Origin of the sequence: Streptomyces sp. NPDC048566 (assembly GCF_043199735.1) — a bacterium.
Classification (GTDB): Bacteria; Actinomycetota; Actinomycetes; order Streptomycetales; family Streptomycetaceae; genus Streptomyces.
The window spans coordinates 173069-220802 of sequence record NZ_JBICWL010000010.1 but is presented as its reverse complement, the minus strand read 5'-3'; the positions used below and the strand labels follow the sequence as shown (position 1 = coordinate 220802).

Sequence of the window (47734 nt, the reverse complement as noted above, 5' to 3'; positions counted from 1 at the left end):
AGCAAAGCCCCTGGCGAGCCTTCCAGCAGCCGACGTCCACCGATCGCCGTGGCCTTGAACAACCGGTGGCACGACCACTAAAGCAACGGCATTGGCATGCGACGCGTCGGGGGCACCGCCCTGCGCGGGCCGGCCGGATGCGCGGGGCGGGGCGCCGTTGCCGCGCGGCCGGACCCTCCGGAATACGCCGGTGGCCGACCGGTGTTCCGCCCGCGACGCGGTCGGACCCCGGCCCGTCGCCGTTCCCTCCGCCGAACGCCTCGTCGGTGCCGGCTCCCCGGCCCGCCGGCGTTCCCGCAGGCGGGGGCGACCCCCGCCGCCCCGCAGGTCGCCCGCCGCGCGGGCGGTACGGCCGGCGACCCGTCACCCCCGGTCGCCGGACGCCCGGACGCCCGGCCGCTCCCGGGCACCGAGGGGCCGGAGCCGGGTGTCCGCGCCCGGCGGACGCGGAAGGCGCCGTACGCGTCCGGCCGGTCCGTTGCTCCGCAGGAGGGACCCGGCTCCCCCCAACGGCCGAGCCGGGCGAGTTGGCCCCCTCCCGCCCCGCTCCGCAATGGTTCCCTGCCACGGCGCACCGACGAACGGGAGACGACAGTGACCTCAGACGTGGACAGCGGCTCGCACCCGGCGGCACTGCCGCTGCTGCGCGGCCAGAAGGCGCTGGTGACGGGCGCGAACTCCGGTATCGGGCTGGCCACCGCGATCGCGCTCGGCCGCGCGGGCGCCGACGTGGTCGTCAACTACGTCTCGGACCGGGACGCGGCCGAGGACGTCGTCCGGCGGATCGAGGGCTTCGGCGTCCGGGCCCTCGCGTACGAGGCCGACGTCTCCGACGAGGCCCAGGTGACCGGCATGTTCGCGCGCATGCTGGAGGAGTTCGGCACCATCGACATCCTGGTCGCCAACGCCGGACTGCAACGCGACGCCCCGGCAACGGAGATGACCCTCGCCCAGTGGCAGAAGGTCATCGACGTGAACCTCACCGGCCAGTTCCTGTGCGCCCGGGAGGCCGCCAAGGAGTTCCTGCGGCGGGGAGTCGTCCCCGGCGTCTCCCGGTCGGCGGGCAAGATCGTCTGCATGAGTTCGGTGCACCAGGTCATCCCGTGGTCCGGGCACCTGAACTACGCCTCGTCCAAGGGCGGCGTGCTGATGCTCATGGAGACCCTCGCCCAGGAACTCGGCCCCAGCGGCATCCGGGTGAACGCGGTCGCCCCCGGGGCGATCCGGACACCGATCAACCGCGCCGCCTGGGAGACGCCCGAGGCCGAGCGGGACCTCCTCAAGCTGATCCCCTACCGGCGGGTCGGCGATCCCGAGGACATCGCGTCGGCGGTGACCGTGCTCGCCTCGGACCTCATGGACTACGTGGTCGGCACCACCCTGTTCGTCGACGGGGGCATGACGCTCTTCCCCGGCTTCGCCACCGGCGGCTGAGACGGCGCCACGGCACCTCCCACCGTCGTCACCAGCCGATAGGCCCGCATGCACCAGGCAACGACCCTCCTGGCAGGGACCCCCGGGCAACTGCTCCCCGCGCGGGAGCTGATGGCCTTCACCCTCGCCACCCACATCATCATCGTGCCGCTCGGCGTGGCCCTGCCGTTCATCACCCTCGTCATGCACCACCGGGCCCTGCGCCACGACGACCCCGTCGCCCTGCTGCTCGCCCGGCGCTGGTCGGCCGTGATGGCCGTGCAGTTCGCCGTCGGCATCGTCACCGGCACCGTGCTGTCCTTCGAGTTCGGACTGCTGTGGCCGAAGATGATGGGCACCTGGGGAGACGTCTTCGGCCTCGGCTTCGGGGTGGAGGCATGGGCCTTCTTCCTGGAGGCGGTGCTCATCGCGATCTACCTCTACGGCTGGCGGCGGCTGCGGCCGTGGACGCACTTCTGGCTCGCCACCCCGCTGCCGCTCGCCGCGCTCCTCGGCGCCTTCGGCATCATCGGCGCCAACGCGTGGATGAACACCCCGCAGGGATTCCGGCTCGACGCCCAGGGCCGTCCCACGGACGTCGACATCCGCTCCGCGGTCTTCACCCCGATGTTCGGCCCGCAGTACTGGCACTTCGTCGCGGCCATGTTCCTCACCGCCGGCTACGTGGTGGCCGGCGTGTACGCGGTCGGCTGGCTGCAGGGACGACGGGACCGGTACCACCTGCTCGGGTTCCGGGTGCCGTTCACCGTCGCGGCCCTCCTCACACCGGTGCAGTTCTTCCTCGGCGACAACATCACCCGCCAGCTGTTCCAGAAGCAGCCGGTGAAGTTCGCCGCGGCGGAACTGGTCTGGACGACGGACACCCACGTCCCCGAGTACGTCTTCGGACGGCTGCAACCCGACGGCACCGTCACCGGCGGCATCAGGATTCCCCAGCTGGACTCGATCCTGGCCGGCGGCAGCCCCGGCACCCGGGTGTCCGGACTGACCTCCGTCGCCGCCGCGGACCGGCCGACTCCCACTCAGGCGACCATCGTCCACTGGGCGTTCGACATCATGGCCGGCCTCGGCAGCGCGCTGGTCCTGCTCGCCCTCTGGTACGGCTGGTGCCGGCTGCGCCGCCGCGGCCTGCCCCGCTCGCCCTGGTTCTTCCGCTGCGCCGCGGTCGCGGGGGTGGCGAGCGTGGTGACCGTCGAATGCGGCTGGATCACCACCGAGGTAGGCCGCCAGCCCTGGATCGTGTACGGCCACATGCGGGTCTCCGACGCCGTGACGTCCGCCCGGCCCGTCTCGCTGTGGATCATGTTCGGGATCGTGGTGGCCGTCTACGTGCTCATGTTCGGAGCGTTCCTCGTGGCCGTCCGGATGATGAGCAGACGCTGGCGGAGCACGGACGCGTCCGCCGGCGCGCCGGACCAGGCCCCCGAACTCGACACGCCGTACGGCCCCCGCCGGGAGACCGTCGAGGCCGGCGCGGGCGCCGCGGCGCCGGACCCCCGCCCGGAACCGGGAGATCCCCGATGACCGCCACGGTGGCCGCCTGGATCCTGCTGCTCGCGACGGCCGCGTACGCCTGCGGGGGAGGAGTCGACTACGGGGCAGGGTTCTGGGACCTGGCCGCCGGCGGCACCCGGCGCGGCAGCCGGCCGCGCGCCCTGATCGACCACGCGATGGAGCCGGTCTGGGAGGTCAACAACGTCTGGCTGATCTTCGTCCTCGTCCTCATGTGGACCGGGTTCCCGGTGTTCTTCGAGGCCGTGTTCGGCTCGATGTGGCTGCCGCTCGCCCTCGCCGCGGTCGGCCTCGTCCTGCGGGGAGCCGGGTTCGCCCTGCGCAAACCCGCCCGCCGGCTCTCCCGGCGCCGCCTGTTCGGAGCGGTCTTCGCCGTCGCCTCCCTGCTCACCCCGTTCTTCCTGGGCGTCGCGGTCGGCGGGGTCGCCTCCGGCCGCGCCGCCCCGGGCACCGCCCCCTCCGCGCACGTGTGGGCGAGCACCACCTCCGTCGTCGCCGGCCTGCTCGCCGTCGCCGCCACCGCCTTCCTCGGCGCCGTCTTCCTGACGGCCGACGCCCACCGCTTCGACGCCCCCGACCTCGTCGTGTACTTCCGGCGCCGCGCCTGGTGCAGCCTCGCCGCCGTCGCCGTCCTGGCCCTCGTCGGGCTGGCCGAGACCCGCGACCACACCGCCTACGTGTACGACCGCCTCACCCGCGGACCGGGACTGCTGCTGGTCCTCCTCGCGGCGGTCGCGGCCGGGGCCACCGCGTTGCTGGTCGCCGGCCGGGCGGCGGGCCGGGCCCGCTTCACCGCGGTCGCGGCCGTGGCCCTGGTGATCGCCGCGTGGGGCGTCGCCCAGCGGCCCTACCTGGTGCCGACCTCGCTCACGGTACGGGAGGCGGCCGGTGCTCCGGGCTCGCTGCACTGGCTGCTGATCGTCACGGCCGTCGCGGTCGTGCTCGTGGGGCCCGCCCTGGTGGTGCTCTACCGGCTGGACACCCGCGGCCTGCTGGAGGCCCAGACCGACGCGGACGTCCAGGGCGGGACCCGGCCGCCCGGCGAGGGCTGACCGGCCCTCCCATGATCCGACGAACCGGCCGCCGGCACCGCCGGCCGGCCAGGAGGCAGCCGTGACGGACCAGCAGGTACTCGAAGGCCTCGGACTGATCGTCGTGCTGGCCGTCGGCTCGCAGCTCCTGGCGAGCCGGCTGCGCATCCCCGCCCTGATCGTCCTGCTGCCCGTCGGCTTCGCGGCCGGCGCGCTCACCGACGTCGTCCACCCGGACAAGCTGCTGGGCGACGCCTTCTCCCCGATGGTGTCGCTCGCCGTGGCGGTGATCCTCTACGAGGCCGGACTCGGCCTGAACATCAGCAGGCTGCACGGGCACATGCGGCGCGTCGTGGTCCGGCTGATCGTGCTCGGCGCGGTGATCACCTGGGCCGGCGCGGCCCTGCTCGCCGTGCCGCTCCTCGGCATGTCGCGCGGCGCGGCGGTCATGCTCGGCGCGATCCTGATCGTCTCGGGCCCCACCGTCGTCGGACCGCTGCTGAACTTCGTCCGCCCGACCGAACGGCTCCAGCGCGTCCTGATCTGGGAGGGCTCCCTGATCGACGCCGTCGGAGGCATCCTCGGCGCCCTCGTCTTCCACGGCGTGGTCGCCCAGACCGGCGGCGGAGCGGGGTTCAAGTTCGGTCAGTTCGCCGCCAGTTCGGCGGTCGGGCTGGCGGGGGGAGCGATCGGTGCCGCCGTGCTGTGGCTGCTGCTGCGCCGGCTGAACGCGGCCGAGGTGCTCGGCACCACCGTGCAGCTCGCCGCCGCGGTCGGCACGGCGGCGGCCTGCGACGCGATCCGGGACGACACCGGGCTCATCGCCGCGGTGGTGATGGGCATGGCGCTGGCCAACCTGCCCGGGGTCGACCTCCCCGCGCGCCGGCCGTTCCTGGAGACCCTGGTGTCGCTGATCATCGGCCTGCTGTTCATCTCCATCTCGGCGACCGTCACACCGTCCTCCCTGCGGCACCTCGTGCTGCCCACGCTCGTCCTGCTCGCCGCACTCGTCCTCGTCGTCCGGCCGCTCGTCGCGTTCGTGGCGACGCTGGGAACCGACGTGCCGCGCGGAGAGAGGGCGTTCATCGGCTGGATGGCCCCGCGCGGCATCGTCGCCGCGGCCACCGCGTCGACGTTCTCCGCCACCCTGGTCGCCGAGCACGTGGGGGGAGCGCAGAAGATCCTGCCCGCGACCTTCCTGGTCATCGTCGGCACCGTCACCCTCTACGGGCTGAGCGCGCATCCCGTCGCCCGGCGTCTCGGCGTGCTGCGCCCGGCGCGCGCCCGCCCGCTCCTCGTCGGCGGGGACCCCTGGGCGCTGGACATCGGACGAGCCCTGCGGGCCGCCGGGCTCGACGTACTGATGTGGGCCGGACAGGAGCGGCAGCGCGAGCTGATCCGCGCCGCGGGGCTGTCCCTCGCCGGCGGCGAGCTGCTCGCCGCGGCCACCGGCGAGGGGGCAGAACTCGAAGGGATCACCGGCGTGCTGCTCCTCACCGAGGAGGACGACTTCAACGCGCTGGCCGCGGCGAACCTGACCGGCACGGTCGACGGATTCGTGCACCGGCTCGGCCCTCCCGGTTCCAGTCACGGCGTCGTCGCCCCCTACACCCCGGGGGACACCCTCTTCGGGTCGGAGCTGAGCAGACCCGAACTCGCCCGCCGCTACGAGCGGGGTGACCGGATCGTGTGCCGCCCGGCCGGGGCAGGGCTCCCCGCCGGGTGCACGCTGCTGTTCGTCGTGCGACCCGACGGCGCGCTCGACGCCGTCACCGCGACGCACGCCCCGCGGCCCGGGCCCCGGGACAGCGCGGTCCTGCTCTGCACCCCGGACGCAGCGGAGGCGGGCGGATGGACCTGATCCACATCCGGATGGTCAGCCCCGCCGCGTCGACCGACGCGGTCGTGGCGCTCCTGGCTGCGGACCCGTGCGTCCTCAACCTCGTGGTGCAGCCCGGCATCGCGCGCCACCCCGACGGCGACGCCCTCGCCTGCGACGTGCTGACCGGCGGCGCCAACGAGGTACTGCGCGGGCTGCGCCGGCTGCGGCTCGACCGGGAGGGCTCGCTCGTCATCGAACCGGTGGAGATGGCCTTCGCCGGGGGCGCCGCGGCGGAGGAGGGATCGCTGCGGCTCGGAGCGCTGTCGCGGGCGCCGGTCTGGGAGGAGGTCGAGGCGCGCATCCGGGCCCAGGGCACCTACGCGCCGAGTTTCTACCTCTATCTCGTGGTGGCCGGGCTCATCGGCGCCGTCGGGATCGTCACCAACTCGCAGATCCTCATCGTCGCGGCGATGGTCGTCGGACCCGAGTACGGCGCCATCGTGAGCATCGCGCTGGGCATCGACCGGCGTTCCGGGCCGAGGGTGCGCGCCGGGCTCGTGGCGCTGCTGGCCGGGTTCCTGCTGGCCATCGCGGTGACCTTCCTGTTCGCTCTCGCGATCCGCGGGTTCGGCCTGGAGTCCCGGGCGTTCGGCGAGGGCGTTCGCCCCGTGTCCAGCCTCATCGACACCCCCGACTTCTTCTCGGTCGCGGTCGCCACCCTGGCCGGAGTCGTCGGCATCATGTCGCTGACCGAGGCCAGGACGAGCGCGCTGCTCGGCGTCTTCATCTCCGTCACCACCATCCCGGCCGCCGCCGACTTCAGCGTCTCCGCCGCCTTCGGCAGCTGGGACGAGGCCCGCGGATCGATCATCCAGCTCCTCGTGAACGTGACCGTGCTCGTGGTGGTCGGCGCGCTCACCCTGCGCGGCCAGCGGGCCGCCTGGCGGTGGGTCGCCCGGCGCCGGCCGGGCGTCACCGCCGGGTGAGCGCGCCGCCGGCACGGAACGCGCGGAGCGGAGGCGTCCGGTCCGGTCCGTGAGGTGACAGACTGGCGCCATGGACGAGCGCGAATTCCACAGGTCGGGTCAGCACGCATCGGTCATCGGTCTCGGCACCTGGCAACTGGGCGCCGACTGGGGCGAGGTGTCGGAGAAGGACGCCCTCGCCGTGCTGGAGGCCGCGGCCGAGTCCGGGGTGACGTTCTTCGACACGGCCGACGTGTACGGCGACGGGCGCAGCGAGGCGACCATCTCGACGTTCCTGAGCAGCCGGCCGGACCTGCACGTCGAGGTGGCCACCAAGATGGGCCGCCGGGTGGACCAGGTCCCCGAGAATTACGTCCTGGACAACTTCCGCGCCTGGAACGACCGGTCCCGCCGCAACCTGGGCGTCGACCGGATCGACCTGGTGCAACTGCACTGCCCGCCGACGCCCGTGTACTCCTCGGACGCCGTCTTCGACGCCCTCGACACCCTGGTCGAGGAGGAGCGCGTGGCGGCGTACGGGGTGAGCGTCGAGACCTGCGCCGAGGCGCTGACCGCCATCGCCCGGCCGAACGTGGCGAGCGTGCAGATCATCCTCAACCCCTTCCGGATGAAGCCGCTGCGCGAGGTGCTGCCGGCCGCGGTGGAGGCGGGGGTGGGGATCATCGCCCGGGTCCCGCTGGCCTCGGGGCTGCTGTCCGGCAAGTACACCGCAGAGACCGTGTTCGCGGCGGACGACCACCGGACGTACAACCGGCACGGCGAGGCGTTCGACCAGGGCGAGACCTTCTCCGGCATCGACTTCGCGACCGGGGTGGAGGCGGCGGCGGAGTTCTCCGCGCTCGCCCCCGAGGGCTGCACGCCGGCACAGCTCGCGCTGCGCTGGATCGTGCAGCAGCCCGGCGTGACGACGGTGATCCCCGGCGCGCGGTCCCCCGAGCAGGCGCGTCTGAACGCGGCGGCGGGGCGGCTTCCGGAGCTGTCGCGCGCGACGCTGGACGCCGTCGAGGACCTGTACGAGCGGCGCATCAAGGAGCAGGTGGAGGGCCGCTGGTAGCGGCCTGTCCGGTGGTGCCGGACACCCGGCGGCGGCCGTCGGGCCCCTGGGCCCGGCCCGCCGCCGGGTGTCCGCCACCGAGCAGTCGGCCGCGTTGCCGGTCGTGCAGCCGGCCGAGCACCAGCACCGAGGCGACCGCGCCGATGAGGGCGCAGAAGATGTCCCACCGGGTGTCCCCCACATCGCCCTGGGTGGCCGGGAAGTCGTCCGCGGCGTGTCCGCCGATCACGGCCGCCGCCCACTCGCCCAACTCGAAGAGGGCGCTGAAGGCGAGGCACGCGCACACCGTGAGCGGCCCGGGCCACCGGCTGCCGCGCAGCGGGGACGTCCGGCCGGGCACCTCCCGCACGAAGACCGCAGGAACGAACCCCTGCATCAGGTGCCCGAAGCGGTCGTAGGGGGTGCGGTCGAGGCCGAACGCGTCGCGCGCCCAGTCGCCGGGCGGTACCTGCGCGCAGGTCCAGTGGCCGCCCACGGCCGGCACCGGCGCGTGCGCCGCGAGCAGCCGGCACAACAGGTCCGTCGGCGCCGTCCACCCGCGGGACGCGCCGGGCCACGGCCGCGCGGTGTTCTGGGGCGCGGCCGTGGGGGTGGAGGTCAGTCCCGGGCCGCCGCGGCGCGCAGGGCCGCGATCGCGGTGGAGACGGCCCCCCGGAGTTCCTCCAGGCGCTGCACCATGTCGTCCTCGTAGATGTCGTCGGCGTCGTCGAAGGTCAGCTCCTCGAAGACCTTCGTGGCCTTCTGGAGGCTGCTGTAGAACCTCGTCCGCCGTTCCTGGACGCGCAGTCCGGGGTCGGCCTCCACGGTCTCGACGACGAGGTGCCTCATGGTGTCGTAGGCCTCGGCCGCCCATTCGCCCGCGTCCTCGCCCGCGTCGAGTTCGTCGAGCAGGGACAGATGCCGCTCCGCCTCGACGCGCAGTTCCGCCGGAGCGTCGAGGGTCTGTCCGGCCGGCGTCCGGATCTGGCCCTTCTCCGCGATCTGGCGTACGTAGCCGATGCGGTCGGCGGCCCGGTTCTCGGTGGCGACCGCCTTCTTGAGTTCGTCGGTGCGGGCGATGTCCCGGGCCAGCTCGGTCTGGAGGGCCGGGTCCTCCCTGACGCGGTCGAGCAGGGCTGTCCGGGCCGCCTGGGCCGTGGAGGGGTCGGCCAGGATGGCCGCTCGCAGTGCCGTCGGGTTCTCCGCCACCTCCAGCGCCTTGGTGGGCCGGATGCCCTCGGCCTCCGCCGCCTCCGCGATGGCCGTGCCCCGTTCGGAGGACCCGCTGGAGCGGGAGACGTAGTAGGAGGACCAGGCGTCCGCGCCGGGCAGGTCGATGTCCTGACCCGGCAGCAGGATCTCGAAGTGCGGCACCAGTCCGTCGTCGGCCGCCCGGTCCCACGCCTTGTAGTAGCGCAGGACGCGTTCCGCGGAGCAGCCGGCGATCTCGGCGAACTCCTTCGCGGACACCTTCGAGGTCTCGTCCGCGGACTGGCCGCCGGGGCGGACGCTGCGCGCGACCTTGAGCCCGAAGGCCCATCCGCCCGTCCGGACGTGGGTGCCGAAGTCGCGGGCGTCCTGCCGGACGGGGTCCGGCGCCTCGGGGCGCACGACGAAATCCTCGGTCGGATCGATGGCAACGGTCACCGGGAACTCTCCTGGGATGGCGGGGCGTTGATGTCACGGAGAATGAAGCATTGGCCCAAGCTCTGTGGGTACCCACGAGGCGACGCGTGCAGCGGAACCAAGCGGACACCCGAGTAGAACCGAACCAAGTAAGCCAGAACCGACGCGATGTGACGGCCTTCACCCCGATGTGGCGGAAAGTGATGAATTCCTTACGGCCGTGTCACGTACGGGTGGGTGCCGGCCATCGTGCGACCGCGGGAGGATTTTTCGTGCGACCGTTCACTCTCAACTACGCCCTGCCCTCAGGGCAGTCGGCCGCAATACCCCCGTACCACTTCGACACCGCCCTGCAGCTGAACGTGCTGCCCGACGGGCGCCCGGCCGTCACCGACCGCGCGCTGCTGCTGGCGGCCGGTACCACGACGTCCACGGCCGGCTCCCAGACGCACTTCGACGACTGACGGAAGACCGCGCGCCATGACGGTTCTCATCCTCACCGCCGAGCAGGACGTCACCGCCGACATGGTGGTGGCCAAACTGCACGAGCGGGGCGTGCCGATGGTGCGCCTCGACCCCGCGGACCTGCCCGGCAGGGCGGTGCTCTCCGCCGACTACGCCCACGGAGACTTCGACGGCTACCTGTCGGTCAACGGCCATGTGCTCAGCATGGGAGGGCTGCGCTCCGTCTGGGTGCGCAGGCCGGGCGAGCCGGCGGCGCACGCCGCCGAGCCCTCCGCGTGGCTCACGGCCGAGACGCGGCAGGCTCTGTTCGGCATGCTCTACTCGGCCTCGACCCGCTGGATGAACCACCCGCGCCGGGCCGAGCAGGCACGGCACAAGCCGTGGCAGCTGAGGGTGGCCCACAGCAGCGGATTCGCGGTGCCGCCCACGGTCATCACGACCGCTCCCCGGGTGGCGCAGCAGTTCGTCGAGGAGCACCGGGACGTCGTGGTGAAGTCGGCCTCCGGGCCGCCGCCCGGTGAACCCCGGGTGTCCCTGCCCACCACGCTGGTCGGGCCGGACACCGACTTCTCCGGGGTGGCGGCCGGTCCCGCGCTGCTCCAGCGCTACATCCCCAAGCGGGCCGACATCCGCCTCACCGCCGTCGGCAACCGGATGTTCGCCGCGCGCAAGGCCGCCGAGCCCGGTCAGGTCGACGGGCGGTTCGGCGAGACGGGGAACGGCTGGGAGCCGCTCGGGTCGGTGCCCGAACGCATCGGCCGCGCGGTCCGCGACTACCTCTCCTTCACCGGACTCGCCTACGCCGCCTTCGACTTCGCCGAGGACGCGGACGGCGTCTGGTGGTTCCTGGAGTGCAACCAGGGCGGCCAGTTCGGCTTCGTCGAACTGGAGACCGGCCAGCCGATCGCGGAGGAGGTCGCGCTGTGGCTCGCCATGCGAAGACCCGACTTCCGCATACCGGAGGGACATTGACGTGATGGGGGAGCGGTCGTCGTGCGGCGGAGCGCCCGAATCCGGGCGGGGTGAGCAGTTTATGACGCATAGTCAGGCCGCCGGGAACCGGAAGGACGTGAGGACCGCGTCCAGGGCCCGCCGGTCGGCCGGCGTGCCGCGGTCGGCGGCCGGGGTGGTCCACCGCAGCGAGAACCCGCGGTGTCCGCCGATGAGGAAGCCGCGTCCGAACGTGCGCAGCCGCTCGTCGCCCGTGCCCGCGTACCACTCCATGTCGGCACCCTTCAGCCCGCGGTAGGTCACGGGCCGGATGGCGCCCACCCGCCGGTATCCGCTCGTGGCGGCGCGCAGGGCGGGCTCCAGATCGCTCCACACGGCGACCGGGTCCGGGCCCAGCCGCGTGCTGTAGGTGACGGCCAGGGTGCGCGGGTCGCCGCTCGCGCCGAAGGTCACCCGGTAGGCGAGGTCGCCGGACGTCCGGGTGCCGACCGGGCTCCACCCCTGGGGAAGTGCCACGGAGAAGCCCTGTGCCGCCCGGTAGACGGAGAATCCCTCGGGTGCCGTCCCGCCGGAACCGGCGGAGGAGGACGGCGTCTTGGGGGCCGCGGGCGCCGACGGGGGGATGGGCGCGGTGGGGACCGGGCCGGGCGGCAGCGCGCCGGCGGTCCGCGCGGGTCCGGACGCGCCGGAGGTGCTCCCGCCCCGCAGGCCGCCCACCACGGCGAGCGCCGTGACGACGGCGGCGGCCGTGAAGACGACCACCCCGCCGACCAGCACCGGGCGCCCGGGACGCCACGCCGCCCGGGCGGGTCCGGCCCCCGCCGCGCCGCCGTCCCCGCCGCCCGGGACGCCCTGCGGTCCCTCGGCCGCGGTCGACGGCTCGGGGGCCGCGGGCGCCTCGGCGTCCTCGCGCAGGATGCGGGTCAGGGCCTCGCGCACCACCGGCCGCGGAACGCGTTCCGCGGGGCTCCAGCGCAACAGGCCCTGCACGGCGGGCGCCAGGGGGCCGGCGTGCAGCGGCGCCCTGATCGGCAGCCGGTCCACCGCCCGGAGCGTCGCCTCCGTCCGGCCGCGGTCCCGGACGGCGGCCCGCCCCTCGACCATCGCGTACATCAGCGCACCCAGCGCCCACAGGTCGGCGGCCCGTGCGCCGCCCTCCCCGCGGGCCTGTTCGGGGGAGGCGTAGGCCGGAGCGGTGACCCGCGGGGCGTCGTCCGACTCCGGCCGGCCGAACCCGGTGACGGTGACGACGCCGAACTCGTTCGCCCACACCTGGCCGGGGCTCAGCTCGCCGTGCGCGACACCCTCGCCGTGGGCCGCGTCGAGGACGTCGAGGACGCCCAGACCGATCCGGGCCGCCCGGACGTGACCGACGGGGCCACCCGCGAGCAGTTCGCTCAAGGGGGCGCCCGAGGGCGGCTCCGTCACGGTCCACAGCGAGCCCGCCTCCTCGAACACGTCGAGGACCGCGGCGACGCGCTCCGGGCACACCTCGCCCAGGAGCCGGGCCGCGCGCAGGACGCGGTCGGCGGCGCCGCCACCGGTCTCCCCGCGTAGAGCGTGCTCCCCGCCCTCCGCCGGCGAGGGGGCCGCCTCCCCGGCCGAGGAGGGCAGGCGGGAGCGGGTCAGCAGGACGGGACGGGTCAGGGCGGTGTCCCGGCCGAGCCAGCCGGTCCGGCCCTCCTCGCGCACGACGGTCTCCAGCAGCAGGTACCGTCCGGCGACCAGTTCGCCCGCTTCGTCGTGCACCGCGACCACCATCGCTCTTCCTCGTCGTTCACCCGGCTACCGGCTACCGGCTACCGGCTACCGGCTACCGGCTACCGGCTACCGGCTACCGGCTTTCCCGGAAGTACGGGAGAGGTGACGAAGAGTGTTCAACGCGGGCCGCACCGAGATGGCCGTCTTTTTCGCGGTCGCGCCGAAGTCGCCCGCGCGTACGAACAGTTCAGGCCGTGGTTGCCGCACGGCGGGCGTGCCTCCCCCGCCCGCCGTGCGGGGCGTGCGCGGGGCCGGCGCGGCGGGGAGCGGGGGCTCGTCCCCGTCCGGTGGCGAGGGCGCGGAACCCGGTCCGGACGGCACCCCGGCGGCGGCCCGCCCGTCGTCCGCCGCGCGCACCGGGGGAGGCCCCTCCTCGCCCCGCGGCGAAACGGCGCTTCCCCGTCCGGCGCGGCCCCCGCCGCCCGTCCGCACATCCCGGCCGCGCCTGCCCCGCACCGCCGACCCGCCGCGAGCAGCCGGTCCGCGGGCCGCCCGCGCGCCGGGCGGCCATGGACACGGACGGTGCGCCCGGGAAAGATGCCGTCTGCACGTGACGGTGCCGGCAGGGCCCCTGCGGTCCCGTCGCACCCGGCTGCGCCGTGCCCGACGGGACCGGCCCGTCGGGACCCTCCACCCCCCTGCGACCGCCCACGACCCCCTCCCTGCGCCCTCAGGCCGCCCGCGCCCCCTCGGCCGGCATCCGCCCCGCGGCCCGGCCCCGCCCCTCTGCGCCGACAGCCGCCCGCCATCCGCTCCCCGCCGCCCGCCACCACCCCAGCCCGTCCGGAGGCCGCCCGTATGAACGACCGTCCGCTGCCCGTCGGCACGCCCGCCGGACAGGGGGTCGACGCCGCCGGCGTCGCCGCCTTCCTCGACGCGGTCGAGGCCGCCCCGGACATCGAGCCGCACAGCCTGATGATCCTGCGGCACGGGCACCTGGTCGCTTCCGGCTGGTGGGCCCCGTACACGCCGGGGCGCCTCCAGCTGCTCTACTCGCTCAGCAAGAGCTTCACCTCCACCGCCGCCGGACTCGCCGCGGCCGAGGGGCTGCTGGACCTGGACGACACGGTCCTGTCCCACTTCCCCGAGTTCGACGCGGACGTCACCGATCCGCGCAGCCGTGCGCTGCGGGTCCGGCATGTGGCGGCGATGGCCTCGGGGCACCTCACCGACACGTGGGCCGACGCGGTCCGCCTCGACCCTGAGGAGGCGGTCCGCGGATTCCTGCTCATCCCGCCGGAGCGCGACCCCGGCACCGTCTTCGCCTACAACCAGTCCGCCACCTACGCCCTCGCGAGCATCGTCCAGCGGGTGACCGGCACGTCGCTCACCGGATATCTGCGTCCTCGCCTGTTCGACCCGCTGGGCATCGGGGAGACCGCCTGGACGCGCAACCGGGTCGGCAGTGAGATCGGGTTCAGCGGGATGCACGCCACGACGGACGCGGTCGCCCGGCTCGGGCAGCTGTACCTGGACCAGGGGCTCTGGCAAGGGCGCCGCCTCCTGCCCGCCTCCTGGACCGCCGAGGCGACCCGCACGCACGTCGCGAACGCGGACGGCACCGCCGAGGGCGCCCGGTCCGACTGGCAGCAGGGCTACGGGCTCCAGTTCTGGCGGTCGCGGCACGGCTTCCGGGGCGACGGCGCGTACGGCCAGTACTGCGTGGTGCTGCCCGAGCACGACGCGGTGATCGCCACGACCGCGGGCACCGAGCGGATGCAGGAGCTGCTGGAGCTGATGTGGCGGCATCTGCTGCCCGCCTTCACCCCGTCGCCGCTGCCCGGCAGGGCGGCGGCCGACGAAGCGCTCCGCCGGCGCCTCGCCCGGCTCGCGCTGCCTCCGGTCGATGCACCGCCGCGGCGCCCCGGACGGCACGACGGAGGCCCGGACACCCACTTCGCCCCCGAGCACGGACACTGCGCGGCGGTGCCCACCCTCACCCGCGTCGTCGTCGGCGCCGGGGACCGGGGCCCACGCGTCACGCTCCGGGAGGGCGAGGCGCACCTCGACCTGCGACTCGACGGACCGGGATGGACCCTCGACGAAGGAGCGGTGCCCACGGCCGTGAGCGGCGGCTGGAGCGGACCGGACACCCTGCGGGCCGACGTGCTGTTCCTGGAGACCCCGCACCGGCTGACCGTCACCTGTTCGTTCACCGATCGGACGTTCGCGGCGCGCTGGCACACCAGTCCGCTGCACGCCCGTTCCCTGCACTCACTGCGAGCGCCCTCCTACCCGGCGTGATTCGGCCAGACCGCGGTGCCCCGCCGCGCCACCCCTTCCGCCCCAGGACGAAGTCCACCACCATGCATATGCCGAGGGCCTGAGGCGCGACCGCGGATCCCGGCCCGTACCCGACTGCGCGTCCCTCGCGACGCGGCGGACGAACCCGGGGTGAACCATGACGAACGCGACGTGGACCCAGAGCGTGGAGTGGCTGGCGGCGGCGGCGACGGACCCCCGGGTCTGCAAACGCGAGTGGGACACCGGAAGTGGCGGCGTGCTGCTGGAGGCCGGACGCTACTGGGACGTGCTGAGCGTGCCCGAACCCCTCGGCCTGATCGCGCTGGACATCCTCTGGTGCGATCCCGCCCGGCCCCCGGGCCCCACCCTGGTGGACCGCGCCGCCCTCCGCGTGGGCTTCTTCCTGCCGCCGGACCCCGCGAGCCGATGGGTGGGGGCCGGGTTGCGCCACCTCGGCAGGGGGTCCTGGATCGCCGTCCCGCCGCCCTACCGGTCCGCCGGGCCGCTGGAGTGGGCCGTCCCGCCCGACGGCACCGGGGCCCTGCATCCCGCGCTGCCGCTGGAGCTGGCGCTGCGCCAGGCCCACGGCACCCTCGCCGTGACACCGCCGTCGTCCGGGGGACGCGCCGTTCCCGCGCCGGCCCCCGGCGCCCACTCCCGGCCGGCTCCGGCCCCGCCCTATCCGGCCCCGTAGAAGTGGGCCTGGCCGCCGCGCCACTGCACCCACGCGGGGTCGTCCAGCAGGTCCTCTGCGTCCGGCAGCCCCGCCCGGCCGAGGAACTCCAGCAGATCCTCGTCGGAGAAGGCCACGCCGAGGCTCTCGCCGCGCGCGGTCACCCGGCGGCCGCTGGTGTCCAGGGCCGGATGCACGACCAAGGGAGCACGTCCGGACATGTCTCCAGGATCGTCCTCCCCGGCGGGAGGCGCATCCGGGCGGGCGCGGAGGGCGCCCGTCCGCGGGTGTCCGCCCGCCGCTGTGCGGCTCAGCCCAGCGTCTCCGCCCAGTTCGCCGGGACGCGGCCGGCGGGCCCCGGCGCCGGCTGGTCCGACGGGTGGCTGGCCGGGGGAGCGAGCTCGGGCCCCGAGGCGTACAGCTCGGAGGTGCCGTAGTCCCAGAACCAGCTCTCGCCGGGCTCGAAGCTCTGGACGACCGGGTGCCCGGTGCCGCGCGCGTGCGCCGTGGCGTGCCGGCCCGGGGAGTCGTCGCAGCAGCCGACGTGGCCGCACTGGGCGCAGCGCCGCAGGTGGAACCACCATCCGCCGGAGGCGTCGCACTCGGCGCAGCCGGTGCCGCTCGGCGGGACGGAGGGGTCGATGCCGTTCGGGGTGGTCATGACGACTCCTCGGGGGTGTCCGAAACGGTCAGGGGGAGGCGCACCTGGAACCGGGTGTCGCCGGGCACCGACTGCACCGCCAGGCTGCCGTGGTGCTTGTTGACGACGATCCGCCAGGAGATGTCCAGGCCGAGCCCGGTGCCCTCGCCGACCGGTTTGGTGGTGAAGAACGGGTCGAAGATGCGGTCGCGGATCTCCTCGGGCACCCCGGAACCGGTGTCGTGGAACTCCACGAGCGCGTGGTCGCCGTCGAGCGCCGTGCGCACCGTGAGCCGGCCCTCGCCGTCCATCGCCGAGACGGCGTTGTCGACGAGGTTCGTCCACACCTGGTTCAACTCGCCGGGATAGGCGGGAATCCGGGGCAGCGACCGGTCGTACTCCTTGGCGACCTCGATGCCGGAGCCCATCTTCCCGGCCAGCATCATCAGGGTGCTGTCGAGCAGTTCGTGCACGTCGGCGACCTGGTAGGGGGCGCGGTCCATCTGCGAGTACTGCTTGGCGGCGTCCACCAGGTGCGAGATGCGCGAGGTCGAGTCCTCGATCTCGTTCATGAGCAGCTCGGTCTCGACCGTGTAGTTCAGCCAGCGGACGGCGCCTTCCAGGGTGGGCCCGTCGACCGCCGCGGCCACCTGGTCGAGCCAGTCCGTGTCGAGACCGGCCTGCACGAACGTCGGCGCCAGCTGCCATCCGCCCGCGATCGCGTGGTCGTCCAGCCAGTCGGCGAGGGCGTCCTCCCGGTCGGAGGCCTCCAGCGGCGTCAGCGGCGTCGCCTTGGCGACCTGCTCGGCGGTGCGCTCCTGGATCTCGACCAGCGTCTCCAGGGTGTCGCGCGCGTAGGGACCCGACGCGATCACGCCGAGCTTCTGCCGCATGTGCGCCACCCGGTCGCGCAGCGCCGAGGTGGCCCGCACGGCCGCTGCGGCCGGGTTGTTCAACTCGTGGGTGAGACCGGCGGACAGCGACCCGAGCGCCAGCAGCCGCTCGCGCTGCCCGATGGTCCGCTGGGTGTTCTGGCTGCCGAAGAACATGCCCTCCAGCAGATGAACGGCCATCGGGAACCAGTCCTGGAGGATCGCCGCGAAGGTCTCCGCGGGCAGGACGAAGAACCGCGACGGCTCGGTGACCCGCAGGGACCCCTTGTACAGCGCTTCGCCGGGGCCGCTCAGGTAGGCCTGCATCGCCCCCGCGTACACCCCGCGCTGCGAGGTCCGGTTGATCTCCACGTCGTCCGCGCCGACCCGCCGGGACATCACCACGGTGCCTTCGAGGAGGACGAAGAAGCAGGTCGCCGGGTCGCCCTCGGAGTAGACCGGTCCGGGGTCGAACAACTCGACCCGGCCCTCGCGGCACAGCCGGTCGAGCTGCTCGTCGTCGAGCTTCTCGAAGAGGAAGAGCGTGCTCAGCTCCGCGACGTCGCACGGCATCGGCCGCCCGCTCACGACTGCTCCAGGTAACGGTGGACGAGCATGACGGCCATGGCTCCCTCTCCGACCGCCGACGCGACCCGCTTCGCCGACTCGGCGCGGGCGTCACCGGCCACGAACACCCCGGGCACGTTGGTCTCCAGATGGTAGGGCGGCCGGTCCAGCTCCCAGCCGTGCGGCGGCTGCCCGTCCGGGGTCATGTCCGGGCCCGCCATGATGAAACCGCGGCTGTCGCGCAGCACCGTCCCGTCCAGCCAGCCGGTGAGGGGCGCGGCCCCGATGAACACGAACAGCCACTGCGCGTCGACGAGTTCGGTGTGGCCGCTTTCCACGTCGCGCAGCGTCAGCTGCTCCAGGTGGCCGCTGCCGTGCGCGGCCTCCACGACCGTGCCGGTGCGCACCGAGATGGTGGGCGCGTTCTCGATCTGCTCGATCAGGTAGTGCGACATCGACGCCGCCAGCGAGCCGCCGCGCACCAGGATGGTGACCGACTTGGCGCCGCGCGCCAGGTACATCGCGGCCTGTCCGGCCGAGTTCGCGCCGCCCACGATGTAGACGTCGTGCCCCTGGCAGGTCGCGGCCTCGGTCAGCGCCGAGCCGTAGAACACGCCGCAGCCGGTCAGTTCGTCCAGTCCGGGAGCCTCCAGCTGCCGGTAGGACACCCCGGTGGCGAGGATCACCGCGTGCGCGGAGATCGAGGAGCCGTCGGAGAAGCGGATCGTGCGCGACGCGCCGGTCACCTCCAGTCCGCTCACCTCGCGGGCGGTGAGGATCTCGGCGCCGAACTTGGCCGCCTGGCGCCGCGCCCGGTCGGTGAGCTGCGCGCCGGAGACGCCGTCGGGGAAGCCGAGGTAGTTCTCGATGCGGGAGCTCTGGCCGGCCTGCCCGCCGGTCGCGGAGCGCTCCACGAGCACGGTGCGCAGCCCTTCGGACGCCCCGTAGACCGCGGCGCCCAGCCCCGCCGGCCCGCCGCCGATCACGACCAGGTCGTAGAAGTCCGCCGCGGGTGTCGTGGCGAGCCCGACGTGCGCGGCGATGGCGTGGTCGTCCGGTTCGACGAGCGGGGTGCCGTCCGGGGTGATCACCAGGGGGAGCCGCTGCCCGTCCTGCTCGGCGGCGCGCAGCAGCCGCTCGCCCTCCGGGGTGTCGGAGGAGTACCACCGGTACGGAACCTGGTTGCGGGCCAGGAACTCGCGCACGCCCGAGGAGCGGGCCGACCAGCGGTGCCCGACCACCTTGCAGGACCCCACCGGCTTGTAGTCGCTGACCCGCCAGGCGTCCAGCAGGTCGTCCACGACCGGGTAGAGCTTCTCCTCGGGCGGGTCCCAGGGCTTGAGCAGGTAGTGGTCGAGGTCGATCACGTTGATCGCGTCGATCGCCGCGTTCGTGTCCGCGTAGGCGGTCAGCAGGATCCGGCGGGCTCCCGGGAAGATGTCGATCGCCTGTTCGAGAAACTCGATGCCGTCCATCTGCGGCATCCGGTAGTCGGCGAGGATCACCGCCACCTGGTCCCCGCGGAGCTTCAGTTCCCGCAGCGCGTCGAGGGCCGCGTCCCCGGACTCGGCGCGCACGATGCGATGGCCCTCCCCGTAGCGCCGCCTGAGGTCGCGGGCGACGGCGCGCGACACCCCGGGATCGTCATCGACGGTCAGAATGACGGTCCGCGCCGGACCGGCGGCCTGGGTCATGGGTCTCCCACCCCGAGAGGTTCGGTTGCGTCGCCGCCCGGCGGAGCCGCGGGGCACACCGGGCGGACACAGCCCCAATCGTATGTACGATCGGTCACCTTCGCTCAGGAACCGGTCGGGTGTGCGGTTCCGCGGGGTCCCGTGCCGCGGACGGCCCGGTCGGTCGGCCCTCCCGGGCCCTCGGCACTATCGTGCGGACGTAGTCCTCGACGGCCGTGTCCAGACCGATGTCGTGCTCGGCCCGCTCGGACAGGAACCAGCGGTGTTCGAGGATCTCGTGGTAAAGCTCGGCCGGGTCCATCGGCCCCCGCAGCGCGGGCGGCACCGCCCGGACCGTCGGCCGGAACACGTCCCGGACCCAGCGGTGCGCGAGGACCTCCGGCCGGGCGGACCCGGCGGCGCCCCCCGGCCGCCCGGCGGGCGTGTGGTCGTCCTGCGTGGCCATCCAGCTCTCCAGGTCGTTCAGCAGCCGCCGGGCCTGGTTCTCCTCGGTGTCCAGGCCGGTCAGCCGCAGGAGCTGGCGCTGGTGGTGCCCGGCGTCGACGACCTTGGGCACGAAGGTGACCGTGTCGCCGTCCGAGGAGTGCGCGATCTGCATCTCGGCGACGTCGAACCCGAGGTCGTTCAGCCGGCGGACCCGGCGGTCGATGTAGTGGTACTTGCCCGCCGGATAGACGGACGTTCGGGTCAGCTCCTGCCACAGGCTCCGGTAGCGCGCGCAGATCTCCGCGCCGAACTCGACGGGGTCCACCGAGGGGTGCAGCGCGCCGGCCGCCTCCAGGTCGAGCAGCTCGCCGCTGATGTTCACCCGGGCGAGATCGAGGTCGTACTCCCGCTGCCCGGTGCTGAGCTGCGGGTGCAGGTCGCCGGTCTCGGCGTCCACCAGGTAGGCGGCGTAGGCGCCCGCGTCCCGCCGGAACAGCGTGTTGGACAGCGAGCAGTCGCCCCAGGCGAACCCGGCCAGGTGCAGCCGGACCAGCAGCACCGCGAGCGCGTCCATGAGCCGGTGCATGGTGGCCGGCCGCATCGTCGTCTCGAACATCGACCGGTAGGGCTGCGAGCCGCCCAGGTGCCGGGTGATCAGCACGGACTCCAGCGGTTCACCGGCCGCGTCGGTGCGCCCGGTGACCACGGCGAGCGGGTCGACCGCGGGGATGCCCAGCCGGTCCAGGCCGAGGAGCAGCTCGTACTCGCGCACCGCCGGCCGCTCGGCGAGTTCCTTGACGGCCACCACCTCGTCGCCGGCTCGCGCGTAGCGCACCACGTGCCGGGAGATGCCGCGCGGCAGCGGCACGAGGTGGTGGTCGGGCCACTCCTCCAGGGGGACCTGCCAGGGCAGTTCCAGAAGGAGCGCGGGGTGCTCCGGGTTGGTGGCGCTGATCTGCAGGGCCATGTCGGGGCCGCCCTCACCTCGTGCTCGAACGCTGGTGCGGTGACCAGCATCTACGACGGGTCGCCGAGGCGGAAGACGCGCCGAGCGTTCTCCGACAGGAACAGGGCGGACGTCTCCTCGTCCAGGTCCGGTTCGGCGAGGTGCTCCAGGGCCCGGCCGGAGCGTGGGGTGCTGCATCCACGCGTCGACGACCGGCATGTCCCCGTGCCTCCCTGGTCCCCGTGACGGCGCGTGACGGCGGGAGCCGTCATCGAACATTCGCCCGACTGGCGACTCTGGTGCCCCGACCGGAAAGGGCGTCGCGAGCCGGTGAGCCCTTCCGGTCGGGGCACTGGGGGGAAACGCGGCCCGCGGGCTACCCGCCGGCCGCGTCCACGAGCGTCGTCAGCGCCGCGACCAGCCGGGCGAACCCCGGCAGCAGCCGCCCGCCCGGCTCCTTCATGTAGGTGTCCCGGCGGATCTCCACCATGAGCGCCGACACCGCCGGCTCCCTCTCGTAGTGGCGCAGCGGCACGTAGGCCCCGGAGAACGGGCTGTCGATCCCCACCGCGCCGAGGCCCGCGAACGCCTTCTCCGCGAGCGCCACCAGTTCCGGCGGGGTGTGGAAGGAGTCGGTGCCCAGGCAGACCGCCGGCCGCGGCCCGTCGCCGTGCAACTCGTAGGGCAGCCGGGCCGTCGGGTAGGAGTGGATGTCGATGACCACGGCCCTGCCGGTTGCGGCCAGCCGGTCCGCGACCGCCTCGGTCATCGCCCGCGCGTACGGGTGGAAGTAGCGGTCGAGCAGCGGACGGGGATCGGTGTCCGCGGGCCGCAGCCGGCCCCGGTGGGTGGTGCGGGTGTAGACGGCGCCCATGCCGGCCGCCAGCATCTCCTCCCGGTCGTCCGGGAAGCGCTCCGGGTCGACGACGAGCCGCGACAGCCGGTTGACGAACCGCCACGGGGTGAGGCCGGCGCCCTCGGCCACGGCCGCCGCCAGCGGTTCGGTGTGCGCGTCGGTGATGTGGTCGAGTTCGCTCTCCAGCGCCGCGTCGCCGAGGACGATGCCGGCGCGGACCGGTGCGGGGATCACCCGGGAGGAGTGCGGCACGTGCAGGATCACCGGCGAGTGGACCGCGCCGGGCAGCAGGGCGAAGGACTCGGGACAGGCCGCGGGGCCGAGGTTGTCGTCCATACCGCATTCCTATCCCAGCCGGGCGCGTCCGTCGCGGGGGAGGGGGGCGGGTGGGCGCTCCTCAGCCGCCGCTGCCCCCGTGGCGCGCGTAGTGCTCGATGAGGGCCGCCCGGGTGGTCTCCAGACGGTGCGCGAGGATGGCGCCGATCGTCCGGGTCAGCGACAGCTCCAGCGTCGGGTCCTGCTCGCACAGGGCGCGCACCTCGGCGGCGTCGAACTCGTAGGCCCGCACGGGGCTGAACGCCTCCGCGCCGAAGTCCCAGGTGTGCGGGCGGAACAGCCAGGACCAGCCCAGCAGGTCGCCCGGGCCGAGCTGGGCGACGGTGATGCGCCGGTCGGCGATGACCCGCTGGTACAGGGACACCGTCCCGGAGCGGACCACCCAGAAGCGGTCGGCGGTGCCGCCCGCCTCGAAGATCGGCCCGTCGGCGGGGAAGGAGACCTCGCGGGCCACCTCCATCAGCCGGGCGCGGTGCTCGGGGGAGAGGGCGGGCAGGAGCCGGAGAGCAGTGGGCATCGCGGACCTCCATCGGGCCGCCCCGTGGCCGCGGGGGCCGGCGGCTGTCGTTCCGGTGGTATCCCGTCACCCTCCATTGGAGCCCGAACGGAGTAATCCGTCGCGTCGTGGAGGGTGCGGATCGCCTGCGGACCTCCGCCCGGGCCGGTTCAGCCGGCGTCGCGCGAGGTCACGGTGAAGCGGGCCCCGAAGGGGTCGGCGAGCACCGCCTCCACGGAACCGATGCCCTGCTGGTGCGCGCTGCCGCCGTGGGCGCGGGCCGCGCGGGCGCAGGCCTCGACGTCGTCCACCGCGAAGTGGACCTGCCAGTGCGGGCGCACGGTGGGATCGGGCGCCGACTCCACCGCCCCGGAGTAGATCCGGGCCACCACGTCGTCCCCGCTGCGCAGCACGACCTCGTTGCCCTCGTAGTGCACCTCGCAGCCCCCGGGGGACGCCGACGCCCAGCGCAGCACCTCGCCGTAGAAGATGGCCGCGTCGAAGGCGTCCCGGGTGTGCAGGCGCACGTACGACGGCGCCGCGGTACGCCAGCGCTCCCAGCCGGCCACCAGACGGCCCTCCCAGATCCCGAAGACCGCGCCGTCGCGGTCCGCCAGCAGAGCCGCCCGGCCCGGCGGCAGGGAGATGGGGCCGACGGCGGTGGTGCCACCGCGCTCCTGGCTGCGCGCGACCGTCTCGTCCGCGGAGCCCACGGCGAAGTAGGGGATCCAGGCGACCGCCGTCCGCGCCACGAAGTCGACCTCGGAGACCCCGGCCACCGGGATGCCGTTCACCCGGGCGACGCGGTAGCCGTCACCCATCCTGGTGCCCGCTGACCAGTTCCAGCCGAGGACCGCCGTGTAGAAGTCCTGGGCGGCCTTCAGGTCGGGCGTGCTGAGGCTGACCCAGCACGGTGCTCCCGACACGGATCCGCTGGTGACGACATCGGGGGTGAGTGTTCCATCGCTCTGCATCGAGTGACCGTCCTGACGTCTGGCCGGCAGCGGCCGCGGGAGGTGCCGGGTCCTCGCCGAGGACCGGCGTACAGCGCACCGGCCGTCGGCGGCCCTCCGGGTCGGAGGGCCCCCGACGGCGTCGTCGGCACGCGTGGGACCGCTGTCCCATCGGCTCCAGCATCCCCCGGCTCGGCGCTCCGCGCACGACGCGGGTGTCAGCCGCGCGGTCGCTCCAGGGTGAGGAGCAGGCCCTCCACGGCGCCGGGGCCTATGCGGCCCTTGACGTCCGCGGAGGTGATCGCCTTGAGCGCCCAGCCGTCCTCGGCGTGCTTGTTCAGCACCTTCTCCAGCTTGCCGCTGTCCAGCGCGTCGCCGATCAGCGACTCACGGAACGTGACGACCTTGTACTCGTAGGCAGAGGGGTTGCTCATGGCTTGGGTGCTCTCCCGGACGGTGGACGACATGATCGAACCCACCCAACCATCGATCGCGGGCCCGGCACAGGGACGAATGGGACGCTCCCGCGGACCGGTGCCCCGGGCGCCGGTCCGCGGCCCACGAGAGGCGGGCAGGGCGCCGTGAGGCCGGCACCGCCGGCGCGGGCCGGAGCGCAGACCGCGCGGGCGGGACACCCGTCGGCACGACGGCGTCACGGCGCGGACGGTGCTTCGGGCCCGGCCCGCTCACCGGAACACGTCGTCCGACTCCTCCCAGAGCGACGGCTCGGTGGGCGCGGACCTCCGCGGCACCCGCGACGACGTCTGGTACATCGCCTCGATCTCGGCGGCGTACCGCTCGGCGATCGCGTCCCGGCGCAGCTTCAGCGACGGCGTCAGCAGACCGTTGGACAGGTCGAACGGCTCGGGCAGCACCCGGAAGACCCGGATGGACTCGGAGCGGGAGACCGTGCTGTTGGCCGCGGCCACCGCCCGCCGGACCTCCTCCCGCAACTCGTTCTCCTCCCGCGCGTCCCGGGCCGTCGACTCCCGGCCCGCCCGCGACGCCCGCCAGTGCGTCACGAACTCCGGGTCCAGGGTGATGAGCGCGCCCACGCAGGGCCTGTTGTCGCCGACGACGACCGCCTGGTGGATGAGCGGGTGGGCGCGCAGCAGCTCCTCCAGGGCCGAGGGCGCCACGCTCTTGCCGCCGCTGGTGATGATGATGTCCTTCTTGCGGCCGGTGATGGTCACATAGCCCTCGGCGTCGATCCGGCCGACGTCCCCGGTGGCCAGCCACCCGTCGCGGAACGTGGCGCGGGTCGCCTCGGGGTCGTTGACGTACCCCTGGAAGACGGAGGGGCCCCACACCAGGATCTCGCCGTCGTGGTCCACCCGGATCTCGGTGCCGGGGTGCGCGCGTCCGACCGTGCCGAACTTCTCCCGCCCCACCGGCTGCGCCGTGACGCCGCCGCTGGTCTCGGTGAGCCCGTAGCCGTCGTGCACGACGATGCCGATCCCGGCGAAGAACAGGGCGAGTTCACGGTTGAGCGGCGAGCCGCCCGACACCGCGCCGCAGACCCGGCCGCCGAGGGTGGCGCGCAGCCTCCGGTACACCGTCCGCTCGTAGAGCGAGTGCTGGAGGCGCAGGTCCAGCCCGGGGCCGGCCCCGGAGCCCAGCCGCAGCTGCTCCTCCGCCCGGGCGAAGTCCCGGGCGGTGCGCGCGGCCCGCTCGAACAGGGCGCCGCGGCCCGCCCGCTGGGCCCCCCGGAGGAAGTTCTTGTAGATCTTCTCGAACACGTACGGGACGGCGTACACGTAGGTCGGCCGGAAGGAGAGCATCGCCTCGGACAGCGACTCCTCCCGCAGATCCGGTTCGTGCCCCATGAGGATGCCGCCGCGCAGGCAGATCCCCTGGACCATCAGCCCGTACGCGTGGGAGAACGGCAGGAAGGCGAGGACGGCCGGCTGCTCGCCGGGCGGGGCCGCGGTGTGCCGCCAGCCTTCCAGCACCGTGTCGCAGGGGCTCGCCAGTCCGCGGTGGGACAGCGCACAGCCCCGGGGAGGCCCGGTGGTGCCGGAGGTGTAGGCGACGACCGCCGTGGAGTCGGGCAGCACGATCCGGCGCAGCGAGTCGACGGCCGACACCGGTATGGTCTGCCCCCGCTCCGCGAGGCGGTCGAGCGCGCCGGCGTCCACCTGCCAGACGTGGCGCAGGAAGGGCAGGGCCGCGCAGGCGGAGCCGACGGTCATGATCCCCGCCTCGTCCTCCACCACCACACCGACGCAGCGCGCGTCCTTCAGGATCCAGGCGACCTGGTCGTGCGACGCGGTGGGGTGCACCGGCACGATCTCGGCGCCCACCGACCACAGTGCGTAGGCCAGCACCGTCCACTCGTAGCGGGTGCGCGACATGATGGCCACCCGGTCCCCGGGCCGGATGCCGGAGCGGACGAATCCGCGGGCCACGTCGACGACCTCGTCCCACAGTTCGGCCGCCGTCACCGGTGTCCAGTCGCCGGCGGAGCCCACCGGCCGCCGGGCCAGCTGCTCCAGGCCGGGCGTGTCCCGCGCGGCGGTGTAGAGGCTGTCGGCGAGTCCCCCCTGCTGGTGCGCGGCCGGCGCCGGGGAAAGGTGGGACTGGTGCATTCGCCGCTCCGGAGTTCTCCTCGACAGGACCTCACCCCCTGAGGCCCCGATGCCGAGGGTTCCCGAATGTAGCCCACACGGGCGGGGGGCCGGGACCCGTTCCGGCAGCCGAAACGCATTCTCCTCCACGGGACTTCACCCCGCGGCGGGGTAGCGCCCGGGTGAACCGTTCGCCGTTCACCCTTTCGGGGAGGGCCCTCGGGCTGCCAGACTCCCCGGGTGCCCGACTTCGACATGCTTGTCATCGGATCCGGCCCCGGCGGCCAGAAGGCCGCCATAGCGGCGGCCAAGCTCGGCCGCCGGGTCGCCGTCATCGACCGCCCCGACATGGTCGGAGGGGTCTCCATCCACACCGGGACGATCCCCTCCAAGACACTGAGGGAGGCCGTCATCTATCTCAGCGGCCTCAGCCAGCGCGACCTGTACGGCCAGAGCTACCGGCTGAAGGAGAACATCACGGTCGCGGACCTGACCGCGCGCACCCGGCACGTCGTGGGCCGCGAGGTCGACGTGATCCGCGCGGGTGACCTGCGCGGTCTGGGCCCTGCTCCGCGAGGAGAGATCGGGGAAGCCGGCGCCCACCGCTTCGTACAGGGGCGCACGAAGGCTTGCCACCGTCGCTCACCTTGAACTGCGGACGCCACGGCAAGGGCCGCCCGCCACAGGGGGAGTAGCGGACGGCTCGCAGGTCACCCCAGGGGGACGGCCGCGTACGTTTCCCACTCGTACATCTCGTTGTCCCGGTGCAGGACGATCAGTTCAGCGCTGGAGATGCGGGCGCGAGCGGGCACCAGGTCCAGGCCGTCGAGGACCTGAGCCACCGGCGCAGCAGGCCCGTCGCCCGCGCTGTACGCGACCGACACGTGCGGGGTGAACCCGTCGGCCTTCTCCGGTACTTCGTCGAGGACGTCGCCGATGGCCGCGCGGAGCGTGTCACGGACACCGCGCACCGGATCGTCCGGATGAGCGTGGAGCAGGATCGCCTCCGGGTCGAGGGCGGCCGGCCCGATCTCGATGTCGAAGGCGGACACCGCGGCGAGCCGGGTCCGGGCGGCTTCGACGATGGCGTCCACGTCCTTCTCGTTGGCCCCGCCGACGAAGCCGATGCCCTGCATCGTCATGTGGAGCCACTGGTCGGGTATCGGCGTGAGCGCGTCCCCGAGGGGTGCCAGCGCGGCCCGGTACTCGGCGGCCAGGCGGTGCACGTCGGTCTGCTCGCCGAAGGTGAGATGCCAGGTGTAGAAGCGGCGGCCGACACTCCACCCGGGTCGCCACCACCAGTGATTGCGCATGAACGCGATGTCGGGAGTTGTCATCCCGAGATCAAATCAGGCGGCTCCCTGTCCTGGCGAGGGTGCGAGCTGCCGGGGGGCCGCGTCCAGGCAGAAATCTTCGATCGCTGCGCGCAGGCCTGCTGTTGCGGCGCCGGTCTGGCGGCCGAGGCCCGAGGTGAGTTCGTGAAGGCGCCGGGTGACCGGGGTGAGGCGGTGGTCCGGTGAGAGGGCGAGGACGGGCGCGAGGGCCTCCAGGGCGCCTTCCGGCTCGCCCGTGGCGAGGTGGGCGGACGCCTTGCTGATGTGGATCTGGGCTTCTGTGCCGTAGGCGCGCACGGTCTGCCTCGACATCAGGTCGAGCGCGTTGTCCGCGGCCCGCAGGGCCTTGGCCGGTTCGCCGATGCGGAGGTGCACGGCTGCCGAGTAGTTCTCCTGCCGGGCGGGCTGGCAGGAGAAGATCCCGCCGACGTCGTCCGCGTCGAGGGGCGAGTCGCGCAGCGCCTCGGCCCGGCTCAGGGCTTCGACGGCCTCGTCGTGCGCGCCGAGCTGCGACCAGGCGTCTGCCTCCTGGCAGGCGAGGAGAACGCTGACCGTGCCGCCGGGTCGGCAGGTCGCGCCGCGGCGGGCGTACGCGATCGCCTCGCGGAGACGGCCGTCCCAGAAGCACACCTTGGACCGGGTCGACAGCACCCACGCCCGCAGGTCGTTGTGCCCGGCGAGTTCGGCGCACAGCCACGCCGTACGGCCTTGGGTGTCTGCGTCGCGGAGCTGGCCGAGATCGCTGGACATCCAGGCGAGGAGCCCGCACAGGTACCCGGCCGCGACGTACAGGTCCGCGGACTGCCGCGGGTACTGGTGCCCCTCCAGGAGCGTGAACGTGCGGTCTCGCAGGTGCCGGGTCCGGTTGAAGAGCACGATGGGGTCCGACGTCAGGTAGTCGGTAGCCAGCGCCCGGGTCTCCGCCATGAGCTGTTCGAGGGCGATGTCCCCGACGTTCGAGGCCTCCGCCCACTGGGCCCACGTCGCGGACTCGTCGGCGGCCAGGCGCACGAGGTCGGGCCCGGACGGCGCCGCGACGGCGGCCGGGACCGCGACGGGCTGTGGCTCGGGTGCCGGCGGCGCCTGCGTCAGCGCGCACACGTCCGCGTCCGGGAGCTCCTGGCGGTCGTGCAGGTCGAGGAGATCGGCGGGGCGGCAGTCGTAGGCGGCGGCCATCGCGAACAGCACTGCCGTGCTCGGGCGCCGGGCTGAGGGCCCGGGCCACTTCTCCCACTTCCCGACGAGTGATGCGTCCGCAGCGACGGCATCGCCGGGGTGGCCGGTGCTGGCCTGGGTGATGCGGTCGGCCGCCGTCTGGAGTGTCCAGCCGCGTGCGTGGCGCCAGGCCTCGCGCGGGCGCATCCGGTAGCGGGTCCGCATCTCGACGGCGATGTCCGCGGCGGTGCAGCCTGCGGCGGTCATCTGGTGGCGAAGGGCATTCCGGTCAGCCTTCGATCCGGGGATGTTGGGCGCGTTCATCGGCAACTCCCTGAGCAAGTTCGCGAACTCACGGTAGCGGCGCTGTCGCCCAATCGGCCGGCGAGCGCTCAGATTTCGCGCCAACGAGCGCCCAACGATTCGTCCAGCATTCGCAGTTGTTGCAGCTCACAGACAAGAGGAGCGTCCAAGAAAGTTGGGCACGGCTGCCCGTGACGCCACGTGGCCGAGGCGGAACCGTAGAGGCACGACAACACCACCCCCGGGGGCACCCACATGACAACTGGCCAGAGAACACGCTCGGGCGCTGACGCATCGCACGGTCGCCACGAGCCGGCGGCGATCGGCGCCGAGCCCAGCGCCGTCCCCGTGGACGTGCTCGTGATGCGGCAGACGATCGCACTGGTCCTGCCCGCCGAGGACGAACTGCCTCTCGGGCTTGACCTGGACACCCTGATCGAGACGCTCCGAGGTCACATGGAGCTGATCGTCCCCGAGGCCGAGACCAAGGCGCTCGCCCTGCACGCGGACGACGTCCCCCGCTACTGCGCGCTCGCCTGCGTGGGGGAGGCCAACGGCAAGCTCCGCGCACGGGCCGGATCGGGGGCCTACGCGTCCCTGGTCATCGCCCGGAGACTTGCCCGCTCGCTGGCTGCACTCTGCGACCACTACGAGACGCTCACCGGTATGCCGATCTGCCTCGTGTGCGACTGGGCGATCCACCGCAGCGACAGCGTCCCGTATGACCGGTTCAGCAACTCGGGCGGCGCCGTCACGAGTCACATCCACGCAGCCTGCGCCAACCCGGTCGGGCCGCCCCTGAAGCGCGCCCCCTGCCCCTGCTGAGGGGCCCCACGGCGGCCGTTCGGGTCAGGGCCGCACCCACAGACCCCGCCGCGTCGAGGACTCGGAAGCCTCGGCCCGGCGGGGCCCCCGCCCCGTCGCGGGCCCCGGAAGAGCCTCGGCGGGGCGGGACACAGGCCGGCACGACATCGGAAGGAACCCCCCAATGACCATCCCGCTGGACCAGCCCGCCGCCACTCGCACCCGGGACCCTCGCGAGCTTCTGAACGCCGTCGCCCCGCACATCACCGAACTCACGCTCAACGTGTTCGACTCCGGTATGAGCCTCTGGGACCGCGAGGTGGCCCTGCTCCTGCGAGACAACACCATGGTCCGCAACATGGCCGAGCGCATCCTCGGCCAAGCCGTGGCCTACACCCTGTGCTCCATCGAGAACCCCGACGTCCACCTCGGCGTCGGCAAGCTCGTCGACATCGGTGTCCATCAGCTCATCCTCGACACCCCCGTCTGGTGGGGCCTCTGCCGCCTCTACAACGGCGGCGCCTTCAAGCACCACGCGCCGTTCATCGAACGCCGGACCGACGGTCTGTGCCTGCGCACCGCCGACTTCATGCGCTTCCAGGGCTGGGACGTCGACGAGGAGCTGTGGGCCATCGACGGCGCGAACTGCTCGCCGTGCGACAACAAGGCTCCCGACAGCCACTGAGGCCGCCCGGCCGCTACAGTCGCCTCCGTCCTCACGGCTCCCCGAGGGCGGGGGCTCCCGCATCCCCACCACGAGAGGAACGCCCGTGCCCGTGCCGCACGACATCCCAGCCGAGACGGAGCTGTGGAACACCTACGCCGAGTCCGTGTTGAAGAACAGCGACCCGCCGTCGTTCTGCTGGACCCAGTACTCCGGCCACGGCCCGGGGACCGAACTCCTCGGCGCCCCGGAGGCGGTCCTGGAGATCGGGTGCGGCACCGGCCGGGCCGCAGCCCACCTCGCCGAGCAGGGCGTCAAGGTGACGGGCGTCGACCTGTCGCCGCTCATGGCCCAGCGCGCGGCCGAGCGGTGGTCGCCACTCGGAGTGCGGATCGAACAGGGCGAGATCCTCGACTGGCTGAGGGCAGACGAGGGCCGCTACGACGCGGTCTACAGCATCTTCGGCGCGGCCTGGTTCACCGACCCGCGCCGCCTGTTCCCCCTTGTGCGCGAGCACCTGGCGCCCGGCGGCGTTTTCGTCTTCTCCCAGCCGCCGGCCATCCCCGGCGCGTACGGACCGCAGGGCATGTACAAGGGAGGCTTCGCGGGGAAGGCGATGTTCACCTACCGCTACAGCTACCGGCCGGCGGTGTGGCGGCGCCTGCTGCTCTCCGCCGGGTTCCGGGAGGCCGAGGTCTGGGAGGTCGAGGCGCCGACGCCGGGTCACATCGGCACGCAACTCGTGCGTGCTCAGGCCGCGTGACGGTATCGTCCACTGCTTCGGCACCGGGGCGACCGAGCTCATCCACATCGGCCAGTCCGTGATGGGCTGCGGCGGCACGGTCGACTACCTGGTCGACGCGGTGTTCAACTACCCCACCCTCGCGGAGTCCTACAAGGTCGCCGCTCTCGACGCCACCAACAAGATCCGCCAGATCGAACGCCTTCTGGACTGACCGCGCCCCGCGGCGGCCGTCCCCGCGGCGGCCGCCGGTGTCAGGACAGCGGGATGGTCACCTCGTCCTCGACCGGCGGATCGATCTCGTGGTCGAGGGTGCCGGTGGCGGAGTGGCAGCGCACGTGGACCGAGGACGGCGTCACGTCCAGCCGCAGGAAGCTCTTGAAGAACGGCGGGCTGTACGTCGCCGAACCCGGCGAGAACAGCTGGGTGTACGTCTTGCGCACCGGAAGCCGGAAGCGGGAGCTCCGGTCGGGACGCCGGCCGGCGCCGAGGAGGGAGGCGACCAGACGGATCCGCCGGGTGACCCGGACGGGCTCCGTCTGCGATCGGGTCGGCGGGATGCCCAGCCGCTCGGCGATCACCGCCGTCGCCTCGGCCTCGGTCAGCGTGAAGAAGCGGGGCATCCGCAGCCGGCGTCCGTACAGGCCGCTGTAGAACGCCAGCGAGTCGCCGCGCAGCGGGTAGCAGCGGAACTCCTCCTCCGTCACGCCGCCCACGCCGACCCGGGGCACGGTGTGCGTGGCGTGCATGAAGGCCCCGCCGCCACCGGCGACGATGTACTGGAGCGTCCGCCCGTCCGGCAACCGCACCGGGTACCGCTGGTAGTTGTGGATGTCGCCGCCGATCGCGGCGACGTAGCGGTGCGCGGGGTCGCGGACGATCTCGTCGACCGTGCCGCCGCCCTCGACGGCGCACGGGCGGTGCTCACCGTCCACGTACAGCGGGGAGCCGGTCACCAGGATCTTGGGCCGCTCGCCGCGCGACACCTCGCGCAGCCACCGCCCCTGCTCCGCGTCGATCGTGCCGAGCAGCCCGGTGTCGATGCCGACGATCCGCACCGGTCCGGCGTCGATGGCCCAGTAGGGACCCGGCTGCACCGCCTGCTGTGCGGGCTCGGGGCGCAACGCCTGTGCCGCGGCGAGGCGTTGCTCGTCGGTCGGGCCGGGGGAGTGCCACAGCAGCGAGCGGAACCAGGCGCGGGTCAGCGGACGCGGCCGGGCCTCCGGCGCCAGCGGCGGCGCCCCGCAGAACACGCGCATGAAGCCCTGGAGGCCCTCGTACCAGTCGTGGTTGCCCGGTATCGCGTAGAGGGCAGCCGGGTAGTCGCGGTAGGGGCGGAAGAACTTGGTCCCGTAGTCGCCGGTGCTGCCCACCGGATAGATCACGTCGCTGGCGATCACCGCGAAGTCCGTCCCCCGGCCGGCCTTCAGGAAGCCCGGCACGACGGCGTACTGCGGGTCGTCGCCCTCGCCGGTGTCGCCGATCACCATGAAGGAGAAGCGGTCCGCGTCCCCGCGCCGGATCACCGCGTCCGCGGGCGCGCCCGCGGCCACCCGCTGCTCCACCCAGCGGCTCCGGGTCCGGCCGGTCGGATCGCCGAACCAGGAGGCGAGCACACCGTTGCGGGCCGGCCACAGCGTCCTCGGGTCGAGCCAGGAGAGTTTCTCCACCCGGTCGGGCATCAGCCTTTTGTACGTGCCGAGTTGAGAGTTCCCCCAGCCGGCGCCTGCTGCTGTGTCGCGTGAGGAGTGAGCCACGGGTGCACGGTAACAACCGATGATCCGCGCCCCCGGGGCAGGGGCGCGGGAGCCGTCCGGCGCGGTCGGCAGCGGGCGCGCCGGATGCGCGAACGCGCCGCACCGGAGGGCTGCCCCGGGCCGCATGGGGCGGCGCGGACACGGCACGACGGCCCGTCACTCCCCTGTGGTGACGGGCCGTCGGCCGTGTCCGGGGCGTGCCGCACCGCGTCGCGGCCCGCCCCGGTCCGCTCCGCGCTGCACCGGCGGCGGCCGGTCCCGCGCGGAAGCGGTTGCCGCTCCTTATGGCACACGCCCGCGCCCGTGCACCAGGTCTTTCGACACTGCTCGAATCGGCCGGCCGCCCCTGCCCCGGCGAGGACACCGCACGGGACATGCACGAGTGCCGCAACGCCCGGCAGCTCGGGGCGCTGATCGGCGGCCTGCTGCCGGTCTGACCCTCCGACGCACCGTATCGGCCGGTTCGTTCAGGAGGTGAGCAGCCTGCGCAGCCAGTCGACACGGGCGGCGCGCGCGGTCCGGGACAGCGCGGTGTGCGGGGCGAACGCGTCGAAGCCGTGGAATCCGCCGGGCCACACGTGCAGTTCGGCGACGCCGCCGGCCTGCCAGATCCGCGCGGCGTACCCGACGACCTCGTCGCGGAACGTCTCCGCGGAGCCGACGTCGAGGAAGGCCGGCGGCAGCCCGGAGAGGTCGGTGGCCCGCGCGGGAGCGGCGTAGGCGGGGACGTCCGGGCCGCCGCGGGCGTCGCCCAGCACGGCGGTCCAGGCCCTCTCGTTGGCCTTGCGGTCCCACGCGCCGACGCCCGCCATCTGGTGGGCGGACGGCGTGTCGTTGCGGTCGTCGAGCATCGGGTACATGAGGACCTGGCCGATCGGCCGCGGGCCGCCGCGGTCCCGGCTGAGCAGGGCGAGCGCGGCGGTCAGCCCGCCGCCCGCGCTGGCTCCCGCGACGATGATCCGCTCCGGATCGCCGCCGAACTCCGCCGCGTGCCGGGCCGTCCACAGCAGTCCGGCGTACACGTCCTCCACGCCGGCCGGATAGGGGTGGTCGGGTGCGAGCCGGTACTCCACGGACACCACCACGGCGTCCAGCTCCCGCGCCCACTCCAGCACGACCTCCACCCCGGCCCGGTTGGTGCCGAGGACCATGCCGCCCCCGTGGGCGTGGTAGATCACCGGGCGGGGCCCGTTGCGCGCCGGCGCGGTGGGCGAGACGACGAGCAGTGCGACGTCGGGGGCGCCGTCGGGGCCCGGAGCGGTCCGGTCCGCGGTCACGAAGGCTCCGCCGCCGGTGAGGTCGGCGGCCGGGACCGCGAGCTCCGGCGCGGCCCGCAGGGCGGCGATCTCCTCCGGGCTCGGCCCGGACGGCGTGGCCGGGCCGGCCGCCGCGAGGGCGGCCGCGAGTTCGGCGTCGAACGGGGGCGGTACCAGCAGCATGACGTCTCCTCGTGCCGAGCCGGCGGCTCGTCCGACCATGATCGGCGCCGCCCGTCCGGAGCGGGAGCCGCCGTGTGGCGGAACCTGCCCCCGACCGGTCGCCGCATGCCCGCGCCGCCGCTCCCGTGCGGAGGGGGAGCGGCGGCGCGGGCAGGACGCGCGGCTCCGGCGGGGCGCGCCCGGGCCGCGGAGGGCCGGGCGGGCCGTGTCCCGCCGGTGGGTTCTCCCCGACTCCCCGGCAGGGCGGTTGTCCACCCGGTGTCGCGTACGGGGTGCGGGGGAGCGGGGGTGCGCGCTGAGGGATGCGCGGGGGCCGGCGGCCCGCCGCGGCGACGCCCGGGGGCGGCACCGCGACGGACCGGCGGGCGGCGGGTCAGCCGTCGATGCGGTGGGTGGACCAGAAGGACGTCAGGTCCGTGCTCGTGGCGGCCTGCGCCGCCGCCTTGAACTCGGCCGTGGTCGAGACGCCGTACCAGTGCGCCGCGGCGTAGTCCTTCAGGAGCTTGGCCATGGCGGTGTCACCGATGAGGCGCCGCAGGTCGTGCAGGGCGCACTTGCCGTAGCCGTAGACGACGGTGGAGTAGCGCGAGGAATGCGCGTCCCAGTACGCCATCGAGTTGGTGATCTTCTCCGCGGACGAGGCCCAGGAGACGTTGTTCCAGCAGCCGGAGCCGGTCTTGTTCTGCGCCAGGTCGGTGGCGTAGTCCGTGAACGACTCGTCCAGCCACGGGCTGGTGTACTCGTCGTCGCCGACGATCCCGTAGAACCACTGGTGGGCGATCTCGTGGGTCAGGGCCGTGGTGCTGACCAGGTCGAGGACGAATCCGGGGTACTCCATGCCGCCGAACCAGAAGTTGTTGTCGATCACCGCGTCCAGCTCGCCGTAGGGGTAGGCCCCGAAGCGCGCCGCGTGGGCGTCCACCGCCGACTTGGCGGTGGTCAGCATCGACTGGGCGCTGCTGGAGCTGATGCCCGAGACGGAGTAGACGTTCACGGCCGTGCCGGCGGGGGAGGTGCCCGAGATCTTGCTGAACGGGCCCGCCGCCCAGGCGAAGTCGCGCACCTTGGAGGCCGTGGCGGTGGTGACGGTGCGGCCGCTGGAGCCGGGGGTGTCGACGGAGGTGCCGGTGGCCGGGACGAGCAGGCCCGTCGGGTGGTCCAGGGTCACCTTGAAGTCGGCGGCCAGCGAGTAGAAGGACTCGCCGTTGTTCGTGTACGGGTCCAGGTGCCAGCCCGCCGCGTCCTTGACGGCGAGGACCGGCAGGGCGTTGCCGATGAAGCTGAAGGCGCCGTCGTGGCCGAAGCGGTCGGCGCCGCTCGGCACGGTGATGCCCAGGTCGAAGCCGATCGTGGTGCTCTGGCCCTGCGCCAGCGGGGACGGCAGCGTGATCTTCAGGGCCGTGCAGGCGACCGAGAGCGTGCCCGCGGTGCCGCCGGTGACGTTGGTGACGGTGATGGGCGGCGCCGAGCACGAGCCGTGGTAGTTGTCCCAGAGCCTCAGGTACACCTCGCCGAGCGGGGTGGCGGAGGCGTTGGTGAAGGTCGCGCTCTCGTGGCCGGTCCAGACGGTGCCCGCGGTGTTGCTGCTGAGGCTGACCGTGTAGGCGGGCGCGGCCGGGGTCCGGGCGGAGTCGGCGGGCGGGGCGGTGTCGCCCGAGGTGTTCAGGGCGATGTCGTCGAGGACGAAACTCGTCTGGAGGCTGTAGTCCTCGGCGCCGGTGAAGGAGAGGGTCACGGTCTGGCCGGCGAACGCCGACACGTCGAACGTCTTCAGGCCGTACCCGGACGCCTTGTCGAGGTTCGAGTAGGTGGCCAGGGTGGTCCCGCCGATCTTGGCGGTGAGCTTGTCGTAGGCGGTCGAGGAGGTCGTCTCGGACGTGTCGATGTGCAGCCAGAAGGTCAGGCTGGCGCTGTCGCACCCCGACGGGATCGTCACGCTCTGCGAGAGCGTGTCCGTGTGGGTGCTGCCGACGCCGTCGAGCCAGGCGAAGCTGCTGCCGCCGTGGGCGGTCTGCCCTGAGCGGCTCGTGATCACGCTCGTGGACGACTGCGTCCAGGGCGATGTTCCGCTCTCGAAGCCGCCGTTGGCGACGACCTGGGCCGGAGTGCAGGCGGCTGCCGCGGCCGGGGCCGTGCGCGGGGCCGCCGCCGCGGGGGTGCCGGGGAGGCAGAAGGCGGCCAGGGCGGCGACGGCGAGAACGCGTGCCGCGAGGGCCTTGCGGGGGGTTGGTCTCACACGAAACTCCTTTGAGGCGGCCGGATTCCGGCCTGCTCGGTGGCCGTCCGCGACGACTGGGGTGCGTCGGGTGGACGGCCGCGGGCCGCGCGCGGGTGCGCGCGATCGCTTGGTGAGATGTCCGCCCGTCGCCCCGGGGTCGGGACGACGGCTTCAGGCAGAGTGGCAGATTTGACCGAGACATGCCATCAAAGTGCGGAAAAGGAGGTGGTTGCGTGCGGCCGTCCTGCGGGCGCCACTGGCGCCCGACCGTGATCCGCGCAGGTGCGGCCCCCGGCCGCCTGAACGATGCGCCGGTCGCGGCCGATGTGTACGACCGGGGCGGCTGAGCGGTGACGCCGCGGGCGCCGGCGGGCGGGTCAGGGCTGCGGCATCCGCAGGGCCGGGGTCAACAGGCGCCAGGGATTGGGCAGGTCGCCCGTGACCGGGCAGGCGACCGCCGCGCCGCGCTCCCGCGCGGTGCGCACGGCGAGCGGCACCAGCGCCTCGGGAACGCCGTAGACCAGATGGCAGAAGCGCTCGGGGGGAAACCGCGCGGTCCACCCCGGTCTGCCGAACGCCCCGACGTACGTGGACCAGTGGCCCTCGAACGTGACGAGCAGGTCCGCCAGGCGCGCGTAGCCCGGCGCGGGATGCACCCCCGGATTGAGGGCCACGAACTCCGCGCCCGGCCCGCGCACGCTCCGCACCAGGCTCCGGAAGCCGCGCAGCGCCCCGGGGGCGGAGGCCGCCCGGTCCAGGAAGCAGCCCTGGGTGCCGTACCACTCGTGGTGGCGCCGGACCTCCTCCACCACGTCCCCCGGGTCGCGGGTGCCGTAGTCGGTGTCGACGTAGCCGAGCAGCCGGGCGCCCGCCGCCCGCAGCGCGCCGGCCGCCGCGGCGAACGCCGGGTCCGGACCGGCGCCCGGCCCGTCGGCCGGATTGACGACGACCCCGCAGGTACGGCCCGCCGCGGTGATCAGCCGGTGCCAGGCCCCCGGGTCCTCGCTCGGGTGCACGTACAGCGGGATCAGCAGGCTCACCGCGCGCCGCCGCTCTCGACCCGGCAGGCCGGGTCGGTCCGCGACACGTCCGCCCACAAGTCGCCCAGCGAGGCGTCGAGATCCAGCAGGGGACGCCAGTCGAGGGCCTGTCCGGCGGCGGTGACGTCGGAGCACTGCCAGGACACCGCGCCCGACCGCTCGGACCCCCCGCCGCTCTCCTCGACGCGGCCCCGGAACCCGGCCGCGCGGACGAGCCCGCCCACCACCTCCCGTACCGGAACCGCCCGGCCCGCACCGATGTTGAGGACGCGGGGCAGCGGTCCCGGCGCCGTCGCCGCCGCGACCGCCGCCCGCGCGACGTCCCGGACGTCCACGAAGTCCCGGTAGGCCGACAGGTCGCCGAGGCGGATCACCGCGTCCCGGTCCGCCCCGGCCCCGCGCAGCAGCCGTGCGATCCGGCCCGGCAGGCCGGCCGCCGGGGCACCCGGTCCCACCGGGTTGCCCACCCGCAGGACCACCGCGTCCAGCACCGACGTGGCGACGGCGACGGTGCCGGCGAGCTTGGTCGCCCCGTAGCAGCCGACGGGGCGGGTGGGCGCCGCCTCCGTGACGGCGGACCCGCGGACCCCCGGACCGTACTCGGCGGCCGACCCCAGATGGACGAGCCGCGCGGCCGGCGCCGCCTCGCCCAGCGCCGCGCAGAGCAGGGCGGGACCGCGCGCGTTCACCTCGGCGAGGGTCACGGCGTCGCCACCGGTCGCCCCGGCGCAGTTGATCACGGCGTCGGGCGCCGCTCCGGTCAGTGTCGCCGCCAGCCGCTCCCGGCTGTCGCCGGCCAGGTCGACGCGGAACTCCAGGCCGGGCGAGCGCCCGCCGCCGAGCACCCGCACGCCCGGCAGGGCGCGCAGGTGCTCGGCGACATGGCCGCCCAGATAGCCGGTGGGGCCCAGGACGAGAATGCGCATACGGCGGTCAGGCTCCCTTGAGCAGCAGCGACTTGCGCGTGGTGAACTCGGCGTTCGCCCGGTCGTAGTCGTCCGGGCGCCCGATGTCGAGCCAGTACCCGTCGAACGCGTAGGCGTACGGCTCCCGCCCGCTGCGCAGCAGGTCCAGGACCAGCTCGTCGAAGCCCAGCGGCAGGCCCGGGGTGTAGTGGTCGAGCGTGGACCGCGACAGGCCGTACACGCCCATCGAGACGCGGTAGTCCATGCTCGGCTTCTCCGTGAACGCCACCACTTTGCTGTCGGCCGTGGTCAGCACCCCGAAGTCGATGTGCACCTTGCGCGCGTAGGTCGCGATGGTGAGCGGCGCGCCCGAACTCCGGTGCCGGCGCAGTACGTCGCCGAAGTCGAGGTCGGTGAGCACGTCACCGTTCATCACCAGGAACGACTCCGGGAGCCGCTCGCGCATGGTGAGCAGCGGGCCCATGGTGCCCAGGGGGCTGTCCTCCGTCGCGTAGTCGACGGCCAGTCCCCACTGGGAGCCGTCCCCGACATAGGCGCGGATGATCTCGCCGAGATGGCCTATCGCGATGGTGCAGCCGGTGAATCCGGCCGCGGCGAGCTGGCGGAGCACGATCTCCAGGATCGCGTGCTGGTCGCCGATGGGCACGAGCGGTTTGGGCAGTGCGGTCGTGTAGGGCCGCAGCCGGACGCCCTTGCCTCCCGCGAGAATCACTGCGTGCACGGGGCTCCTCCTTCGTGGTCGTGCCGGACGGGTCAGATGTTGTAGATGCCGGTCTTGTAGCGGGCGAGGTTCGCCGGGTCGCGGAAGAACTCCACGGTGTGCGCGAGCCCTTGGTCGAGCCGGTGGCCGGGACTCCAGCCGGTCGCCTCGGCGAGCCGGCTCGCGTCCGCCACCAGCCGCATCACCTCGGAGTTGGCCGGCCGGATGCGCTGCGCGTCCTCGCGCACGTCGAGGGCGGTGTCCATCACCTTGCCGATCAGCGCGACCAGGTCGCCGACGGAGATCTCCCCGCCGGTACCGGCGTTGAAGGTGCGGCCCACCACCCGCTCGGCGGGCGCGGTGCCCACCGCGAGGAACGCTTGCGCGGTGTCCCGCACGAAGGTGAAGTCGCGGGTGGGCCGCAGGTCGCCGAGGGTGATGGTGCGTTCGCCGGCGGCCACCTGGCCGATGACGGTCGGGATGACCGCGCGCATCGACTGCCGCGGCCCGAAGGTGTTGAACGGCCGCAGGGTGACCACCGGGGTGCCGAAACTCGCGTGGTAGCCGTCCGCGAGCCGGTCCCCGCCCGCCTTCGAAGCGGCGTACGGGGACTGCGTGTTGATCGGGTGGTCCTCGGTGATCGGCACGGTCTGGGCGGTGCCGTACGTCTCGCTGGTGGAGGTGTGCACCAGCCGTGGCGTGCCGAGGGCACGCACGGCCTCCAGCACGTTGAGGGTGCCGGTGACGTTGGTGTCCACGTAACTGTGCGGCGCACGGTAGGAGTACGGGATCGCGATGAGCGCGGCCAGGTGGTAGACGCAGTCCGCCCCCTCGGCGAGGCCCCGGACCGAGCCCGGGTCGCGGACGTCGCCGAGCACGATCTCGACGTGCTCCAGGACGTCCGGGCTCAGGGTCTCCAGCCAGCCGTACGAGGAGAAGGAGTTGTACTGGGCCATCGCTCTCACCCGGTGTCCGGAGGCGACCAGCGCCTCGGTGAGGTGGGAGCCGATGAAACCCTCGGCTCCGGTGACGGCGGCGAGCGGTGCGGAGGTCAACTCGAATGTCCTTCCGGTCGGTTGCTCGTGCGGTGCGACGGTCTTTCCGGTGCGTGGTGCGTGGTGCGTGGTGCTCGGAGGCGGCGCGCGGAGGCCGGGCCGGCGCGGGCGGGTGGTCAGGCGTGCGGGGCGGGCCGGCCCAGCAGCCTTATGGCGCAGGCCGACAGGAGCAGGGCGGCGGCGCCGCAGGACAGCGAGAGCGCGAGGGCGGTCGGCGGCCAGCCGGACACCTCTGCCGCGGCGGCCCCGCCGGCCGCGGCCAGGCAGACCCCGGCCGGCGGCCAGGCCACGCCGAACGCCTGGAGCAGCAGCGCGGTCCACAAGGTGGCCGCGAGCAGCAGCAGGGGAACCGGTTCCGCCCCGGTCAGCAGGGCGGCGGGCAGCAGCGGCAGCACGTAGAGGACGAGACAGAGGCCGAGAATGCCGGCCGAACGCAGCAGGAAGCCGGCCGGCGTCGCGGTCGCCCGCAGGGCCGCGACCGACATCCCGCGGTACCGGTACAGCAGCCACTCCGCCGGTCCCATGCTGACCGTCAGCGCGATCACGGCGCAGGGGTGCCGGCGGCCCTCCAGCAGGACCAGGACGCCCGCGGCCAGCCCGAACAGGCCGTAGGGCAGGGACTTTGGCAGTGCGGGACGGCGGGCGCCGGGGACGGGGCCGTCGCCCGGCGCGGCCCGCAGCGACCGTCCCGCCGCCGCGACCGTGCCGAGCACGGACAGCAGCGGCAGGGCGAGCCGCAGCACGTCCCCCGGTTCCCACCAGGGCAGCACGGCGGCGCCCGCGGCGAGCGGGGTGAGCGCGGCCAGCAGCAGCCGCTCCCTGCCCAGCACCAGCAGCACGCCCGCCGCCGCGAGGTACACGGACTGCACCGCCGCCACGGCGACCGCCGCGGCGGAGCCGGCTAGCAGCGATCCCGCCCCGGTCGCGGCGAGCGCGCCGAGCGGTGCCCCCTTCAGCAGCGTCCGTCCGGCCTCCGCCCTGCCGGTCGCCATCCTCAGGTAGGCCCGGTGGCCGAGGGCCTGGCCCCACGCCCAGGAGACCAGCCCCGCCACCACCAGGACGTCGAGGTCGCCACCGGCCCGCCACAGCCGTCCGGTGAGCAGGTAGGCGAGCCCGGGCAGCGCGAACAGGACGCCGCGCAGCGCGCAGCGCACGTGATCGGGGCGCCACGGGTCGGGGGGCGGCGCCGGTTCGGGGAAGGTGCGCGGGACCCGCTCGTACAGGGCGGAGGCGAGCGAGAACAGGCTCCGGTGCCCGTACCGCTCCCGGATGACCTCGGCGGTCAGCCCCTCCGACTCCAGCAGCGCGGCCACCTCGTAGGGGTGGACGGCCGGGCCGATCCCGTCGGCCAGTTCCGCGGCGAGCCGGTCGACCGCGTCCGTGGGGCCGCCGCGGCCCGGGCCCGTCGAGCCCTGCGGGTCGCCGGCGACCCGCAGGAACAGGGTGTCCTCGGCGCCCGCCGGGCCGAGGGCCATCGGCCCGCTCATCCGGCCAGGCTCCTCGGTCTCGAGGTGTCCTCGGCGGCCGTCACGACCCGCGCCGGCACGGGCCCGCCCGCCGTACCGGGGACGTACCGGCCCGGTGCCGACAGTTCCCGGTAGATGGACCGGAAGGTGTCGACGGTCTGGCGGAGCGTGAACTGCTCGATGACCCGCAGCCGGGCCGCCTCGCCCATCGCCCGCCGGCGTGGTGGATCGCCGAGCAGTTCCAGGGCGGCGGAGGCCATCGCCTCCGGGTCGCGCGGCGGGACGACGAGCCCGCTGTCGCCGACGGCCTCGCGTACTCCGCCCACATCGGTGGACACGGTGGCCCGACCGCACGACATGGCCTCGATCAGTGTGAAGGGGAACCCCTCGCTGATGCTGGAGAGCATCACGACGTTGCCCGCGGCGTACGCGTCCTTGATGTCGTCGACCCGGCCCTCGAAGGTGACGGCCTCACCGTGCCCGAGCTCGGTGGCCAGTGCCTCGCAGCGTGCGCGGTAGGCCTCGCCGCCGCGGGGCGTGCCGCCGAACAGCCGCAGGCGCGCCTCGGGCAGCCGCCCGCGGACCACGGCGAAGGCGCGGATCAGGGTCTCCAGGTCCTTGATCGGGTCGACCCGGCCGGCCCAGGACAGGGTGGGCCGGCCGGGCTCCGGTCCTGCGGGCGGGAACGCCGCGGGGTCCACACCGTTGTAGACCGTGCGGATCGCCTCGGCGGCGGCGCCGCCCTGTTCCTCCCACAGCCGGTTGTAGCGGTTGCCGGGGGTGATCAGCGCCGCACGCCGGTACGTCTCCTCGGCGAGCAGCCGGAAGAATCCGAGGACGACGGCCTTCACGGGCCAGCGGTACGGGCCGGTGCGGTAGCCGAGGTAGCGTTCGCGCAGGTAGACGCCGTGTTCGGTCAACAGCAGCGGGACGCCGTGCCGTTCGAGGGCGGCGAGGCCCGGCAGCGCGGCGACGCCGCCGCTCACCGCGTGGGCCACACCGTGCTCGGGCAGCGGCGCGGTCAGCGGGCGGAGCGCGTGCTCCAGCAGCGCGGTCGCGGTCAGCGCGTCGTGCAGGCTGGGCCGGGCCTCGCGAACGGCGAGTCCCGGCCGGTTCCACACGCCGGTCAGGACGCGGATCGCGTGGTCGCCGCGCAGGAACGGGCTGAGCATCCCGTCCGCCGCGGCCCGCGCCATCGCGTACAGCGCTGCGGGGAACCGTTCCTCCGCGCAGGGGTCGAGCAGGGCGGTCAGGAACTGCTCGTAGGCCGCTGTGAGCTGGTTGTGGCGGCGGCCGCGGGGCGGACGGCCCTCGGGCGGCGGGCCCCACATGGGAGCCGGGACGACGTTCCGGACATGAGCGGGGACGTCCCAGACGAGCGGTTCCCGGCCGGTGCCGGTCACGGCGACGACGTCGAAGCCGATGTCGGGCATCCCGCGGACGAGCTGGTCGCACCAGACGCTGACGCCGCCGTGGCTGTGCGGGTAGGTGCCTTCGGTGAGCAGGGTGACGCGCGTGGCGTTGAGGTCACGCGCGCCGCGGGGAACGTGCATCGGTGTGCTCCACGGCCGAGGTGTGGGGTGGTCGTGCCCGTCCCGGCCGCCCAGATGCGGCCGGGACCTTCGGTCGGTTCGCGTGTCAGCGGCCCGGGGTGAGCGGCACCCGGTCGGCGACGCCCGCCGGCACCCGGGTGCGCGGTGTGCCGCTGGTCGCGGGCGGGCGTCCGGCGCGGCCCGCCGTCGCCGGGGCGGGCGTGCTCGACGGCAGGCGGAGCGTGAGCGGGGCGCCGTCCGAGGCGGTCCAGCCCGAGACCGCGCCCGCGTATGCCGTGCCGAACCCGGCGGTGCCGACGGTGGTGCCGGCCGGCATGGTGGCGGTGACGTCGACTCCGTCCGGGGCCTGCACGGTGACCGTGCCGCCGACGCGGTAGCCGCTGACCAGGCCCGCGCCGACGGCCGCCTTCCACGCGGCGCGACGGCCGAGCTCGGCGCCGATGTCCCGCATCCGCAGGTTCACCACCGGGGTGTTGTCCGCGAACAGGGCCCGGTAGCCGTCGAGGATCCCGTCCAGCACCGGGTAGGCGATGCGTTCCTCGGCGAGGTTGGACTGGTGGATGAAGTGCGGCTTGGGGTCGTTGGAGAGCACGTGCCCGAGGTCGATGCGGATCTCCAGCGGCACGATGTGCCCGGCGTAGCCCGTGCTGGTGTCCAGCGGCTCCGGCAGGCAGGTCGAGGTGTCCGGGTGGTCCTCGCAGATGCCGCTGCCGCCCTGGGCGCGGCTGGTGTAGATCCAGTTGTACTCGTCGACCTGTTCGGCCGCCTTGCCCGCGTTGTAGAAGACGTTCATCGGATAGCGGGGGACGGTGACGGCGGGGCCGACCTGGCGCTGCCCCGGCTCACGGGAGTTGTCGGAGCCGAGCCAGCGGATGCCGTTGTCGGCGAGCGCGGGCGCCAGGTTGGGGTTGTCGACGGGCTGCTGCGGCGAGAGCTTCAGGCCGGAGTGCTCGCCGGTGATCAGCTCCTGGTCGTCCAGCGGCAGTCCGGCCGCCTGTCCCCAGGCGCGGTTGGCCGCGATCTCGTCGGAGACGGCGGTCCGCGAGACCCACTTGGTGCTGCCGTCGGGGTTGGTGGCGCACCGCCACGGCAGCACGCTGACGTCCTGCTCGCAGCCGAGGAAGGCGTGCGTGAAGGTGTGGTTGATCCACCGGAACCGGTCGCGGTCGGCGACGAACGTGTCCGCGAGCGGGTCGGCGCCGTTGTTGTCCTCGCGCTGGTCGACGCTGCCGGCGCCGTTGTACGCGAGATCGAGGGTCAGGTGCTGTCTGTTCTGCCAGTCGACCGCGTGGTCGACGTCCGCCGGGGTCATCCGGATCGGGTGGGCGACCCCCTCGCCCTGCGGGCAGTCGACGTCTCCCGGGGTGCAGTTGAGCGTCGTGTCCCAGCGGTCGTCCGCGGCGAAGACGTCGTCGACGTGGACGGCGAAGTAGTTGCGCGACGCGCCCAGGTGCACGCCCTGGGTCATCCATTCCACGATGCCGCGGGCCAGCAGCCGGAACTGCTGCTGGTACTGGTTGTACACGAACGTGACGACCAGCTCGCGGCGCCCGTCGTGCCGGTACTCGCCCACGAGCGACCCCCGGGAGGAGCTCCCGGGAATGGGAGCGTCGACGTACGGGGTGAAGTCGGCCCCCGGGGCGGGTGTCGACAGGTAGGCGTAACTCTCGCCCACGTCGGGGGAGTTGTCCTCGAACGGGACCGCACCGTCGAGATAGCCGAAGGGGCCGGCCCGGCCGGCCGTCGTGAGCTGTGCCGTCACGCCGTCGAGGCTGCCCGCGTAGCCGCCGGCCACCGGGTACCGGAGCCCGGCCTCGGGGCGCGCGTAGGTGTAGGCGTCGACCTGCGGGATCGCGTACGTCTGCTCGTACGCCGCGAGGGCCGCCATCTCGGCGGAGTTCGCCGCGAACGGGTTGTCGTTCGGCAGGACGACGGCCTGGAACCTGGCGCGCGGGGTGCCGTCGACGGTGTCCGCCAGGAACGCCGCGTCGATCACCGGCCGCCCGGACTCGGCGAGGTCCACCTCGGTGTACGGCGTGCCGGCGGCGTCGAGTTCGGCGGCGACGGCCGCGGTCGCGGGTCCGCCGTCGTTCACGATCAGCACCCGCAGGTCGATGCGGGGTGCGACGGGATCGGCGTGGGCCGTGCCGGCGGGTAACGCCAGTGCGGCGATGAGCGCGCCGACGGTGAGCGCGGTCGTGCGAATGGTCCGCTTCATGCGGTGAAGTCCCCTCCCCGGGCAGGGGTGAGTACCGCTCCAATGGAGCCGACCACCCCCTGGCGTGACGCCGCCGCCCCCCTCAGACACCGGTCGTCAACACTCTCGTCGCGTCACATAGTGAGGTCTCTGTGTAGCTTTCGTGCGCCTGCTGCGAAACATGACGGAAAAGAGCAGGTATCCAACGGGCGCTTCTGGAAGGCGAGTTGAAGTCCACGGCGCCGAGATCGCGTGGGCTGCGGCGGGCGCGCCGGGAGCCGCCGCGCCGGGCCCGGCTTGAGGAGAGACCCAACCGGAGGGCCGGGGTCCGGCCGCCGCGGCGCCAGTGGTGCAGACCATCTGTACGGTCCGGCGGGGTGAGCGGTTTCAGGTCACGGTCTCCGCCCGCGGGGCCGGGTGGTCCTCGTGGGCGCGGCGCCGACGGGAAGGGGCGGCCGGCCCGCGCGGGGATGCGCGGTCCGGCCGCCCCGGGCCCGGACGGACGGATCAGGCGCAGAGCACGCGGGTCTCGGGCGTGTACACGGGTCCGCCGCTGGTGCTCGTGCTGTCGCTGAACTCGGCGTAGTAGTACGAGTAGAAGCCGATGTTGCCGTTGCAGCCGGAGTCCGCGGCGACCTGGAGCGTCAGCGTGACGGTGCGGCTCTGGCCGGGCGGGATGGTGGACCCGTAGTTCGGGCCGAGGTTGGTGGGCCCGGTGCCTGCACACGGCACGGCGCCGGCCGTGGTGGCCAGGGTGCAGCCGGTGAAGGCGTACTTCAGATCGGGGCGCTGGGTGGTCAGCCAGGTCGGCTCGATCGTCTGGTAGACGAACCACACGTCGTACGTCTGGTGGTTGGTGATCGTCATCGAGAGGTTCACCGTGCCGCCGGGTGTGGTCGTGGCGGCGTCGGTGGCGAAGGTGAGGTCGGCCGGTGCGGGGTCGGCCGCGCTCGCTGCGGGGGCGAGGCCGAAGAGGGCCAGGCCCAGGGCCAGGACGGAGGTGAGGGCGAAACGTCTCAGCTGTGTTGATCGCATGGCCCGGGAGGCTAGGCAGGCGACGAACGCACCGTCTGCCCCCGCGTGGACACGGAACGTGACCGGCGGCCTGAAGTGGATGCCGCGTGAGGGGTCCGTGGAGACTCCGTGGCGGACGGTGCTCGCAAGCTCGTTTCCCCTGTCACGCCGAGGAGCCCGGCTCCCCGGCGTCGTCCGGGTCCGCCCGGATCGGCGAGGCCGGACGTGCCGACGCTATTGGCGGATACCGTGCGCCGGGTTCGTCCCGCGCGGCGGAATGCGGCGGCGGGTGCGCCGACGGAATCGGCCAAGCCGCCGCGTTCCGGCCGGTCCCAGGGTTTTCCGGGCGGCGCCGGGCACATCCCGTGGGCCGCCCGGGCCGGCGCTCCGCCCTTTCGGCGAACTCGGCGCGTTCTCCCGTGCATGAAGCCGTAGGGGTGGGGCACAAGGACGTCAGCTCGGGATGCTCTCCCCCCCTGGCACTCCCGAGCCCCCGGCCCCGCCCGCGTCCGTCCCCCCCTGGACCGCGAGGCGGGGCCGCAATCTTCTCCGGGGCGAGGTGCCACGGTTTCGACCCGAGGCGTCTCGGTGCGCGACGTCGTCCTTCCGGCCCCGACATCCGGCGTGTCCCGCTGTCCCGGCGGTCGCACTCCTCGGCGTGTCGGTGCGTCCGCGAACGGCGCCCTCCCGGGCCCGGAGCCTCCGAATCGACGCCGCCGTCCGGACCCGGAGCCCCCGAGTCGACGCCGCCGTCCGGACCCGGAGCTCGCGAGTGGACGCCGCCGTCCGGGCTCCGAGCCCGTATCCGGAGTGCGTGTCGTCCGGCGCCGGCGCGACCGGAGGCCGGCCCCGGGGCGTGCGATGCGCAGCCCGCAGCCCGCAGCCCGCACCGCAGCTCGCAGCTGGAGCCCCGCCCCGCTTCACTCAGCCGCGGTCCAACGAGCGGGACTCCGCGCGGTGGTCGTAGGACGCCCAGGCGGTCACCGCCGCCACGGTCGTCACGGCCACGGCGGCCACGCGCAGACCCCCCGACGTCACCAGGGCGGCCACCCCCACGAGACCGGCGCCGACCAGCATGATCACCCGGCTGACGACGTGCTGTCCGGGCGACTGCGGCTCCTCGCGGTCCCTGAGGTCGTGCAGGGCGTCCCGCGCCGGATGGCGCGAGCCGCGCCGCGCCCGGGTCCGGTACTGGAGCCCGTAGCTGATCAGGCAGTACAGCACGAGGGCTCCCAGCGCCCACAGCCATGCCCGCCCGTCGAAGGCGCCACCGCCGTCCAGGTGTGCCAGATGCATGACAAGTCTCCTCCGGGTGGCGCGGGGCCCTGGGCATCCGGATGCCCGGGAACGTCCCGGGCACGCGTGGCCGCGCGGCGCCGGGCGACGCGCGTGCCGCGTCGCCCGGCGGGCAGCGTCGCCACGCTGCGCGACTCGACCGAGCTGCGGGCGCTCTCGGGCCGCGCGGAGACCGCGCGG

Annotated in this window: 42 protein-coding genes and 3 pseudogenes; 17 read left to right on the top strand and 28 right to left on the bottom strand. The window is 73.8% G+C overall.

The genetic code is table 11. The features are described 5' to 3' along the window. Window positions 1-639: 639 nt before the first annotated feature. From ACGFS9_RS18450 to ACGFS9_RS18425, 6 genes are all read left to right on the top strand, one after another. Window positions 640-1434 carry an SDR family oxidoreductase gene (locus ACGFS9_RS18450; RefSeq protein ID WP_393254385.1) on the top strand — a complete coding sequence of 265 codons (795 nt, stop codon included), beginning with the start codon at window positions 640-642 and terminating at the stop codon, window positions 1432-1434. A gap of 48 nt (window positions 1435-1482) precedes the next feature. Further along, window positions 1483-2958 (top strand): cytochrome ubiquinol oxidase subunit I, encoded by a 1476-nt coding sequence (locus tag ACGFS9_RS18445; RefSeq protein ID WP_393254365.1) that lies wholly within the window; start codon window positions 1483-1485, stop codon window positions 2956-2958. Next, a complete protein-coding gene (locus tag ACGFS9_RS18440) occupies window positions 2955-3998 on the top strand; it encodes a cytochrome d ubiquinol oxidase subunit II (RefSeq protein WP_393254364.1) in 1044 nt (347 codons plus the stop codon). The genes ACGFS9_RS18445 and ACGFS9_RS18440 overlap by 4 nt, the downstream gene beginning before the upstream one ends. 61 nt (window positions 3999-4059) lie before the next feature. Beyond that, window positions 4060-5838, top strand: coding sequence for a cation:proton antiporter (locus ACGFS9_RS18435; RefSeq protein ID WP_393254362.1), 1779 nt, complete (start codon window positions 4060-4062; stop codon window positions 5836-5838). Then, window positions 5829-6785, top strand: coding sequence for a DUF389 domain-containing protein (locus tag ACGFS9_RS18430; protein ID WP_393254360.1), 957 nt, complete (start codon window positions 5829-5831; stop codon window positions 6783-6785). Before ACGFS9_RS18435 ends, ACGFS9_RS18430 begins: the two co-directional genes overlap by 10 nt. Window positions 6786-6855: 70 nt before the next feature. Next, window positions 6856-7839, top strand: coding sequence for an aldo/keto reductase (locus tag ACGFS9_RS18425; RefSeq protein ID WP_393254359.1), 984 nt, complete (start codon window positions 6856-6858; stop codon window positions 7837-7839). Here ACGFS9_RS18425 and ACGFS9_RS18420 read toward each other — a convergent pair. Together ACGFS9_RS18420 and ACGFS9_RS18415 are read right to left on the bottom strand one after the other, a co-directional pair. Then, a pseudogene (locus tag ACGFS9_RS18420) lies at window positions 7811-8362 on the bottom strand (DUF2238 domain-containing protein); the annotation flags it as partial. The gene ACGFS9_RS18425 and the pseudogene ACGFS9_RS18420 sit on opposite strands and share 29 nt — an antisense overlap. Window positions 8363-8436: 74 nt before the next feature. After that, window positions 8437-9465 (bottom strand): hypothetical protein, encoded by a 1029-nt coding sequence (locus tag ACGFS9_RS18415; RefSeq protein ID WP_393254358.1) that lies wholly within the window; start codon window positions 9463-9465, stop codon window positions 8437-8439. A 251-nt stretch (window positions 9466-9716) separates the two neighbouring features. On the opposite strand from ACGFS9_RS18415, the gene tgmA reads away from it, so the two are divergent. Both tgmA and tgmB read left to right on the top strand, forming a co-directional pair. Beyond that, window positions 9717-9908 (top strand): putative ATP-grasp-modified RiPP, encoded by a 192-nt coding sequence (tgmA, locus tag ACGFS9_RS18410; RefSeq protein WP_393254357.1) that lies wholly within the window; start codon window positions 9717-9719, stop codon window positions 9906-9908. Window positions 9909-9924: 16 nt separating this feature from the next. Beyond that, window positions 9925-10881: an ATP-grasp ribosomal peptide maturase gene (gene tgmB / locus ACGFS9_RS18405; protein WP_393254355.1), complete on the top strand. Its 957-nt coding sequence runs from the start codon at window positions 9925-9927 to the stop codon at window positions 10879-10881. A 72-nt stretch (window positions 10882-10953) separates the two neighbouring features. On the opposite strand, the gene ACGFS9_RS18400 is transcribed toward tgmB, so the two are convergent. After that, on the bottom strand, window positions 10954-12621 hold the full coding sequence (locus ACGFS9_RS18400; RefSeq protein WP_393254353.1) for a serine/threonine protein kinase: 1668 nt from the start codon (window positions 12619-12621) through the stop codon (window positions 10954-10956). Between the two features lie 798 nt (window positions 12622-13419). On the opposite strand from ACGFS9_RS18400, the gene ACGFS9_RS18395 reads away from it, so the two are divergent. Together ACGFS9_RS18395 and ACGFS9_RS18390 are read left to right on the top strand one after the other, a co-directional pair. Beyond that, on the top strand, window positions 13420-14865 hold the full coding sequence (locus ACGFS9_RS18395; RefSeq protein WP_393254351.1) for a serine hydrolase domain-containing protein: 1446 nt from the start codon (window positions 13420-13422) through the stop codon (window positions 14863-14865). A gap of 157 nt (window positions 14866-15022) precedes the next feature. Beyond that, complete coding sequence (locus tag ACGFS9_RS18390; protein ID WP_393254350.1) at window positions 15023-15559, top strand: hypothetical protein; 537 nt, start codon at window positions 15023-15025, stop codon at window positions 15557-15559. Here the strand turns inward: ACGFS9_RS18390 and ACGFS9_RS18385 are convergent. From ACGFS9_RS18385 to ACGFS9_RS18335, 11 genes are all read right to left on the bottom strand, one after another. After that, entirely contained in the window at window positions 15544-15759 is a 216-nt protein-coding gene (locus tag ACGFS9_RS18385) for a hypothetical protein (protein WP_393254349.1), read from the bottom strand. The two genes, ACGFS9_RS18390 and ACGFS9_RS18385, sit on opposite strands and share 16 nt — an antisense overlap. Window positions 15760-15848: 89 nt before the next feature. Further along, window positions 15849-16199: a UBP-type zinc finger domain-containing protein gene (locus ACGFS9_RS18380; RefSeq protein WP_393254347.1), complete on the bottom strand. Its 351-nt coding sequence runs from the start codon at window positions 16197-16199 to the stop codon at window positions 15849-15851. After that, a complete protein-coding gene (locus ACGFS9_RS18375; protein WP_393254346.1) occupies window positions 16196-17638 on the bottom strand; it encodes an ATP-binding protein in 1443 nt (480 codons plus the stop codon). Before ACGFS9_RS18375 ends, ACGFS9_RS18380 begins: the two co-directional genes overlap by 4 nt. Further along, window positions 17635-19311, bottom strand: a complete 1677-nt coding sequence (locus ACGFS9_RS18370) for an FAD-dependent oxidoreductase (protein WP_393254344.1) — start codon at window positions 19309-19311, stop codon at window positions 17635-17637. Before ACGFS9_RS18370 ends, ACGFS9_RS18375 begins: the two co-directional genes overlap by 4 nt. A 94-nt stretch (window positions 19312-19405) precedes the next feature. Next, window positions 19406-20704, bottom strand: coding sequence for a DUF4032 domain-containing protein (locus ACGFS9_RS18365; protein ID WP_393254342.1), 1299 nt, complete (start codon window positions 20702-20704; stop codon window positions 19406-19408). Window positions 20705-20754: 50 nt separating this feature from the next. Then, window positions 20755-20955, bottom strand: a complete 201-nt coding sequence (locus tag ACGFS9_RS18360; protein ID WP_393254340.1) for a hypothetical protein — start codon at window positions 20953-20955, stop codon at window positions 20755-20757. A 104-nt stretch (window positions 20956-21059) separates the two neighbouring features. Further along, window positions 21060-21875, bottom strand: coding sequence for an N-formylglutamate amidohydrolase (locus ACGFS9_RS18355; RefSeq protein WP_393254338.1), 816 nt, complete (start codon window positions 21873-21875; stop codon window positions 21060-21062). 61 nt (window positions 21876-21936) lie between these two features. Then, window positions 21937-22392 carry a Crp/Fnr family transcriptional regulator gene (locus ACGFS9_RS18350; protein WP_393254336.1) on the bottom strand — a complete coding sequence of 152 codons (456 nt, stop codon included), beginning with the start codon at window positions 22390-22392 and terminating at the stop codon, window positions 21937-21939. Window positions 22393-22541: 149 nt separating this feature from the next. Continuing rightward, window positions 22542-23345 carry a VOC family protein gene (locus ACGFS9_RS18345; protein WP_393254334.1) on the bottom strand — a complete coding sequence of 268 codons (804 nt, stop codon included), beginning with the start codon at window positions 23343-23345 and terminating at the stop codon, window positions 22542-22544. Window positions 23346-23542: 197 nt separating this feature from the next. Then, window positions 23543-23758 (bottom strand): DUF4177 domain-containing protein, encoded by a 216-nt coding sequence (locus tag ACGFS9_RS18340; protein WP_393254333.1) that lies wholly within the window; start codon window positions 23756-23758, stop codon window positions 23543-23545. A 252-nt stretch (window positions 23759-24010) separates the two neighbouring features. Further along, a complete protein-coding gene (locus tag ACGFS9_RS18335) occupies window positions 24011-25912 on the bottom strand; it encodes an AMP-dependent synthetase/ligase (protein ID WP_393254331.1) in 1902 nt (633 codons plus the stop codon). Between the two features lie 219 nt (window positions 25913-26131). On the opposite strand from ACGFS9_RS18335, the pseudogene ACGFS9_RS18330 reads away from it, so the two are divergent. Further along, window positions 26132-26521: pseudogene (locus ACGFS9_RS18330) on the top strand (FAD-dependent oxidoreductase); the annotation flags it as partial. A gap of 80 nt (window positions 26522-26601) precedes the next feature. On the opposite strand, the gene ACGFS9_RS18325 reads toward ACGFS9_RS18330, so the two are convergent. Together ACGFS9_RS18325 and ACGFS9_RS18320 are read right to left on the bottom strand one after the other, a co-directional pair. Beyond that, window positions 26602-27204: a 2'-5' RNA ligase family protein gene (locus ACGFS9_RS18325; RefSeq protein ID WP_393254383.1), complete on the bottom strand. Its 603-nt coding sequence runs from the start codon at window positions 27202-27204 to the stop codon at window positions 26602-26604. Between the two features lie 36 nt (window positions 27205-27240). Then, window positions 27241-28704 carry an XRE family transcriptional regulator gene (locus ACGFS9_RS18320; protein ID WP_393254329.1) on the bottom strand — a complete coding sequence of 488 codons (1464 nt, stop codon included), beginning with the start codon at window positions 28702-28704 and terminating at the stop codon, window positions 27241-27243. Window positions 28705-28938: 234 nt separating this feature from the next. Between ACGFS9_RS18320 and ACGFS9_RS18315 the strand changes: the two genes are divergently transcribed. From ACGFS9_RS18315 to ACGFS9_RS18300, 4 genes and pseudogenes are all read left to right on the top strand, one after another. Further along, the gene (locus ACGFS9_RS18315; RefSeq protein ID WP_393254327.1) at window positions 28939-29508 is read left to right on the top strand and encodes a DUF6415 family natural product biosynthesis protein; all 570 of its coding nucleotides are present in this window, start codon (window positions 28939-28941) and stop codon (window positions 29506-29508) included. Between the two features lie 163 nt (window positions 29509-29671). Further along, the gene (locus tag ACGFS9_RS18310) at window positions 29672-30172 is read left to right on the top strand and encodes a hypothetical protein (protein WP_393254326.1); all 501 of its coding nucleotides are present in this window, start codon (window positions 29672-29674) and stop codon (window positions 30170-30172) included. Window positions 30173-30257: 85 nt separating this feature from the next. Beyond that, complete coding sequence (locus ACGFS9_RS18305) at window positions 30258-30914, top strand: class I SAM-dependent DNA methyltransferase (protein ID WP_393254325.1); 657 nt, start codon at window positions 30258-30260, stop codon at window positions 30912-30914. A 7-nt stretch (window positions 30915-30921) separates the two neighbouring features. Continuing rightward, a pseudogene (locus tag ACGFS9_RS18300) lies at window positions 30922-31107 on the top strand (Si-specific NAD(P)(+) transhydrogenase); the annotation flags it as partial. Between the two features lie 40 nt (window positions 31108-31147). Here the strand turns inward: ACGFS9_RS18300 and ACGFS9_RS18295 are convergent. After that, the gene (locus ACGFS9_RS18295) at window positions 31148-32650 is read right to left on the bottom strand and encodes a metallophosphoesterase (RefSeq protein ID WP_393254324.1); all 1503 of its coding nucleotides are present in this window, start codon (window positions 32648-32650) and stop codon (window positions 31148-31150) included. Window positions 32651-32934: 284 nt separating this feature from the next. On the opposite strand from ACGFS9_RS18295, the gene ACGFS9_RS18290 reads away from it, so the two are divergent. After that, the gene (locus ACGFS9_RS18290; RefSeq protein WP_393254322.1) at window positions 32935-33087 is read left to right on the top strand and encodes a hypothetical protein; all 153 of its coding nucleotides are present in this window, start codon (window positions 32935-32937) and stop codon (window positions 33085-33087) included. A 30-nt stretch (window positions 33088-33117) separates the two neighbouring features. On the opposite strand, the gene ACGFS9_RS18285 is transcribed toward ACGFS9_RS18290, so the two are convergent. The 11 genes from ACGFS9_RS18285 to ACGFS9_RS18235 all read right to left on the bottom strand — a co-directional run bounded on the left by ACGFS9_RS18285 (window position 33118) and on the right by ACGFS9_RS18235 (window position 47554). Beyond that, complete coding sequence (locus ACGFS9_RS18285) at window positions 33118-34089, bottom strand: alpha/beta hydrolase (protein WP_393254321.1); 972 nt, start codon at window positions 34087-34089, stop codon at window positions 33118-33120. A gap of 373 nt (window positions 34090-34462) precedes the next feature. Then, on the bottom strand, window positions 34463-36325 hold the full coding sequence (locus tag ACGFS9_RS18280; protein ID WP_393254319.1) for a M1 family aminopeptidase: 1863 nt from the start codon (window positions 36323-36325) through the stop codon (window positions 34463-34465). Window positions 36326-36684: 359 nt separating this feature from the next. Next, a complete protein-coding gene (locus ACGFS9_RS18275; RefSeq protein WP_393254317.1) occupies window positions 36685-37347 on the bottom strand; it encodes a spherulation-specific family 4 protein in 663 nt (220 codons plus the stop codon). Beyond that, on the bottom strand, window positions 37344-38273 hold the full coding sequence (locus ACGFS9_RS18270; protein WP_393254315.1) for an NAD-dependent epimerase/dehydratase family protein: 930 nt from the start codon (window positions 38271-38273) through the stop codon (window positions 37344-37346). The genes ACGFS9_RS18275 and ACGFS9_RS18270 overlap by 4 nt, the downstream gene beginning before the upstream one ends. 7 nt (window positions 38274-38280) lie before the next feature. Beyond that, entirely contained in the window at window positions 38281-38994 is a 714-nt protein-coding gene (locus ACGFS9_RS18265; protein WP_393254313.1) for a sugar phosphate nucleotidyltransferase, read from the bottom strand. Window positions 38995-39026: 32 nt separating this feature from the next. Beyond that, complete coding sequence (locus ACGFS9_RS18260) at window positions 39027-40028, bottom strand: GDP-mannose 4,6-dehydratase (protein ID WP_393254311.1); 1002 nt, start codon at window positions 40026-40028, stop codon at window positions 39027-39029. A 116-nt stretch (window positions 40029-40144) separates the two neighbouring features. After that, window positions 40145-41515 carry a hypothetical protein gene (locus ACGFS9_RS18255; RefSeq protein WP_393254309.1) on the bottom strand — a complete coding sequence of 457 codons (1371 nt, stop codon included), beginning with the start codon at window positions 41513-41515 and terminating at the stop codon, window positions 40145-40147. Next, window positions 41512-43047 carry a GT4 family glycosyltransferase PelF gene (gene pelF, locus ACGFS9_RS18250; RefSeq protein ID WP_393254308.1) on the bottom strand — a complete coding sequence of 512 codons (1536 nt, stop codon included), beginning with the start codon at window positions 43045-43047 and terminating at the stop codon, window positions 41512-41514. Before pelF ends, ACGFS9_RS18255 begins: the two co-directional genes overlap by 4 nt. 85 nt (window positions 43048-43132) lie before the next feature. Beyond that, entirely contained in the window at window positions 43133-45265 is a 2133-nt protein-coding gene (locus ACGFS9_RS18245) for a hypothetical protein (protein ID WP_393254307.1), read from the bottom strand. 486 nt (window positions 45266-45751) lie between these two features. Next, on the bottom strand, window positions 45752-46279 hold the full coding sequence (locus ACGFS9_RS18240) for a hypothetical protein (protein ID WP_393254305.1): 528 nt from the start codon (window positions 46277-46279) through the stop codon (window positions 45752-45754). Between the two features lie 903 nt (window positions 46280-47182). Then, entirely contained in the window at window positions 47183-47554 is a 372-nt protein-coding gene (locus ACGFS9_RS18235; RefSeq protein WP_393254303.1) for a hypothetical protein, read from the bottom strand. Between ACGFS9_RS18235 and ACGFS9_RS18230 the strand changes: the two genes are divergently transcribed. Beyond that, window positions 47549-47734, top strand: a 186-nt coding sequence (locus ACGFS9_RS18230) for a hypothetical protein (RefSeq protein WP_393254301.1), incomplete at its 3' end; no start/stop codon positions are given. The two genes, ACGFS9_RS18235 and ACGFS9_RS18230, sit on opposite strands and share 6 nt — an antisense overlap.

What these genes read in the sequence shown, in the direction of transcription:
- ACGFS9_RS18445 (WP_393254365.1), top strand. Translation starts at nt 1,483, where the DNA reads ATGCACCAGGCAACGACCCTCCTGGCAGGGACCCCCGGGCAACTGCTC.
- ACGFS9_RS18440 (WP_393254364.1), top strand. Translation starts at nt 2,955, where the DNA reads ATGACCGCCACGGTGGCCGCCTGGATCCTGCTGCTCGCGACGGCCGCG.
- ACGFS9_RS18430 (WP_393254360.1), top strand. Translation starts at nt 5,829, where the DNA reads ATGGACCTGATCCACATCCGGATGGTCAGCCCCGCCGCGTCGACCGAC.
- ACGFS9_RS18425 (WP_393254359.1), top strand. Translation starts at nt 6,856, where the DNA reads ATGGACGAGCGCGAATTCCACAGGTCGGGTCAGCACGCATCGGTCATC.
- tgmB (WP_393254355.1), top strand. Translation starts at nt 9,925, where the DNA reads ATGACGGTTCTCATCCTCACCGCCGAGCAGGACGTCACCGCCGACATG.
- ACGFS9_RS18400 (WP_393254353.1), bottom strand. Translation starts at nt 12,621, where the DNA reads ATGGTGGTCGCGGTGCACGACGAAGCGGGCGAACTGGTCGCCGGACGG.
- ACGFS9_RS18395 (WP_393254351.1), top strand. Translation starts at nt 13,420, where the DNA reads ATGAACGACCGTCCGCTGCCCGTCGGCACGCCCGCCGGACAGGGGGTC.
- ACGFS9_RS18390 (WP_393254350.1), top strand. Translation starts at nt 15,023, where the DNA reads ATGACGAACGCGACGTGGACCCAGAGCGTGGAGTGGCTGGCGGCGGCG.
- ACGFS9_RS18385 (WP_393254349.1), bottom strand. Translation starts at nt 15,759, where the DNA reads ATGTCCGGACGTGCTCCCTTGGTCGTGCATCCGGCCCTGGACACCAGC.
- ACGFS9_RS18380 (WP_393254347.1), bottom strand. Translation starts at nt 16,199, where the DNA reads ATGACCACCCCGAACGGCATCGACCCCTCCGTCCCGCCGAGCGGCACC.
- ACGFS9_RS18370 (WP_393254344.1), bottom strand. Translation starts at nt 19,311, where the DNA reads ATGACCCAGGCCGCCGGTCCGGCGCGGACCGTCATTCTGACCGTCGAT.
- ACGFS9_RS18365 (WP_393254342.1), bottom strand. Translation starts at nt 20,704, where the DNA reads ATGGCCCTGCAGATCAGCGCCACCAACCCGGAGCACCCCGCGCTCCTT.
- ACGFS9_RS18360 (WP_393254340.1), bottom strand. Translation starts at nt 20,955, where the DNA reads ATGACGGCTCCCGCCGTCACGCGCCGTCACGGGGACCAGGGAGGCACG.
- ACGFS9_RS18355 (WP_393254338.1), bottom strand. Translation starts at nt 21,875, where the DNA reads ATGGACGACAACCTCGGCCCCGCGGCCTGTCCCGAGTCCTTCGCCCTG.
- ACGFS9_RS18350 (WP_393254336.1), bottom strand. Translation starts at nt 22,392, where the DNA reads ATGCCCACTGCTCTCCGGCTCCTGCCCGCCCTCTCCCCCGAGCACCGC.
- ACGFS9_RS18345 (WP_393254334.1), bottom strand. Translation starts at nt 23,345, where the DNA reads ATGCAGAGCGATGGAACACTCACCCCCGATGTCGTCACCAGCGGATCC.
- ACGFS9_RS18340 (WP_393254333.1), bottom strand. Translation starts at nt 23,758, where the DNA reads ATGAGCAACCCCTCTGCCTACGAGTACAAGGTCGTCACGTTCCGTGAG.
- ACGFS9_RS18335 (WP_393254331.1), bottom strand. Translation starts at nt 25,912, where the DNA reads ATGCACCAGTCCCACCTTTCCCCGGCGCCGGCCGCGCACCAGCAGGGG.
- ACGFS9_RS18325 (WP_393254383.1), bottom strand. Translation starts at nt 27,204, where the DNA reads ATGCGCAATCACTGGTGGTGGCGACCCGGGTGGAGTGTCGGCCGCCGC.
- ACGFS9_RS18320 (WP_393254329.1), bottom strand. Translation starts at nt 28,704, where the DNA reads ATGAACGCGCCCAACATCCCCGGATCGAAGGCTGACCGGAATGCCCTT.
- ACGFS9_RS18315 (WP_393254327.1), top strand. Translation starts at nt 28,939, where the DNA reads ATGACAACTGGCCAGAGAACACGCTCGGGCGCTGACGCATCGCACGGT.
- ACGFS9_RS18310 (WP_393254326.1), top strand. Translation starts at nt 29,672, where the DNA reads ATGACCATCCCGCTGGACCAGCCCGCCGCCACTCGCACCCGGGACCCT.
- ACGFS9_RS18290 (WP_393254322.1), top strand. Translation starts at nt 32,935, where the DNA reads ATGGCACACGCCCGCGCCCGTGCACCAGGTCTTTCGACACTGCTCGAA.
- ACGFS9_RS18285 (WP_393254321.1), bottom strand. Translation starts at nt 34,089, where the DNA reads ATGCTGCTGGTACCGCCCCCGTTCGACGCCGAACTCGCGGCCGCCCTC.
- ACGFS9_RS18270 (WP_393254315.1), bottom strand. Translation starts at nt 38,273, where the DNA reads ATGCGCATTCTCGTCCTGGGCCCCACCGGCTATCTGGGCGGCCATGTC.
- ACGFS9_RS18255 (WP_393254309.1), bottom strand. Translation starts at nt 41,515, where the DNA reads ATGAGCGGGCCGATGGCCCTCGGCCCGGCGGGCGCCGAGGACACCCTG.
- pelF (WP_393254308.1), bottom strand. Translation starts at nt 43,047, where the DNA reads ATGCACGTTCCCCGCGGCGCGCGTGACCTCAACGCCACGCGCGTCACC.
- ACGFS9_RS18245 (WP_393254307.1), bottom strand. Translation starts at nt 45,265, where the DNA reads ATGAAGCGGACCATTCGCACGACCGCGCTCACCGTCGGCGCGCTCATC.
- ACGFS9_RS18240 (WP_393254305.1), bottom strand. Translation starts at nt 46,279, where the DNA reads ATGCGATCAACACAGCTGAGACGTTTCGCCCTCACCTCCGTCCTGGCC.
- ACGFS9_RS18235 (WP_393254303.1), bottom strand. Translation starts at nt 47,554, where the DNA reads ATGCATCTGGCACACCTGGACGGCGGTGGCGCCTTCGACGGGCGGGCA.